Raw genomic sequence first — 55,633 nt, 5'->3', positions numbered from 1 at the left:
CGTCAGAATTCGGACTTTAAAGTACGTTTAGGACACCACATGTCAATAGAATGATCAACATACAAAGGCGACAGTGCCGCAAGCGGTTACAGTTGGTGCAACACAATAAGTGATGTGTTTTCAATACTTGCTGCGGCTTACCGGTGCTCTGTTGTCCGTATTCTGAGACTGCCCCAACAGGCCTTTGGTAAGCGGAGCTCGATTTTTGGAGATAGTTTCCCGTCTTTTGGATAGACACTGGAAGCTGTAGTCGCTGACGGGCTCGCTTCTCACAACAATTGAAGGGCCTAATTTTCCTGTACCAAGGTCAGAGTTAGTCTTCGACCTGTTTAGGTTCCAGCCAGATCGCGGCTAGCCGCGATCTGGCTGGCGAACTCGCTCGGCGTCCTGTCATCGAGAGATGCGTGAGGACGACTCTCATTATATTCCTGCCGCCATACTTCGATCAGGTGCCTTGCCTCCTTCAGATCGAGGAACCAGTGGGTATTCAGACATTCACTTCGCAGGGTTCCGTTGAAGCTTTCAACGAAGGCGTTGTCTGTTGGCTTGCCTGGTCTGGAGAAGTCGATCTTAGCGCCGTTGCGATAAGCCCATAGATCCATCGCCTGACTGGTGAACTCGCTGCCGTTGTCACAGAACAGCACCTGCGGCACGCCACGGTCTAGCTTCAACTGGTTCAGTGTCCGCACAACATCGTCTCCCTTCAAGCTCTGTCCTACTTCGATCGCTACAGCTTCTCTCGTATGCACATCCACGATCGTCAAGGCGCGGAACCGCGTTCCATCCTGCAGCTGATCCATCACGAAGTCCATACTCCAGGCTTCGTTCGGAGCCGTAGGCTTGATCCGATCCTCACGAGTTCGAGATGCCTTCCGCTTCCCGGCAGGCTTCATCCTCTTCAGCGTCAGTCCTTCTTCCTTGTACAGCCGGTACACCAGGTACTTGCCCACATCCCAGCCTTCGCGGTTCAACAGCACGCGGATCTTGCGGTATCCATAACGCACTCTTGCCTGAGCGATCTCGCGGATTCTCATCCGCAGCTCAGTCCGTGGATCGAGACAGCTTCGATAGCGGTAGGTCGCCCGCGGTACCCGTAGAACACGACAGGCGTGCCGTTCGCTTACCAGGTAGCTTCCAACCAACCGCTCCACCATCGGCCCACGCCGCGAAGGCTTCACCATTTTTTTGACAGCACATCCTGCAGCATCGTCTTGTCCAGCGTTAGCTCTGCAACAAGCTGCTTCAAACGCAGGTTCTCTTCTTGCAACTGAGCCATCTTACGAACTTCGTCCACCTCGAGGCCGGCGTACTTCGCCTTCCACCGGTAGAACGTCTGCTCGCTAATCCCCGCCTTGCGGATCACCTCCGCAACAGGAACGCCTACTTGCGCCTGCTTCAGCACACCAATCATCTGCTCTACCGTGAACCGTTTCTTCCTCATCCAAATCCTCCTCTTGATTAGGTCAGATTTGGTCGAAGACTAACACTCCAACTGGTTCAGAAATAACAAGGCCGATCACAATCAGGCCGAAGGCCTGAGAAAGCAGTAGACGGACCTAAGCGGTCCGTCTACCCATCCGGCGACGATCACTCGTCGCCGGCTCCGTCTGCTGGATCATCAGCGGCCTCGATCTTTGAGAGCCGCTTCATGCTGGTGGCGTGAACCTCGGCGATGCGGTGCTTGAACGTGGTGCCCGCGACGTCTTCCTCAACCTCGCGATACTTCAGAGTGCCCTCCAAAGTGATGAGCTGACCCTTCTGGAGGGTCTTGGCGAACTTCGAGAGATTCCTCCAGGCATAGACGCGGTGCCACTCGGTGCGGGTTTCGTATTCGCCCTTGTCGTTTTTCCAACTTTCTTGGGTTGCGATGTTGAGCACGACGTACTCTTTTTGTTCTGAGCGGTTTTGGCTTCTGCGTTCTGTCCGAGGCGGCCGATGAGAATGACTTTGTTGAACATGGTGTTTGGCTCCATTTCTTTTGGTTTGTCCGCTGTCTGCGGTACATGCTTGCCCAACGGGTGTGCCGACGCGACCCACTCCCTCGGCGACTGGATAGAATCTGCGGAAGGGGACCACAGCTTGCCTGGGGGCAGGAGTCCGCACCTCTTGAGAGGCGCGCAGCGGATTCTGGGAAGGAGAGCGTGCGTCCGAAGGGCGGGGGTGTCTTGAGCGCGGCACGCTGAACGCAGATAGAAAGGCAAACCGGAAGGGAGCCGCCCTGTTCAACGGCCATCCTCATGGTGCGAGTAGCAAAAGCCAGCTCAGAGTCCAAAGAGCCGTCACTGACGCGCAGAATGGAAGAACCATAAAGGAGAATCGCGACATCGATGCTCATCGCTCGGTCCATCTCCTCGCCTTCTCCATGGTTCTCCGGATGTAGGCAGCTCGCTTGGAAGGGCTGGGATCGCGGGGAGAGATAATCGTCTTCAAGGGCACATCCGATCCGGTCCTCGGTCATGCCATTGGCAAAAGCGGCGACACAGAAAGCGATGTCGGCGGCGGCAGGACGGTCCTGGTACTTGGTCGCTCAAGAGATAGGTTCGATAACCTCGGTCCCCTTCAGGGAGAAAGAGAACTTTGCAGACGCCGAGTCTCGAGTTCCTGCTCGCGGGCCTGCGGGGGCGCCCTGCCCCATCATTCATCTTTTGGCCGATGATGACGGTGCGCTCGCGATCTTGCGGGAAAAGAGGTCAAGGAGAAAAACCGAAGGGGTTTGTCCCCTTGCGCCCGCTTCAGGGTGAACCGCCGCAATGCGGCCCCTGAAGCGGGCGGCACCTGGTTATGCGTCCAGCATGAGGAGGACGGTGCGAACGCCTGTACCTGCGCCGATGAACGTATCTGAAGGCAACTCTTCCCAGATACCGCCGCGCGCTTCAACGAGGGGCCTTAGCTTGTCGTTCTGCCTCGGGCCGTTGGCACAGATGGCGACGAGTCGGCCTCCGGGCTTCAACATCTTCAAGGCGTGCATAATGTGCTTGATATCGTCCGCGTTCGCAAACGGAGGATTCATAACAATGCGGTCGAATGTTCCTAGATCGCCGTTGCACTCCAAGAAATCGGCCTGCTGTGTGTCATCGACGCCGTCAACGGTGCGAAGCCGGTGAGCCATATTGCAATTCAGCTCAACCGCTGTGATCGCGTAGCCGTGAGCATTGCGGCGAATCGCATCAATGATTCGGCCTGTTCCTGCGGAGGGTTCTAAAACCCGTTGTCCTGGGCGAATGTCCGCAAGCGCGACCATACGGTCTGCCAACTCGGGCGGAGTGGGGAAGAGTTGCGGAACGGCTACGATCACGACACCTTGAGCGGCGGTCTTCTTCATTTCGTGCAGTTCATCGCGCGAGGGGATGCGCTCGTCATGCTGGCGCGGTGTCTGCGGCGTCGGGACTGGGTTTTGTGCCTTCAGGTCTTGCGCCATCGTTGCAAGCGTCTCGGCGGCGGTGGGCTCCGCTGGGGTCAACGGAGCTTGTTTCGTGGGTGGGTCGATGCGCTTGGCGTCGGTGAGATAGACAGAAACGGTCTTCCAGTTTCCGCCCCATGTCGAGCGGGTGCGGTGCGCTCCGTGGGTATCGGTCGCGGCGTGAGTCGTAGACTGTGGAACGTCGGACATCTTCTTTCGCTTCCATTCGTCCGTCGTCATGTGTTTAAAGCCGTCGCCGGGATAGTTACACATCGGGGGAGCTTGCTTGCTGCCTTGACTGCTGCGGTCTCCTCGGGCTTCGGTGCCTGATAATCCTTGACGCGCTCGATATCGGCTATGTATTTGCTCCTGTAGAAGTAACGGCGCGGTGTAGTGGTTAGGCTGCTGATGGCGTCGCCGGTCTTGTTGATCTTCAGAATTACAAGCCACTCATCGCCAATAAAAACCTTGCCCCCAACTTCAAAATTGAAGCGGTCGGCGGCGAGGCCTCCAGTCTCCCCAAGCATTGCCTTCTCGGAAGCGATACGGTTCGTATAGTGGTCGATCCAGCGGCCATAAGTGGGAATGACACGAGGGTAAGTTTCGAGAGCAACCGCTAGAACCTCGTCCAAGGTGCGGGGTGCGTAGAGTGTCGGGAAACTGCCCTGTAGCGCGTCGTATGCGCTCGGGGTGTGCTGGAAGTCTTCGCGGTCGCCTTCCTTGCGTGGCATGTGTAGATGGCACATCCCAGCGATGCGAAGAGCAACCTTAGCCTGGAGTTCCTTGTCTTGTTCATTGGCGCATTCAGTCCAGAGTTTTAGCCACATCTCGGCCTCTTGTTTGTTGCGCTCCTGCTTGCGCTTGTCCGCTTCCAATCCCTTGATGCGGCGATGGCGGACGCCGGGAAGCGCCTTATACTTCGCGTGGTGGAGTGCTCCTGCTGCACGTTGTTCCCAGTAACGGGCGGTCTGCCACATCTGGACCGTCTTCCTCATGCCGTTCTCGATGCGCTCGGCGTCCTTCCGGGCGTGGCGTTCGCTGTGGTGGCCGACGAGAATAGGCTGACCAAACGGGATATTGTCGGCGATGCGGTGGACGGCATCATGTGCGAGCTGCGCGTCTTCGATACGGCTCTCTTTGTAGTCGCTGAAACGGTCGGCGCGTTCCTCGGCGCGGTCTACCAGGCTCCTGTCTTCGTCTTCGATCTCCCCGGCCAGCTCAATAAGCAAATCCTCGCGGCTGGGTGTCCACATTGGCGCGACGAATAGGTCTTGCTTCGGTGCCCAAATGAAACCAGCTGTTTTCACGCGAGCATACGTCTCGCTGTCGAGGCGGGTTGTGGAGTAGAGGCGGAGTTTGTTGTCTTCGGGGAATAGGTAGCGGTGTAGCTCATCGGGTTTTCTCTCCTTCGGGTGGTATGGTGCGTTGGTAGGGTCGTTGCTAGATGGTGCCTGCAGCTCGCATGAAGGAGGGGCAACCGTGGGGGCATGTGCCGTCTGGTTCTACCTCGCAATGCTCCGTACAAAGCGCAAGTGCGTTCGCGTCGCCAAACATCACCTCTTCGGCCATAGCCTCAAAGGTGCGTCCTTCTTGTTTCAGCATTTCGGTCAAGCTGATGCGATAGGGATTTGCTGTTGTGCTGCTCATGGGGTAGTTCCTCCGTTTTTGAATGGCCGTGCTGTGTTTGCTAACAAACACGCCTTGGCCCTGGCCCACGCCAGCGGAGGCGGCAAGTGCAAGAGGAGGGTTCCCTACCCTCGGAATGGAGTGGAGAGGGCGGAGCGAAGCGGAGGTCTGCACAAGCGAAGCGCGGAAGATTAGGGTGCCTCTTGCGCGCGCCAGAGGCGGAGCCTCTGAGCGTACTTAGCACTTGCGTTACAAAACAGACCAAGCACATGCGTTACAGGGAGGTGGAACCCCGATGGTTCCTAGGCTTGGTCGGCCGCACGATGATGCGGTATGCCCTGGAAAGAGAGTCGTATCGTGGATCAACGCCTGCAGTTCCTGTCGAGTTACCAACAGAAGGAGATGTCTCTATCGGATCTTTGCCGTGAGTTTGGGGTGTCACGGCCAACGGGCTATCGTTGGATCAACCGCTACAAGGAAGTTGGTCCGGAGGGGCTTCTGGACCGGAGTTGTAAGCCACACGGGTGCTCTCACGCAACTTCAGAGGCCACCGAGAACGCGATCCTAGCGCTTCGGAGCAAGCACCCGAGTTGGGGAGCACGGAAGCTAAAGGCACGCTTGGAGAAGGTTCAACCTCGTGTGAACTGGCCGGCAGCAAGCACCTTCGGCAACATCCTGCACAGAGCCGGCCTAACTAATCCCAAGCAGAAGAAGCGCAGGACGACTCCTTGCTCGGAGCCGTTCTCTGAGGTCACCGCACCAAATCAGCTTTGGTGAATGGATTTCAAGGGCTACTTCAGCACAGGTGATGGCACCAGGTGTGATCCTTTTACCATCACCGACGCACACAGCCGTTACCTCATCCGATGCCAGACAGTATCACGCATGGACCTGAGCCAGGTCGTTGCTGTCTGCGAAGCAGCAATGCGCGAGTACGGCATGCCGGCTCGGATCCGCACGGACAACGGGGCTCCGTTTGCTGGGACCGGCTTGCTCGGCCTGTCCAAGCTTTCTCTTAGCTGGACGAAGATGGGTATCGTGCATGAACGCATTCAGCCAGGCAGACCGCAGCAGAACGGCCGACACGAACGGATGCACCGGACCCTAAAGGAAGACACGACGAAACCGCCAGCGCTCACGCTCAGGCTACAACAGAAGAAGTTCGATCGCTTCCGGCAGATCTTCAACCATGAGCGACCGCATGAGGGACTGAACAACGAGACGCCCGCAAGCCTGTACCAGCGCAGCTCAATCATGTTTCCAAGAGTACTCACGCCGTTCACTTACCCAAGAGGCTTTCAGACCAGAAGGGTCAACACTAGTGGCGATATCAGCTGGCACAAAGACCGTGTGTTCATCAGCCAGGTCTTCTCCTTCGAAGATCTCGGCTTCGAGGAGATGGATGAGGAGATTTTCAGGGTTTACTTTCGAGAGATCGAACTCGGCGAGTTGGACGTGACGGAGTTGAGATTCAGACCCGTGAGAGCGCTGCCTTAGCCTTAGTCTGAGATCGGAAACGACGGGTGGGAGAGTAACTTCCGGCTTGGCGACAATCGAGGAGTTCAGCCTGAGGCTCATGGCGTGTCCGAGCAGGCCATCCAGGAAGCAGTGGCAGAGATGAGGGCGGGGAGTAGTTGAACGGTCAACGTTTCATGGGTGAGTGGGTGAAAGGCTTGGTACTGGATTCGGAAGCTGAATACCGGTGCACTCAGTTTTAGAGTCTCGCCTTGGTACGAGATCCACCACAAGCGACGGTCCAACCGACTCGCGGAAAGGTGTTCCACACCCGGCAAAGCCACGGCCAAATCCGTACAAACCAACTTGCCAGCGAGAGGCAGGATTATCGATGCAGCCATCTAAGCTTGGTTCTGGTCCAACGACCCACATGGAAGCTTCTGACGCGTCAGCCACCCTCGCGATTATCTGTTCAAGCGTGGCTTGTGCAAGCTGAATGGGTGGAATATCTAGATCCATTGGAGGTCCAGCCCAACCATAGCCTTGAGGATTACATCCAGTGGCGCGACGAATGGAATACGCCAGGAGAGGATGTAGGGACGAAACAGAATGGCCTGTAAACGTGAAGGCTCCTAATGGGAGATTGAGTATGCGATTTGGTGGGCCTGGTGTCGAGAGAATGAGCAGGGCTCCCTCATCGCGAATCTTGTATGAGTCGAGTCCACGAAGTATTCCGCGAATCACTATGGCCACCGTGGTGTGGTCAACTGTCATTGCCACTGGAGCTTGCAGAAAAGCCAGGCTTCCTGCTTCTACGAGCAACGTGGTGTTCGTTATCGCTCCAAGCTTAGCAAGAGCTGCGAGTCTGGATGCACCTTCCACCTGAAAATGATCTACAAGACGTTCACTCGGTTTGACCTGCTGACACCAGGCACCCGAATTCATAAGAACGATTGCAAGCCATACAAGACTTTTCATGTGTACTTAGACACCAACAAACTCATCTTTGCTATTGTCAGTCCTGTTCCTGGTCGCTGCCGGGTTCTATATCATGCCCAAGCTGATCTATCACCTATGGCGACGTACCCTGCAGTCCGTAAGGATATTCCTTCGAAGATCCCGAAGAACGATTTTCGGCAACTTCGTGACGAACTTGCCGAAATTGTGGGTGGTCTCAACCGGTCGATGCAACACCATCTGATATTGAATTCATTTTCTAAAGGTGGTGTTTATGGCACAAGGAAAACGGAACAGGCTTTCAGCGGAGCAGAGGACGGAGATGTGGCGTCGTTGGAAAGCAGGAGAGTCGTTACATGAGATTGGCCGGGCCTTTGGCAAGGACCATTGGTCCATTCAGTTCTTGTTATCGAAGCGCGGGGGATAGCACCTCCGGTTCGTCGGCGCTCGCTGCGAACGCTCACGCTGGACGAGCGGGAAGACATCTCACGTGGAATTGCATCCGGTTCGTCGATTCGTGAGATCGCTAAAGGGTTACAGCGGCCTGTGTCGACAGTAAGCCGGGAGGTGGCGCGTCATGGCGGCCGGCCACTCTATCGAGCCAGTGAAGCCGATCATCAGGCCTGGGAGTCAGCTCTGCGACCCAAGGTGTATCTTCTTGCGAACCATGAGACATTGCGGACGATCGTGGCCAGTAAACTGATCCTGGACTGGTCGCCGGAACAGATTTCGAAATGGCTGAAAGTCCACTATTCCAACAACGAGAGCATGCGCGTGTCCCACGAAACCATCTACCGCAGCTTATTCATCCAGGCCCGCGGAGTGCTGAAAAAGAGCTAGTTCAACATCTGCGGTGCAAGAGGTCGATACGTCGCTCACGGCACTCGCGGGCTGCGGGACAGTCTCGAGGTCAGATCGTCGATGCCATCTCTATTAGGGAAAGACCTGCCGAGGTTGAAGACCGCGCTATTCCCGGTCATTGGGAGGGCGATCTGCTCGCAGGCAGCAAAAACAGTCATATCGCAACCCTGGTGGAACGACATTCGTGTTTCACCATGCTGGTCAAAGTGCCCAGCAAAGATACAACGACGGTCGTCGCCGCGCTGAGCAAGCATGTGCGTAAACTCCCCGCGACCGTGCGGCGCTCGTTGACGTGGGATCGGGGGCACGAGATGGCCAAACACAAAAGCTTCACGGTGGACACCAATGTCAAAGTCTACTTCTGCGATCCGCAGAGTCCCTGGCAACGCGGCACCAATGAAAATACCAACGGCCTATTAAGACAGTACTTCCCTAAGAAGACCGACTTGTCCGTCTACTCTCAAGCCGATCTTAACAAGGTCGCTCTGCGCCTGAATCAACGCCCGCGAAAGACCTTGGGCTTTGAAACGCCGGCCAGTAAACTGCAAGCCAGTGTTGCATCGACCAGTTGAGCCCGCCTGACTTTCAGGGAGGTAGACTGGCAGCGCACATGGAAGGGTGAATTCAGGACGCCAATGACGAAGCTGACGTTCGACGAACGAAGCTGCTCACCCAAACGGCAATTCCAAGAGACGCAGCCAGAGTTGGCTGCCATAGGGCGGTCGTCAAGAGCTCGATTGACGGAGGGCGTTAATCATGATCGTCCGATGCGTTTCCAGCTTTTTTATGACGGAGCACTCTACGTGGGTGGCCGAATGGGCATGGGGATTGCTATTGATCGTGCTGACTGTCCTCATCCACACGTCGGGCCTATGGATGGTAAGGCAGACGGCGCTTCGGGCTCTCAGCCATCCCGTTCTTCGCCGCCACCACAGGATCATGATGCTCACGATCACCTCTGGCATGACCTTGTCGGCGGCGGCCCTGCACGGAATGGAGGCCGCTCTCTGGGCGCTTGTGTATCGATTTCTCAAAGCCTTGCCGGATTATCAGGTAGCAATGCTTTACTCGCTGAACGCGATTACAAGCTATGGCCACGCGAACCTGCAGCTGGAAGACCGCTGGCACCTCATGGGCGCAATGGAGGCGCTGAACGGGTGGCTCTTATTCGGGCTGAGCGCCGCCTTCCTGTTCGCCATGATGCATAGGCTTTGGTCATTAGATAGCGAGTGAGAACACACATCTGGCGATATGGCTGAACCACGTCCAGTAGGTGGCGTGTGATGGGTGTGTAACCGGGGACCTCGGCCGCGAACTTGCCGATAATGCGACTTTTCAGGCCCTTCGAAGAATTATGTTCCCCGGGCGTTCAAACTGTGAGTTTATATCTTGGCAGGGTAAGTTGACCAATATACGGCGAACTGGTGGATTGGAGTTCGATGAGGGATAAAAACTTGAAACCCAAATGGCCGATCATTGTGCGAGTCATCGCCGAATTTCTGGGGTGGCTGGCCGTCTCGATCTTCATGGTGTGGGCGTTCGCGGCGCTATGCTTCGACGTTCGACACGTTTGGTTGCGGATTCCCGCCGCTGTGCTCTTCACTGTGGCTGTGTTGGGGGCTCTGTTTGGCGTGAGGGGAGTCTGGCTGCGTATGGCTGCCTGCGTAGCCTGTTGCGTGGTGGTGCTGGTGTGGTGGTTGTCCCTGAAACCAACCAACGACCCTCCGTGGGAAGCGGATCTTTCGCGAAATGCGTGGGCGGAGATTCATGGCGACCAGATGACGGTGCATAACGTCCGCGACTGCAAGTACCGCACGGACAAGGACTACTCGGACTGCTGGAGCGACCGCGCCTACGACCTATCGCAACTCCGCGGTGTTGACTTCTTCCTGGATAACTGGGGGATCAAGTTTGCCAGCCACCCGATGATCAGCTTTGATTTCGGAGACCAGCACCTTGCGTTCTCGATTGAGGCGCGCTACCGACCGGGCCAGTCCTACTCGCTGTTTCGCGGATTCTACCGGCAGTTTGGGCTGATCGTTGTCGCGGCGGATGAGGGCGACGTGATTCGGCTGCGCACGAACTACCGCAAGGATCCGGAAGAAGATGTGTATCTCTACCGCGTCCAGGTGACGTCGGCGGTCGCTCGCGCGATGTTAATGGTTTACGTCAATTACATGAACAATCTGAAGGACAACCCGGAGTGGTACAACGAACTGACCCGGAACTGCACATCGACGGTCGACAAGCAGCTTGCCGATGTGACCGGGAATCCGCAGGGCGGCAGCATTCAACTGATCCTGAATGGCTCGATGGATCAGCTGATGTACAACCGCGGGCGGCTGGTGACCGGCGGACTTACCTTTCCGCAGTTGAAGGAGCAAGCACACATTAACTCCGCGGCACACGTGGCGGGCGACTCTCCGGATTTCTCCAAGCTGATTCGAGTAGGGCGCGTCGGATACTAAAAGCGAATATTTGAACAAGAGCTGAAGCAGCTAAAAGAGCAGGCACCAGCCAAGAAGTAAGCTCGCCAATCAAACTCATCAAAAACGTTAGTGTTCTATCGTGACTGCCGTGGGACGGGAGTGGGAGGGGCGCGGCTCTGTGTGGCAGTTACGATAGAACCGTTTGAAGTGAGCCGCTGGGGTGGTGGATGCGGTGGGTTGCTATGGGATTTCAATCAGGCGGGATCGGTTGTGGCGTCGAGGTGTGGACGTTTTGGGGCAGGCGCCGTGGCGTTTCGATGGGCCTGAGGCTGGGAGCGCAGAGCTGGGCGTGAGGGGTGCGGGCATGGCTGCGGGTCGAAGCTGGTGAAGAAGGCGCAGCAGAGTGTTGCGTGCGGGACCACGCATGCGCGGAAGGGTTCGGAATGGAGTTGCAGCAGGTCATGGGGCAGCAGTTCTCAGTGCAGGTTCAGGAGCTGTCGAGCGCATACGCCGGTTGCCTGATGGGTATCAGCGCGTAGCGCAGTTGTTGAGCCGTGATGCGTTCCACCACCATCATGGGACCGGAGCAGAGGGGACATGGCGGCTGGCTGGCAGCAGTGGCGGCCCGACCGACGCATGGTTGCATGCCGAGCAGCGAGCGGCAGCGTTGGAGCGAAGCAGCGCGGCGGCGGTTGGCGAAGAGGCCGAAGTGGCGGATGCGGACCAGGCCTTTGGGCAGAACATGGATGAGAAAGCGGCGCAGAAACTCCTCGGCGGGAACGGTCATGACCTTGTTCTTGCCGCCGTGAGCATAGTCTCGCCAGCGGAAGGAGACGCGATGGTTCTCGCAAGCCACGAGGCGATGGTTGGAGATGGCGACGCGATGGGTATAACGGGCCAGATAGTTGAGAACATTTTCAGCACCGCCGAAGGGCGGCTTGGCGTAGACGACCCAGTCCTTTCGGCCGAGTTGCCAGAGTAAGTGGCTGAAGCTGCCAGGGGAGGCAAGCTGCTCGAGTGAGTTGTGGAACTGAAGTCTGTCCTGTTGGAACAACTCACGGAGTTGGTCGCAGAACTTGTCGCGGAAGATTTTGCTGAGTGCCTTGACGGGCAGGAAGAAACGCCGCGAGGAATCTATCCATCTGGAACCATCGGGGGCAAGGCCTCCAGCGGGAACGATGTAGTGGACATGGGGATGATGCTGGAGGTTCTGCCCCCAGGTATGGAGCACGCCGAGGAACCCTATGTCCGCGCCGAGGTGTTGGGGGTCGCGGGCAAGTTCGAGCAGCGAAGCGGCGCTGGCGCGGAAGAGCAGGTCATAGAGCAGACGCTTGTTCTGCAGGATGAGAGCGGAGAACTCGTGGGGCAGGGTGAAGACGATGTGGAAGTAAGGCACAGGCAACAGCTCCGAGGAACGCGCGGCCAGCCACCTGGCCCGCGCGTTGCCCTGGCACCTGGGGCAGTGCCGGTTGCGGCATGAGTTATATGAGATGGCCTGATGGCCACAGCGGACGCACTGATCGAGATGCCCTCCCAGTGCCGTCGTGCGGCAACGGACGATGGCATCGAGCACCTTGCGATGCGGCCATGCAAGGCGCGATCCGTACTTCTCCCAAAAGCTGTTGCCCACTGTGCGGACGATGTCGGCCACCTCGAGGGTGGGCCGATTCATCTCTTGCTGAGCCTCCCGTCTCTGCGGCTCTCAGCAGAGGCTGTGATCGTGAAGGGTATCGAGCGGGTTCGGGACTGCGTCCATATGCCGCCGGGAGAGGTGGAGATAGACGGTGGTGTGATCGAGCGAAGCATGGCCGAGCAGCACCTGGATCGTGCGCAGGTCCATCCCTGCTTCAAGCAAGTGAGTCGCGTAGCTGTGGCGCAGGCAATGGGGGAGATGTGCTTTTCGATCCCGGCAGCCCGCGCGACACTCTGGCAGGCGAACCAGACCGTCTTGTCACTGATGGGCACATCGGCTCGCCAACCATCGACCACACCCGGAAACAGGTAGGTCTTCGGCTTCATCCATCGCCAGTAGCCGCGCAGTTCTTCCAGCAGCGCCGGGCTGAGCGGGACATCGCGGTCGCGCCTGCCCTTGCCCTGACGCACATGAACCACCATGCGCTTGCTGTCGATGTCCGAGGTCTTCAACTGGCATAGCTCGGTCCGGCGAACTCCGGTCGAGAACAACGTCATCAGCATGGTGCGGTGCAGCCGGTTGGCGGAGGCGGCCAGCAACCCGCCGACCCTCCTCCCGGCTGAGCACGGTCGGGAGCCTCTCCGGCAAGCGGGGAAACGGCAGGTGCTCCAGCATGTGATGTCGCTTGAGCGTCTTGACGTAGAAGAACCGCAGCGCGGCCACTCGCTGCGCCACCGTCTTCGCAGCCAGCTTCCGCTCACGAAACAGGTAGAGCTGGTACTCCCGGATATGCTCTGCACCAAGCTGATCGGGAGCACGATCAAAGTGTTCGGCAAACTGCTTGACCGCAAACAAGTAGGCTTTTGCGGTTCCAGGGGAATAGTTGCGACGTTCGAGTTCTTCGAGCATCCGGTCTCTGAGCTGAGTCATAAGAAGTACCTCCTATGACTCAGATCATGCCGCGAAAGCTAATCTCTGCCCGCCACAAATGCAGCGTCCACCACGCCAGCGGTTTAGTTCAAACGGGGTTAGCGGAAACTACGATTTTGAACTTGCCGCAAACCAGACTTTGCGGGAACGCCATCCTTCAATTACCGTCGAAACATGAAAAAGCAATTTTTTTTGAGTTTGAAGATGGCTCGGCGAAGTCTACCGGACAACGCTGGGACGGCATGACAAGCGACTTTTACACGGGGGATGAAGTCCTTCAGGTTGTGGAGGGTGGGGATTCGCCATTCATCTCGGGCAACAGCGCCGGTTTGGTTGCTCTGGGAAAGCTCCTGATCCAGATCGGCATGAGCGATTACAGGGACGGCTACCATGTCCACATCTACGAAGACTTCGATGCGGACAAGCCTGAGATTATCGCCATCGGTGTGAGCAATTCGAAACCAGAGCCTCTTCGCTAGAAAAGTCGAACTCGTCTTTTGCTGCGGGCTTGCTCTTCTGCTGCGGTCAACCCGAATGGCCCCTGAGGATCGACGCACTGACATAGCCGCAGATAGACAATCATGAACATTACGCATTCAAGGATGGCACAGAGCATCAAGATCAGCGACGAGTCGAACGGAAACGCAGCCCTATAGCGGTACATCGCCAAGCAATGAAGACAAAACATTGCGAGAGCAATACAAGCGGCTCTGGTTCTTCTCAGGGTTGGCCTCAGTTCTATGAGAAATTCGCCCACCACAACCAGATTCCAGAGGATCTGCTGGCAGAGGCTTCTGGAGGTTCCGAGTGATGCCTTATCGCAGTAAAGCGCGAAGGCTGCGACGAGCAATCCGAATACCCAACGCTGAAGGTGTGTCCCGCTGTTCACGCCTGTTCCCTCTATGGTGTCGTCAGTGTAACCAACCGAAGCTCCAGCAAAACGGGGTTACAGGCAACTACGATCTTGAACTTGCCGCAAACGTGACTTCCCGGGAATTTCAGATCCACAGCGTACAAGCTGGTCGGGGGCATAATGTCGAGATGAACTCACAGTATCGTTTGATCGCGGCGACAACCTTCGTCCTTATGCTGTTCTCTGGGATAATCACCGCAAAGATTGCCAATTGGAAGGTTTTCTCGAATCGCGCCGGATGGCGGATTGACTACCCTGCTGAGTGGGATACAGGGAGTTGTAGAGGCTGTCCCGACCCAAGGGCTCCAGGGGTGTTTGTAGACTTCATGCCACATGAAGGCGCGGACCTCAATGGGTCCGTGATGGTATCTCCTCTCAGAGACAAGCCAGGTAATGTGGGCCTCGATGCTTGGTTCTCGGAAGTGGAGAGGACGGCTAATCTCAATCCACGAAGCAGCCAACACAGATTCGAGCTGAACGGAAAGGCCGCTCTCAGAGTGCGCTATCTAAACAGCGCAGCGGGCGGGACCGAGATGGAAGCGGTCTACGTGGTAGCTGGCTCTCGGACCTTTTCGATTGAGTTCAGCGGCAACAACCGGGGGACTCCACTTGAGACGCTTAGCAATTACCCCGTATTCATGAGGATGGTCCAAAGCTTTGAGGTTCAAATTCGATGACCATTGAGTAATCAAGTTCCAGCAGACAGGGTTTGTGGCAAGTTCACCCGGCCCCCGAGACGCGCCAACGCGAAGTTGCTCAAAACCCGACTTTTCGGGAGACCCGGCCACCAATTACGCTTAATGCAAATGCACTTTCTCTTTTCACCGCGGAACAGACTGATTGTCTCCTTGATTTTTGGTTGGGCGTGTCTGCATGTGATTCTGCTCAAGTTGTGGCCAGACTTCGCGAGCGGGCCACCTGGGAGCCCATATTCATTCGTGGCATTTGCGTTTTGCCTCGAGGCGCTCTGTCATTTGGTTGTTCTAGGAATAGCCCTAAAGGCAATAAGCAATCGCATCTCATGGTGGAATAAGCCGACATATGGCGATGACGGTCTACTGTCGATCCAAAACGAGGCCAACCGTTTTAGGGCTACCTATGAGGTCACGTCTAGCCGTTGGAGAGAAGTGTTTTGGATACTTGGGGAGTTGTCGTTCTATGGGCTTCTGTGGCTCATGCTCCTCTTGCACACTTGGATTCGCTAGAAATGACAAGTCCTTGAAACGGAGATTTGACCAAGTTCAACCCGTCGAACCCGCTGGCCCGGCGAACTTGGTCAAAACCGGACTTCGCAGGAATCAACTTTGAATCCATATACTCATCGGCAACAGGTGATTTCATGAGCCGCGCCGTCCAAGCAATAATTCTGTTCCTTAGTCTTGCTGCATTCGCCACACCCGTGATCCTTATCTGGGGCTGGATTAGATGGGCTAAGCGCAAGGAAAATGGAATGACCTCTTCGAGACTCTCGCTTACAGGTTTAGTTCTATCAACGATTTCTGCTCTCCTTGCTCTTGCTACTTGGGCGTTTGCGCGTTTTCATCCGTTCGGGTTCTACGATCCAACCTTGATGAGAATCATGCGCTGGGGCTTCATTTTGTCTCTTGCTGGCTGTCTCTTCGCACTCGGGGGAATCTGGCGGAAAAACTCGCTCCAATGGCACGCTCCGCTCTGCGGGTTGGGAACGCTGGCTATCTGGATCATTGCAGTGGAAGGCGAATAAACATCAGTCGTTCAATAGGCATTCCTCCAAAACGTTAGTGTTCTATCGTGACCGCCCTGTGGGGGAGTGGCATGGGCGTGGCTCTGTGGGGCGGTTACGATAGAACCGTTTGAAGTGAGCCTCTGGCGTGGTGGATGCGGTGGGTTGCTATGGGATTTTAATCACGCGGGATCGCTGGTGCAGTCGAGGCGTGGGCGTCTGAGGGCGGGTGCCGCCACACTTCGATGCGGCTGGGACTGTGAGCGCAGTGTTCGGTGTGGCGCGTAGGGCGGTGGCGGGGGGCGAAGCTGGTAAAGAAGACGTGCTGAGGCGTGGCGTGCGGGAACACGGATGAGCGGGACGATCGGGCTGGAGTTCGAGCGGGTCATGGAGCAGTCAGTTGTCGGTGCAGGTTCAGGAGCTGTCGAGCGCACGCGGCGGTTGCCGGATGGGGATCAGAGCGTAGCGCAGATCCTGAGGCGTGATGCGTTGAACCATCATCATGGGCCCGGAGCAGACGGGGCATGGTGGCTGGCTGGCAGCAGTCACGGACTGATCGAGGCGTGGTTCTGAACCGAGTAGCGAGCGGCAGCGTTGGAGCGAAGCAGCACGGCAGCGGTTGGCGAACAGGCCGAAGTGGCGGATGCGGACCAGGCCTTTAGGTAGAACGTGAAGCAGATATCGGCGCAGGAACTCATCGGCGGGAACGGTCATGATTTTGTTCTTGCTGCCGTGGGCATAGTCCTTCCAACGGAAGGAGACGCGCTGGTTTTCGAAAGCCACCAGGCGATGGTTGGAGATGGCGACGCGATGGGTGTAGCGGGCCAGGTAGTTGAGAACATGGTCGGCACCGCCGAAGGGCGGCTTGGCATAGACGACCCAGTCCTTGTGGCCGAGTTCCCAGAGAAAGTGGCTGAAGGCCTCAGGCAAGGCGAGTTGCTGAAGCGATCCATGAAACTGCAGCCTGTCGTGTTGGAACAGCTCACGGAGTTGGTCACAGAACTTCTCGCGGAAGATCTTGCTGAGTGCCTTGACGGGCAGAAAGAATCGGTGCGACGAATCGATCCATCTGGAACCGTCGAGGCTCAAACCACCAGCGGGAACGATGTAATGGATGTGGGCATGATGCTGGAGGTTCTGTCCCCAGGTATGGAGCACGCCGAGGAACCCTATCTCCGCGCCGAAGTACTCGGGATCACGAGCAACTTCAAGCAACGTCGCGGCACTGGTGCGGAACAGCAGGTCATAGAGCAGCCGCTTGTTCTGGAGGATGAGCGCGGAGAACTCGTGGGGCAGGGTGAAGACGATATGGAAGTAAGGCACGGGCAACAGCTCCGAGGAACGCGCGGCCAGCCACCTGGCACGCGCGTTGCCCTGGCACCTGGGGCAGTGCCGGTTGCGGCATGAGTTATATGAGATGGCCTGATGGCCACAGCGGACGCACTGATCGAGATGCCCTCCCAGTGCCGTCGTGCGGCAACGGACGATGGCATCGAGCACCTTGCGATGCGGCCATGCAAGGCGCGATCCGTACTTCTCCCAAAAGCTGTTGCCCACTGTGCGGACGATGTCGGCCACCTCGAGGGTGGGCCGATTCATCTCTTGCTGAGCCTCCCGTCTCTGCGGCTCTCAGCAGAGGCTGTGATCGTGAAGGGTATCGAGCGGGTTCGGGACTGCGTCCATATGCCGCCGGGAGAGGTGGAGATAGACGGTGGTGTGATCGAGCGAAGCATGGCCGAGCAGCACCTGGATCGTGCGCAGGTCCATCCCTGCTTCAAGCAAGTGAGTCGCGTAGCTGTGGCGCAGGCAATGGGGGAGATGTGCTTTTCGATCCCGGCAGCCCGCGCGACACTCTGGCAGCGAACCAGACCGTCTTGTCACTGATGGGCACATCGGCTCGCCAACCATCGACCACACCCGGAAACAGGTAGGTCTTCGGCTTCATCCATCGCCAGTAGCCGCGCAGTTCTTCCAGTAGCGCCGGACTAAGCGGTACATCCCGGTCGCGCCTGCCCTTGCCCTGATGCACATGAACCACCATGCGCTGACTGCCGATGTCTGAGGTCTTCAGTCGACATAACTCGGCCCGGCGAACACCCGTCGAGTACATCGTCATCAGCATGGTACGGTGCAGCCGGTTGGCGGAAGCGGCCAGCAACCGGCCGACCTCGTCCCGGCTAAGCACCGTCGGGAGCTTCTCCGGCAACCGGGGGAACGGCAGGTGCTCCAGCATGTGATGACGCTTGAGCGTCTTGACGAAGAAGAACCGCAGTGCGGCCACTCGTTGCGACACCGTCTTCGCAGCCAGCTTGCGCTCGCGAAACAGGTAGAGCTGGTACTCGCGGATATGCTCCGCGCCAAGCTGATCGGGAGCACGACGAAAGTGTTCAGCAAACTGCTTGACCGCGAACAAATAGGCTCTCGCGGTACCTGGGGCATAGTTGCGACGCTCGAGTTCTTCGAGCATCCGGTCTCTGAGCTGAGTCATGAGAAGTAACCTCCTATGACTCAGATCATGCTGCGAAAGCTAATCTCCCCCGCCACAAATGCAGCATCCGCCACGCCGGAGGCTTAGTTCAAACGGGGTTATGGGAAACTTCGATGAAGTTGCCGATAATCCGACTTTACGAGAACTACGGAATAACTTCCGGTTTGCCGGTAAACCGCCCCGAACAAGCCGTTCGAATGGGACGCTCCGGTTCTGGCTCAGATAAAAGGCCGCAACCGACCACGCCTATGCAGAACAAGAGCTCGGGCGTTCTCTAGCTACCTACATTCCGCGCGATTATCTTGCGAGGCGATGATCTGCCACGTACCCCCGCGCTTCAGCCACGTGTCGGTCCAAACCTGGCAAACCTTTGCGTTCGGCTCGGACTTGTCTTTGCCGACATAATGTTCGCTGCCGTAGACAACGGAAATACTGTCTCCGAAGAAACGCACTTTAGCCTCATCAAGTTCGCAATCATGGGCGATGTGTGCGCCTTTCTCGTCCTTTAGTTCATCAGCCTTCGTGAAGCGCGCACCCTTCGTTGACGTGCCTTGGAAGTCGTCGGCAAGCAGACCGGCGACGACACCGTTATCGACACATACACCCTCAGCCCACTTGCGTTCCATCTCGATGATGTATTTCGCAGTCTTATCATCCGCAGAAGCCCAGTGACTCTGCTGTGTGTACGCCGGAACCAGCAACAACGTTGTCGTGATTACCACCGAGAAGATTCGTAAGCGCATTTCTCGCATTGCGGAATCCTACACTACGCTCCGATGGTGGCGCAGTAGAACAGCGCATCCGGCTGGTTTGGGCCGTATGGTCGGCAAACCGGAGAGCGCCGGGCTAAACCGGCATGTTGTAGGGGATGAAAGAGCCCTACGGGAAAGGAAGTAGCGAATCCATCCTGGCCTCGAGTCTTGCAGGCGACATCGCGAGGTGTCGGCTGAAGCGTAGACAGGGGTATTGGTGGGCCGGGCAATTGAGCTTCGAAAAGCCGATGGTACAGGGCGCCGACTCCGTTCCGAGTGGAGGAAGGCAACACGACGACCACGTTATTCGCGAGTGGTTGTTCGGTCCTGCGTAGTCTAAGAACCCGCGCACGCTAAGAAACAACATGCACGAGAACCGGGAGATCTCCAGCGTGCCTTGGTCTGACGATCAAGGCCGGTCCGCGAAGGCCATGAACCGAACGGCGGGCACGCACGCGCTGGAGAAGTCGGACTGTGCCGTAGTACCTGTGAAGCAGCCGAACAAAGGAGGGCAACCTTCGGCGGAGGCCGTGGAGGGAAGGGCACAGACGGAGGAGAACATCGTCAAGTCGCGCATGCACCCGACACAGAGCGGGAAGCGCATGTCCCAGGGACTGGACGGTGTGCGAAAAGCAGCAAGGGAAAGGAAGCAGGAACGGTTCACCGCCTTGCTCCACCATCTGAGCATCGAACTGCTCCGCGAGAGCTTCTACGCGCTTCAGCGTAAAGCTTCGCCCGGAGTAGACGGCGTAACGTGGCAGGAGTATGAAACCGGGCTGGAAGGTCGGCTCATCGATCTGCACAGCCGGGTGCACCGCGGAGCGTACCGGGCAAAACCCTCAAGGCGAGTCTTTATACCGAAGGCTGACGGACGGCAGCGTCCGTTGGGCATCGCAGCGTTGGAGGACAAGATCGTCCAGCAGGCTGTGGTGACGATCCTCAACCAGATCTATGAGGTCGACTTCAAGGGCTTTTCTTATGGGTTCCGTCCCGGTCGCAGCCCTCATCAGGCGCTTGACGCGCTGACTGTGGGCATTCAACGGAAGCGGGTGAACTGGGTGCTCGATGCGGACATCCGTGGCTTCTTCGACAACATGAGCCACGAATCGACGATGAAGTTCATCGAGCATCGGGTGGCCGATCAGAGGATACTTCGCCTGATCCAGAAATGGTTGAAGGCGGGAGTATCGGAAGACGGCCAGTGGTCGGAGACGAAGTTGGGTACGCCGCAAGGAGCAGTAGCGTCACCGCTGCTCGCCAACGTGTACCTGCATTATGTCTTCGATCTATGGGCTGATGTCTGGCGCAAGAAAGTGGCAACGGGCGACATAATCGTCGTCCGCTATGCTGACGATCTTGTGGTGGGCTTTCAGCACCGAACGGATGCCGAGCGTTTCCTGAAAGAGTTCCGGGAACGGCTGGCAAAGTTCGGCTTGGAATTACATCCGGACAAGACACGGCTGATCGAGTTCGGGCGGTTCGCCGCTCGCAACCGGAAACAGCGCGGAGAGGGAAAACCAGAGACCTTCACGTTCCTGGGTTTTACTCACTTCTGTGGGCAGCGCATCCGTGATGGAGCGTTCATCGTCTGGCGGATCACGGCGAAGAAGCGGATGGTAGCGAAGCTGAAAGCCATCAAGGCTGAGCTTCAACGCCGGAAGCATGATCGTACGACCACAGTCGGTGCATGGCTTCGGACTGTTGTGCTGGGCTATTACCAATACCACGCTGTGCCTGGCAACACGACTCAACTGCGCATCTTTCAACGACGTGTTAACTGGTTGTGGCGGAGTGTTCTCATCCGGCGCAGTCAGCGAGCACAAGTGCGGTGGGAGCGACTAACCCCACTGTTGAACCGATGGGTTCCACAACCTCGCGTCCTGCATCCCTATCCCGACGCACGCTTCTACGCCACTCATCCTTCGTAAGAGCCGTATGCGTAGACGCGCTCGTACGCATCTGTGCGGGGGCGATCAGCGATGGTCGTCCCTACCGCGACAGTAATCATTCTCCTCTTGTGGTCCACGTAAAACGGGGTTCTAGGAAAGTTCGCAGTAGCTAAACTACACTTTCCGGCCGCAGTGTTTTTGGAAAAGCTCTTGCGCCCTCTGGGCTCCTGACTCCGTCATTCTCACGGACTTTGCTGCGTTCTGAGGATCGGAAATGTACCCTCTCTTGTAAAGGCGATCCATGGCGTTCCAGTCATGTCCTTTCCAGGCTCGTATACCCGTACCTTCCTTGAAAGTTGTCAGGTGTAGGAGCGCGAGAACCATTTCGTCAACCTTGTCTTCGTCATATTCCATACAGACCTCGCTTTGATTGCAGTATCGCGATCTCAGCCTTATGCCAGTCGAACAAACTTCGGCCCAAGTCACCATGAGGACTACCGAAGGTGTCAGTCGCAGATGGGGGATGACGAACGTTCCGAAAACCTGACTTTTCGGGAGTGTCACTGGAGACGAAGCCGACAATGCCATAAAGTGTAAGGATGTTTGGTGTCGAGCCTCATGAGCAATGGACAGAAGAAGAGCGAGCGGACTTTGAAGAGCATGCTGCTGCGCGCCTGAAAGCCTGCAAGTCTTCTGCCGTGAAGGTAGGAACAGCCCTTCTGATAAACATTGCGCTAATAGTTCCATTCAGTGCTGGACGTCGGCTTCATAGTCGTTGGCAACAAACGCGATTTCTCGTCTTTACCGCTGAACTGCTCTTTCTCTGGTTTGTGATCAAGGTCGGCTACGTTTGGAGCTCGTGGCAGAGTTCTCGCGAAGTGAGGCGCGACTACGAAGGATCCGGCTTAGTCGAATGGCAAGCCGACTACATACGCGCTCACAAGCACTGCATAGAGAACCGTGTTGAGGTGGAAGCGAGCGTTCTTTGCGGTTGCTTCTACTGTCTATCGATCTACCCACCCTCAGAGATAGTGGACTGGATCGACGATCGAGAAGCTTTAACGGCGGACTGCCCTCGCTGCGGAATCGACGCGGTGATTGGCTCCGCATCCGGCTTCCCAATCACTCCCGAGTTCCTGACCCTCATGAACAAACATTGGTTCGAGGGATACCGCCCTTCGTGATGGATCCGTAGCCGACTTCATAGACTGCGAACACTAGTTCGTTCTTGAGAAACGGGATTATGGCAAACGTCAACGACGTTGCCGAAAACCCGACTTCGCAGGCAGTTCAAATGGTAATGCGTAATCCTAAGGCAGTATGCCCGATGACTTATTGATCCGGCTCTTGGGAAATCCACAATTGAAGCACTCCGAGCCCCTACCAAAACTTTGTGAGCACTGCGGGCACCGGAAGCCCAGAAGACGCGCGTTCAAAACCAGACCGTAGACTGCGACGCACATGGCCCAGGACAGAGTGGCGGTGATGAGGACTACTGAGTTCTCGAATGACTTTTTGCCCAAGACGAGTCCAAGGATAAAGGGTCCCATGGCGACCAAATACCAATACCTGCCAAAGGACTTCTTTCTCTCGACCAGAACCCGATCTTCGTCGTAGTCTTCCAAACACTCTATTGGCTTGTAGGAACCGGGTTGTTGAGTCCACTGAGGCGGGGGTGGAGACACAAAATGGCGTCTTTGAACTTCCGCCTCTAGCGCCTCTGCCGCCTCAGGTACGAGGTCCCGTTTGTCGGCGACGACTTGCCCGAGTTCATTGTCGGTCAATTGCTCATAGCGCCGTTGGAAGCTGTCACCGCTCATCTCTGATCCGATCTAAGTAGGTCTGCTTCGTAGCTCTTTGCCTTGGTGAAGATTGTAACCGGCCACGAATTGCTGCCTTCGTTCCCGCAACACGGGGTCTGCGGCAATCATCCCCACTCATGGTACTGGACCATCTTCATACCGATGCTCCTTCGAGAAGCCCCACAAAGAACAAAACCAGCAAGGCCGCCACAAGTGGCACGACTACCCATCTGGAAGCGCCCCGTATTCCGGCGATGACCGTGGCTACCAAACCAACGGGGGCCAAGAGAAAAGCAGCCCCAGGTCCAACGACTCCGGATCCTTCCAAGGAGGAAGGCCGGGTGAAGGTTTCACTGTGTAGTAGAGGAAGATGTATGCACCGTAAGCGGTGATTAGCCAAGCAACGCTTACCGCCCACAATGGAAGTGGCCTGAGTCTACCCCTTCTATAGCTCGTTACTGTTCTCGCAAGGGCAAAGGTCGCGAGGAGGAAAGGTCCGCAGGTAAGTAGAAGCGGCACGGCAAGCAGTCGCATTTGGGCTCAACCTCTGTGCAATGTCGGAAGGCCAAGTCAGACTACCAGCCTTAACGGATCGAGTACGTCTGGCTGATTTGTCAGGCATCTCTCCGTTCGCGAAAAACGGAGATTTGACCAAGTTCAACCCGTCGAACCCGCTGGCCCGGCGAACTTGGTCAAAACCGGACTTCGCAGGAATCAACTTTGAATCCATATACTCATCGGCAACAGGTGATTTCATGAGCCGCGCCGTCCAAGCAATAATTCTGCTCCTTAGTCTTGCTGCATTCGCCACACCCGTGATCCTTATCTGGGGCTGGATTAGATGGGCTAAGCGCAAGGAAAATGGAATGACCTCTTCGAGACTCTCGCTTACAGGTTAGTTCTATCAACGATTTCTGCTCTCCTTGCTCTTGCTACTTGGGCGTTTGCGCGTTTTCATCCGTTCGGGTTCTACGATCCAACCTTGATGAGAATCATGCGCTGGGGCTTCATTTTGTCTCTTGCTGGCTGTCTCTTCGCACTCGGGGGAATCTGGCGGAAAAACTCGCTCCAATGGCACGCTCCGCTCTGCGGGTTGGGAACGCTGGCTATCTGGATCATTGCAGTGGAAGGCGAATAAACATCAGTCGTTCAATAGGCATTCCTCCAAAACGGGGTTATGAGAAACTTCGACCTTGAACTTGCCGCAAAGACGACGTTGCGGGCACTACGGGATTACTTCCAGGATTACCCTACCTCATCAAACGCTTTTGAAATCATGATGAAACAGGTCAGTCTCCGTTAGTGACCGAACCTTCGTGAGCGCCACGTGAAGCCCAAGTTCTATATGTTGGCGAGAGGTTCAGCCTGCCTCTGCTTCCATTGATCGGGGAGCCAAGCGTGTAGTTGGCGGATGGTGGCGGAGGGCAGGTTGACGAGCAGTTGTGTGAGATAGAGCTGCGGATCGATATCGTGTCTGCGGCAGGTGCTGGTCAGGCTGGCGAGGATGGCTGCCGTTCTTCCACCGCGCGGATTGCCCACAAAGAGCGAGTTCTTTTCGGTTCAAAACGATGCGTTTCATCTCCCGTTCGCTGACGTTGTTATCGATTGGAACTGCGCCATCGGAACAGAAGACATTCAGTTCATTCCACTGACCCAGAGCATAGTTGATCGCCTCAGCCATGGGATGCTTGGGAAGTAACTGTTCTTTCCAGATAAGCAGCCGTTCGCGCAACGCTGCCAGTAGCGGTGCCGATTGCTGTTGGCGCATCTGAAAACGTTGTTCCGCGGTCGCATCCTTGGCCTGCCGCTCGATAGCATAGAGATCGCGCACGCGTTCGACGGCCTCGCGCGCGATCTCCGGCGCTGCCTTCTCCGCATCGATGATTTTTCTTTTCATATGCGCCCAGCATCCGGCGCGCGTAATCTGATTTCCGGCGACCACGCCGTTATAGCCGCCATAGGCATCGGCCAGGAGCACCTGGTTGTAGTCCTTCAGAAAACGCTTCGGTCCATCGCGGCCACGGTCCAGGGTGAAGTTGAAGACATTGTACGGATGTGTCTGGTCGCCAACGTACACCCACATGCGCGCATTGGCTGTTTTGCCTTTGCTCTGCATGGGCAGGATGGTGTCATCGGTGGCCACCACGTGCGAGGCGCGCACACGCTCGGCCATAAGTTCATACAGCGGCTCGACCAGATCCGCCACGTCGCCGCACCATACTGATTGCGTGGCCCGCGAAATCTCGAAGCCCTGCCTCTGGAAGATATCCTCCAGACGATACAACGGAAGATAGTCAGAGTATTTGCTGGTGACGATATAAGCCAGCAAGCCCGGACCTGCCAGCCCCTTATCGATCGCCGTCTCCGGTTTCTTCGTTGTTTGGATACTCGGGTTCTCCCCGTTGTTCTCGCAGTGCATGCAGGCGTACTTCTTGCGCACATGATGGATGCGCTCGAAGTGGCCGGGAAGATACTCCACCTGCCAACTTTCCTCGGCGCCGATCTCTCTGCGCTCCAGGCCACAGCAGGAACAGGCGCGTTCCGATTCGCTCAACTCGTAAATCTGCGTACTGACGGGAAGGTTCTCGAAGTTAGCCAGATTGCGCCGGCCCTTGCGCCGCTGCACACGGCGCCGTTCTTCTTCCGGCTCCGCATGCGGCGGAACATCGTCCGGGTGAATCGGCTTGCGGTCCAGATCTTCGGCGAAGCGCAGCAGTAACTGCGCCAGATCGCCCGAGGTGCGCAGACGATCCGCGCGCGGCCCGTAATACCACTTCTTATATCGCTCCAACTCCAGCTTTACGCGAACCAGCTCAACCTGTAACTGCTCTTTCTGCCTGATCTGCTCATCGGCGCGACGTTGCTGTTCGCCGTGCTCCAACAGAAGTTGCTGTACAAGCGCTCGCAGCGATGCGCTGTCCTCCGGAAGCTCGAACGAGTTAGAGCCGATCTCTGCCACCTCGTAAGTAGACGTGAGAGAAAAGGGATAAGTCACCTCAGGCTATGGCGGTTTCGCGGTCCTTCGATCGATTCTTCGGTGGTCGCTCATAACGCGGCACACGCTTCAACTTCGCCATGTCGATACCATCCAGCAGCATCGCCAACTCGCTCGCTCGCAGCTCAACCGAGCCCGCACCAGGCGCAACGCGCGGAAGCTTGAACACGCCCGCTTCCAGGCGTTTGTACCACAGCACGTAGCCATCGCGGTCCCATGTCAGGATCTTCAAGCGGTTGCCGCCACGCGATCGGAAGATGAAAAGATGGCCGCTCAGCGGATCTTCGCCGATCACCGCCTGCACGCGCTGCGCCAGACGATCGAAGCCACACCGCATGTCGGTCGCTTCCGAAGCCAGCCAGATCCGCGGCCCCGGCGCACCGTCGAACGACTGGAGACTCGGCAGGCCGATCACGACTCCTTCTCCAGAACAGACAACAACCGACGCAGGTGACACGCATCAAACCCAGGCTCAACGATCAGGCTCCAGCCACGGCGATGCCGTAGCTCGATCCCCACCACCGGCACAGATGCCGCCGCTGGCGGCACAGGTGCTGCTGGATCTGACACCTCGACAGCAACAAAGGATGTTGCTTCGGTCTGACGCAAGCGTTTCTTCCACTCGTAGAGCTGCCAGTCCCGCAACCCCCGTTCACCACAGAACGCTGCTACACTCTTGCCGCTGCTTGCTTGCTCAGATACAAGACCTCGCCACCGAGCCAGATCTTCTTCCTTGTGCTGTCCCATACCGTAAGAATCATGCGGCAAACCGCCATCCACAAGATGTGGTTCGCGTAGCGCTCACGAACCTTCTACGCTCTTCTTACTTCGAATTGGTTTGCGCGACGCAGCTTGTTCGTTCGGAATGCTTCGCCGTTGGACTTGCTCCGCGAAGCCTTGTGCCTGGAGGAACTCCGCCTCTGTATCAACTTCAAGTACAAAGAAACAACCTCTCAAATCAAATTCGTCAATTATTATCTCTTTTGCGTCCACTGAGGTGATTAGTCCGAGTTCCGTGAGTTCCGATACACACAGTGACTTGCTCTCGTAAACGCCCAACCAAATTCGCCGAGGTGGACCCGGAGCAACTACTCGCACTTTGTAAGTCTTGTAGTCCCTCGAGATCATAAGCCGCGCATACATTGCGAGATTATAGCCAACCAATTCTTAGACTCCCTGCCGATCTCGGGACTACGCCACAGCGCTGACGAACTTCAAGGCGTTGGCAAAGCCAAAATTACCCAGACGTGCAGGTGCTGCTGGCTCGCATGTATCGTAACGGCGAGGGAACTCCAGTCGATCATGACGAGGCTGCGAAATAGCAGCGAATGCCGTCTTGGTACCATCCTGGGCGCGACTTAAATTCTTGATTCGTTCTCTCTAGTTCCAACTGCCTAACAAGCCATGATGGAAGGTCTTGAAGACGAACCATAACCCAACGAAGCCCTCTTCCTTGAAAAAGCCGACCACGGTTGCCGGTCCGGTATTATCGGGAAACGCCGTTGTTCTCAGCTTCGTTCAGGTTCAGCCGAAATCCAGAAGGTTTGTAGTCTGGTGCGATGTACTGTTTGGGGATCGCAATCGAGTTTCCATCTCGAAGCGCCGAGAAGTGCGGAGAGCAAATCTCCACGCCTGCCTCATTGAACTTGGCCTGGATGTTCTGATGCAGATCGGAATATATATTCAGAACCTCGCGAGGAGTATTCGTATAGGCATTTAACTCGTAGGTCACATAGAAGTCATCGAGCGATCTCTGCAGTACGAATGGTGCAGGCTGACGCAACACATGCTCTGTAGCTGATGCCGCGCTGATCAGGAGCTGATGAACCGTTCTCCAAGGGGCCTCGAAGCTGATCGAGACGGACGTATAGAAGATAACCCCCGACTTATTGGCTTCGGTGCTGTAATTCTTCACGGCATCACTCATCACTGTGGAGTTGGGAATCGTGATAACTTCCGCTTTCGGCGTGAGAATTCGGGTTACCAGCAGAGTCCTTTCGACGACCTCTCCCATGTTGTCGCCGATTTGAACCCAATCACCTGCTAGAAATGACCGCATGTAGGTCAGGATTACCCCAGCAATCGCATTGGCTACAGCCGAAGAAGAGCCCAGCGACAGCAGCACGCCCAGGAAGATGGAGATCCCCCGAAATGCGGGACTTTTGGCCCCCGGCAGATAAGGAAAGGCCACGATGAGTGCGAGAACGAGGACCAAAGCCCGTATCAATTTATCTGTTGGCTCGGCCCAATCGGGATAGAAGCCAGAGATTTTCAGGTCGCCCTTACTAATGTGGCTAAAAATCTGCCGTATCAATCGAATAAGGTAACTCGTGACCAACACGATCACGGCGATGATCGCCAGATTCGGCAGACAGTCCAATCCCGACTTTGCCAGTGACTCCAATTGGGAAAATACCCACCTGGTCGCCGTGAGAGATATTTCGTGGGTGGAGGAGTAGAAGCCCAGGGTCACAGTCAAATAAACTTGCAACAAGCCAAGGATCAGCACCCATCGCAGGAAGGTTCCTACGGCAAGTATCGCAGGCCCCAGGTAGGCGACAGAAAGATGCCACGTTGATTTCTTTTCAAGGTTCGCACTTATATTGATCTGTCTGTCGATTCGGCTCCGGAACAATAGTCTCAAGCGCCGGACAAGCCAGAGCGCAACCACAAGAAGAAGCGTCACCAGACTGGTCTTGAGGATTCCCCGCAGTATCATCCTCCAGCTGTGGTTATACCGATACTCTTCGACTGCCTGACGGATGTTCTGTGCGTGCTCTAGAGCTAGTTGCTGCCGCGTCTTGCCAGCTGCTCTGGCGTCTCCATCGGTGATGGCCATAATCACGGTGTTGCCGGCGAAAATCTCGGTCCAGGCGTCCCGCGGTTGAAGACGTATGGAATCTGACGGGATACTGCTGTCCCGGGCAAATGCGGTGATGCGCCTTTCAATTCCCTGTGCGCGAGCCTCGGGGTCAACGTGGCAACCGGTTCATATACCTTCAGAATCGGATTGCCGTCTATCACGACTTCGCCAGACGGGATAGCTTCTTCGTCGGGAACAGCCTGGCTGCCGGCCGACTGATTGTTTACCGGCTGGGCAGTTGATTGCTGTTGGGCTGATACAGGTAGAGCGCAGTTGGCCTGCAACAGGCAGAGCACGGAGAAAAGGCAAACGCGGATCGTATTTTTCATCACGCCACTCTACAGGGCAACGCACAAGGCGTACAAGGCTCCCACCCTGTCGGCATTCGAATTTACTCAATAGCTTTACCGCCTTCGTCGAGTTCGAAACCAGTCTGTCAGAAATACATTTCCACGATCTTCATGAGTGGATACCGTGGAACCGCTATGCCGCGGTACCGGGCATCGGTATTACCTTCGCCCCTCCCTCGATCGAATCCAGATAGTGCCCCCAATACTGCGGATTCTTCGAAATCAATAGGCAAATCGCGTATTGCTCCGCGAATAACTAATGCCCCACAAAATGTAGGCCTCACCAAGGGGCTGGACGCGAGACATCACAAACTACGGGGCTTCGCAGGAGGTCGCAGCAATTTCGATTGCGTTAGGTCCTTGACATCCAAATTCCCGCTCTTGTCCTTATCCAGTCTGTCAAACTCCGCTTCCATGAACCGCATCCACTGTTGGTTAGAGATTTTGCCGTTCTTGTCGGTATCCATAAGGAGCAGCAACTGCATCACCTCGGGCTCTCCGAGAGCCAGCTTATCCTGCGGCTTCGGAACTGCTGCTTTTTGTGCGACCAAAGGTCCTAGCATGGCAAAAGTAGCGACCACCACTGCGAGGACCACGATGACCAATACGACGTTCGTCGATTTTGACATGATTGACTCCAATCTCCGGGTGCCGTCCAGTTTCGGCCCACGCAGCGCGAGTCACAGGTTTTGTCCGCTCCAACACTTCTGCTCCCGCGTCGGAACAATCGTAACGCGGGCGTCTTGTCACTTTGTAGTGCACGTGAAACGGAGTTACTGAGATGGTCCGCCGCTTGAACTTCACCGTAGGGTGGAAGATCTTGTAGGCAGGTTCAAGGAGGATCATCGATATGCAGATTCGTTCGGTAGGGATTGACCTTGGCAAGACGACCTTTCACCTGGTGGCGCTCGGCGATAACGGCAAGGTGCTGCTGAAGAAGAAGTTCACCCAGAAGCAGCTGATCACGTTCACGGCGAACCTGCAGAGCTCGCTGATCGGCTTGGAGGCATGTGCCGGAGCGCACTTTCTTGGTCGTGCTCTGCGTGAACAGGGCCATGACGTGAAGCTCATTCCGGCTCAGTTCGTGAGGCCATTTGTGAAGTCCAACAAGAACGACTTCCTGGATGCAGAAGCTATCGCGGAGGCTGTCGATCGACAGAACATGCGTTTCGTGCCGATCAAGACAGATGACCAGCTCGATCTGCAGGCGCTGCATCGTGTGCGCGACCGCTTGATCACACGACGAACGTCCGTGATCAACCAGTTGCGTGCCTTCCTGCTGGAGCGCGGCCTAGTGTTCGCGAAGAGCCCGGCCAAGCTGCGCGAGCGTATGCCTGAGATCCTTGAGAACGCCGAAGAAGATCTCACTCCGCGGATGCGTAACCTGCTCGCTCTGCTTTGGAACGAGTGGAAGGATCTTGAGCAGCAGGTGGTCGATCTGAACCATGAAGTGGAGCTGATCGCTTCCAGTGATGCGGCATGCCTACGGCTCAGGCAGATCCCAGGCATCGGCCCTTTGGTCGCAACAGCGATCGTGGCTTCGATCGGCAACGGCGCTGCGTTCCACAAGGGGCGAGAGTTCGCCGCCTGGATGGGACTGGTGCCGAAGCAGTACTCAACTGGCGGCAAAGCAAAGCTCTACGGCATCAGTAAGCGAGGCAATCGCTACTTACGCAAGATCCTCATCCATGGAGCACGCGCCGTGGTCTTACGCTGCAAGCGAGAGCGGATTCCCATGGGAGCGTGGATGACGGCTCTTGAAACGAGAGCCCCACGCAACGTGCTCATCGTCGCGGCAGCCAACAAGCTCGCGCGGATCGCATGGGCGGTGCTATCGAGTGGCCAGGACTATCGGGCAGTTCAAGAGCCAGCTGCTGCGTAGGCAAGAGTAACCATCAAGATCAAGTTCTCCCACCGAGGTCTGCACCGGACAAGTAAGGATGAAAGAACAGTCAAAACGGCGCACCTGAAGCCTGTTTGCTCAAATGGCCCTTACACGGCCGAGGGGTTTCGAAGGACAGGTACGCGGCGTATCTCATCATGGCCAGGAGACACCTCTCCACACAACAGGTCGGATACATTGACGCAGACTTTCTTCATCCACCAACTTTTCCCTTGCAGTCAGACGGCGGACCATACATTTGGGAAACTACAATGACCGGTATCGGTGGCGGCCGTGGCGTATCCGTTGCGGACGGCGGCTGCCATGAAATGAATCCAGGGTGCTCCTGAAAAGCCCCCGTTGCCAACCTCGAGAAACCTGTGGTTCCAGTTGGAGGTGGGCATCCAGACCTCGAACCCAATGACGGAGTCGGGGACGGACGAGATGGTTCCGGTGACGCGGCAGAAGGGCGGAAGCTCCTTGAGCGGAGGGCCGGGGTTTGGTTGTCGAGAGAAGAGGATCGCCCTGCTCGACGCGCGCGAGGGTGATGGTTGTGTTGGGGAGCTTGAGAGTGCTTAGGCTCTCGCATGTGGCTGCGAAGATTTGAGGAGCGGCGAGAAGAAAAATGGAGAGAGCAGTGTAGCGAGCAGCTCGCACACTTACAGCGAGTGACGTCGGCATGGAGTTCACCAATGCGGAGGATTCTAGCACCGGGAAGTATGTCGATGCGGAGCGGTAATCGAAAGAGGCTGCCGGAGTGGCAGCCTCTTGTATTTATGGACGTGCGCGAATCGTTACTTGTAGCTCTTGGCGGCGGCGAAGCGCTTGTTGACAGAACTCGGAGCAACGATCTGACAGGCGAGTTCGCTGAGTGCTATGCCTTGTGGCTGCTGAAAAAGTCGGTGCCGCTTTCGGGCGTTGCGGCTTGAAGCCGGGCATGCACTAGCCGAGCGCTTAAAGCGATTAGATGATCGCGAATCTTCCGAGGCTCCGGGCGAATCACGGTAGGACTCTATCGGAACCACTCCAGCTGCACATGATCCATCGCGAGACGGCCTCTTCGGAAGCGGTTCGGATAGAGCCGTAAGGAGGAAGCCGATGGTGGGGTCGGGGCAGGATGTTTGGGGCTATGGGTTTTCCATCGCGCTGATTATTGGAGTGGCTGATGAGAAGCGATGCAGATAGCGAACCGGCGGATTGGAGAGTGCGCATGCGATAGGCATGCAGGCGACAGAGTATGGTTGGTCGCCCTGGCAAGATGGCCTTGTTCCGAGGCGTGGAACACACGTCCAGGGAGCATCGCCAGAGGCAAGTGCAAGGGTCCGGTTAAACATGAGGTCAGGACGTGTCATAGGCACCTACAGGTCGAGTTTCGGCGAAGAAGATCTGAGCGGCAGTAAGTCGCTCGATGAGATACATGGGGCCTTGGCAGCGAGGGCACGGCCATGTGGCTGGCTGCGTGGAGGAGGGTGCATCTGTTGCCGACGGTGGCTGGCGGAGCAGGCAGCGGCAGCGCGGAAGCAGACTTCCACGGGAGCGGTTGGCCAGCCAGCCGAAGTAGCGGATGCGAGGGAAGCCTCTGGGCAGCACATGCTGTAGGAAACGGCGCAGGAACTCCTGCGCCGAGAGCGTCATGGTGCGATGCTTACTGCCATGCGCGTAGTCCTTCCAGCGGAAGGTGATCGCGGCATCTGAGACCGAAAGCAGACGGTGGGTTGGCAGTCCATTCCAAGTGATCGAGGCGGCTTGCTGCACCCCAGCAGCCAGCGAGCCATCGTTGCACGAAGAGTTGACGACGCTTCTCTCGCAATATGACGTGAACGCCGCAGCGGCCAGCGTCAAGGTTTACGCCGTAAAGCCAGTCAAGACTGCTCATACGGCTTGCTGTGACCCGACCTGCTGCGCTCCAACGGCGGCACAGTGACCATCGCCCTTCAAACCGACGCCGGATTGCAGGCTCAGCTGGAACTGGCCCGGCAGGTTCAGCTGCGCTTACTTCCGGACCGGCGCTGCTGCTTTAGCGACTGGGAGGTAGCGTTTTCCTACGAATCCGCTGGATTTGTAAGCGGCGACTATGTCGATTTGATTCCAGCGGGGTCTGATGCCTTCTATTTTGCTCTCGGCGATGTGTCGGGCAAAGGAGTGGCAGCGTCGATGCTGATGTCTCATTTGCATGCCACGCTGCGGACATTGCTGCCTTCAAACAAGACGATTGATGAAGTAGTGACCACCGCGAGTAGCACCTTTTGTCAAAGCGCACTTCCTGCTCAATTTGCGACATTAGTGCTGGGCAAAGCAGATCGCAGCGGGAATGTGGAGTTGGTCAACGCAGGTCACAATCCAGTCCTACTTGTCGAAGGCGCTGAAGTTGAGGTCATTGCGGCTGCGAGCCTTCCTCTCGGAATGTTTTGCTCGACCGATTTTACGAGCGTCAGGCGAAGTGTTAGCCCAGAGAGCACGCTGTTCCTGTATTCGGACGGGATTACAGAATCGACCGATGAAGCCGGAAACGAGTTTGACCTGAACCGTCTCGCCGAAACGCTCCTTCAATCTAGAAACCGGCTCCCATCTGAGCTGGTGGAAACAATCCAAGGCACCATCATTGGCTTTACCAATGGTGCGCAACCAAGCGATGACCGCACAATGCTTGCGCTTCGCTGGTCACCGAAAGGAATTTGAACGATGCCACATTACAACGTCTTGTTCCTCTGCACAGGAAATTCCGCACGTTCCATCATGGCCGAGGCAATCATGAACCGGAAAGGGCTGCCGACCTCCATGCTGGGAGAGCAGCAAACCGCCTGATTTTCAACCTTGGCGTATGCGTTTAGGTCCGCCCCGCTATCCACGATCTCGACGTGCTGAAATCCTGCTGCGAGCAACCCTGCGCGGTAGTCGTCTATGAGGATGGCTCCTGCGATGCAGCCGACATACGCCGCCATGCTTTGAGCAACGTCTTCCGGCAACTCGTGCTTCAGTGCAATATCACTGAGGGCGACTCGGCCACCTGGCTTCAAGACGCGCGCGATCTCGCGGAAGACTGCAGGCTTGTCCGGCGCCAGATTCACCACGCAGTTCGAAATGACGCAATCAACTGATGCATCCGGAAGCGGAATCTGGTCGATGGTGGACTGGTAGAACTCCACATTGGTGTAGCCGCCCTGCTGCGCGTTCTCACGCGAGCGCTCGATCATTGCGGTGGTCATATCGATGCCGATCGCGCGGCCCTCTGGCCCAACCATTTTCGACGCTAGAAAAACGTCAAGACCGCCGCCTGAGCCAAGATCGACCACAACTTCTCCGGCTCTCAGGTGGGCTGTAGCTGTGGGATTGCCGCATGAGAGACCCATATTGGCCCCTGCCGGAATTGAAGTGAGCTCTTCTGCGCTGTAGCCAAAGGCTTCCGCAACCGCCTTCACACCCGCGTTATCGTTCGATAATGTGCTCTCCGCGACCGCGCCGTACTTCGACTTCACCGAATCCAATAGCTGCTCTGACATATATCCTCCAAACATTCGCTTAGGCGACTATATGTCTTGCTTTCGCATACGTCAAGGCGTATACATAAATATATGGCAGCGAAGCAGACCTTTAACGTGGAACGGTTCTTTCAGGCTCTTGGGGACAACACTCGGCTCCGGATACTGAATCTCATTGGCGACCAGGAGATTTGTGTTTGCTATTTTGTTGAGATCCTGGGCGGCCCTCAACCGAAGATCTCGCGTCACCTGGCTTACCTCCGCAGCGCCGGTATCGTCGCGGTGCGTCGGGAAGGGAAGTGGATGCATTATCGGATCGTCATGCCTCCGCATACCGGAGCGGCACAAATCCTGCGGCAGACGCTCGGCTGGTTGAAAGAAGAGAAGGCAATGCAGGCAGACAGGGCGCGGCTCACGAAAGCCTGCTGCTCTCCGGCGAAGTACGCCTTGCTCGAAGGCGCTCCGTTACCCACAACGATCCAAGAAGCATCCTGCGAGGCGTGCTAATGTCCACCGCCCCGATTACTCAGGGCCACGTCTGTGCCCCTGCCGCTCGGAAGAAGCTCTCGTTTCTCGACCGATTTCTGACGCTCTGGATCTTTCTGGCTATGGCGATAGGCGTTGCCATCGGCCACTTCATTCCATCGTCTGCAGGCTTCGTCAACCACTTTCAGACTGGGACAACAAACATCCCTATCGCCATCGGCCTCATCATCATGATGTTTCCGCCTCTGGCGAAGGTGCGATACGAAAAGCTGGGAGAAGTATTCCGCAACAAACGCGTTCTCGGGCTGTCGCTCGTGCAGAATTGGCTTATTGGTCCGATGTTGATGTTCCTCCTGGCCATAGTTTTCCTCAGCGGCGAGCCCGCCTATATGCGTGGGCTGATCCTGATCGGCATAGCCCGCTGCATCGCAATGGTGCTGGTCTGGAATGAACTCGCGGAAGGCGACACGGATTACGTTGCTGGGCTCGTTGCCATCAACAGCGTCTTTCAGGTGCTCTTCTACAGCCTCTATGCCTGGGTCTTCCTGACGGTCCTGCCGAAATGGTTCGGGCTTGAGGGAAGCATCGTTCCCATCGGGATCGGCCAGATTGCGAAGAGTGTGGGACTTTATCTGGGGGTGCCGTTTGTCGCTGGCTTCATCACTCGTTACGTTCTAATCCGCGCGAACGGCGAGGAGTGGTATCGGACTCGCTTCATTCCTCGCATCAGCCCTCTGACCCTCGTCGCACTGCTGTTCACGATTCTCGTCATGTTTTCCCTCAAGGGCGATTTAATCGTGCGACTCCCGCTGGATGTGGTTAAGATAGCGATCCCGCTCGTGATTTACTTCCTCATCATGTTCCTGGTCAGCTTTTGGATGGGCAAGAAGCTGGGCGCGGACTACGCGCAATCGGCAACGCTATCCTTCACAGCTGCGGGCAACAATTTCGAGCTGGCGATAGCGGTAGCAGTGGCCGTCTTCGGATTGAAATCTGGCGAGGCCTTCGTCGGCGTTGTCGGGCCGCTGATCGAAGTTCCGGCACTCATTGGGCTCGTCAATGTGGCGTTCTGGATGAGGCGGCGGTATTTCAGCTCAGAGATGAAGGAGTTCCAAGTCCATCCGGTCGAGGACGCGCCGTAGCAACATGCTGCGGCGGGTACGCTCTCATATAATCGGTGGATACAGCATCGTTAGCGGGAATCGGGAAGTTCAGTTCGGTACATTCTTCTGTGGCTCATACAGTCCAAACTCATTCCAGCAGTGTGAACATAGCCTGCTCCCCGCCTACGAACGCGGCACGCCAAGTAGCGTGGCTGCAGGTCGTCACGCTGGCATGGATGTTGATCGAGTGCGGGGTGTCTGTCTATGGAGCCATCTCATCACATAGCCCCGCGCTGCTGGCATTCGGCGCCGATAGCTTAGTAGAATTGCTGTCTGCAACCGTGGTTCTGCTAGCGATTGTTCCGTCGTTTCCGCTCGCAAGAGACCGTGCCGCACGGCTGACTGGAATCCTGCTTTTTGTCCTTGCAGGAGTAGTGGCGCTGGTGACGTTTCTTGCTTTCGTGTCTGGCGTCACTGCAGAGACAAGCTGTAGTGGCATAGTCATCACACTTGCCGCCCTTGTCGTAATGCCCGTTCTGGCCTGGGCAAAGCGTAAAACTGCACGGCTTACAAACAACCGAGCCTTGGCTGCTGACGCGGTGCAGTCAGCGACCTGTGCCTACCTGGCCGCTGTGACTTTGGCGGGACTAGCCATCAATGCCATTTGGCACATCCACTGGGTGGATTCAGCCGCGGCGCTCCTTGCGTTGCCCATCCTGGTCATCGAGGGACGGCGCGCTTTACGCGGTGAGAGCTGTGGTTGCTGCTGAAATCCGCGATAGTAGTACCGACTCTAAGATTTTGCAGCCGGTATCGAGTCCACCGTGATGTCGTTCCATCGGCCTTTCCTTTGATCTATCAGGCAGCAGTGTAGGATTGCTGGTGGGTTCTAAAGGATGTTTACGGCCCGCGCCGCCAGCAAAGCTACAGTCGCAAACGAGATGAGCGCCTGAACCATCATCAGAATCTTGGCCCAGGACGACAGAACGGGAGAGTCCGTGGGCGAGAATGCAGTGCTGGTGTTGAAAGCAAGAAACAGATAATCCACGAAACCCGGACTCCAGCATTGCTCACCCATGTCACGTTTGGCCTGCCGGTTAAGCGTCATCTGCGGAAACAGAAAGGCTCCGTCCGCGTGGCCGCGCAACTCACGGGCGCGGGGGCCGCCTGCATCGAGCCGCCAGTACCATGATGCGAAGACGAGGATGTTCGTGATCCACAAGGCAGATGCGGAGCGCAACAGGTCCTGTGGCGATTCTTTATGTAATGGTAGCGCCGCCAAGAGCAGGCCAAGTGACCAAATCATGTCGATGGTCACGATTGATGTTAATACGTACCCCAGAATCTTATTGAGATTATCCAATCCGCGTCGCCGTGCCCACACCGTGGGAATCATCAGCACTCCGACAAGGGTGATGAGGAGCCAGTCAGGGCCTACCGACAGAGATTCCGGAAGAGCCAGGCGCAATCCGCCCACGGCCAGGAGAGCGAGCATTGCGGGCCAGCGTGGCTCTAAACGATTGGGGGCATTCATGAGTGTTTCCATCATGCAATGCCGGCTGTTTGGACGCAATGAATTAGCGGATACCGAGAGCAATCAAAACTCTCTTCATGACCTATCAAAAATCGACTGTACATAAGCTGCGAGATGATTCGCCGCGGCAACGGATTCCGCGACCTCGCGTCAAAGCAGGCCGTCGAACACGCCATCATGGCTGGACGTGGCAATGTCGATCTCCTGCTGACGCCGGAACAGTATGCACGGCTGGCGAGGTAGAGATGGTCGATTCTGCGATCAATTGGCTGTTTGTCGATCTCAACTCCTATTTCGCCTCGATCGAACAGGAACTTTGCCCCGATCTGCGCGGCCAGCCCATCGCCATCGTGCCCATTCGTGTTGAAGCCCAGACGGGCTGCTGTATAGCTGTCAGCTACCAGGCCAAGGCTTATGGCGTCAAAACCGGCTCGGCTTGTGATTCGTTTGGCATGGCAGCACTTTGAGGAGAGGCTGTCGGTTAAGGCCGGGAGCCCTTGAATGAGGATCTCCACGATCCGCCGCGCCTTGACGGGCCAGTCATCGGCGCTGCCCGCGCTGGAGACCCCATAGATAGAATTTGTGATGGACAATGAACCTTCAAAGACCCAAATCCGCGAGGGCCATCTTAGCCGCGTGAAATCCACACATCCCATGAACTCCGCCTCCCGGGGGAGTAGATGCTCCGCATAAGTAGAGACCGGAACGCGAAGTGCGATACAGCGAAGGTGTGGGACGAAAGAGTAGTTGGCGGACGTTCATCGCTCCGCCCAAAATGTCGCCCCCTACCAAGTTCGGATTCCAACTTTCCAAAGCCTTAGGTGAAGAAACGGAGCGAGACAAAATGCAGTCGCGGAACCCGGGAGCGTAGCGGACGATCTGACGCTCGATAGATTCTACATAATCTTCGGTGCTGCCATTAGGAACATGGCAGTAGGCCCACGCGGTATGTTGGCCGGCTGGAGCCCGGCTGGAATCGAAAAGTGAAGGCTGGCCGAGAAGAACGAATGGTTTGTTAGTGGAAAGGGTTCTCTCAGCATGGGCAATCTCTTCGAGAGAGCCTCCGATGTGAACAGTAGCGGCACGCTGGCATTCGCGGGCAGTCCAAGGAATTGGTGCACTCAATGCATAGTCGATCTTGAAAGCACCAGCCCCATAACGAAATCTCTTTAATTGATTTCGATAATCACCGGACAGGTGGGAACCAGCAATGCGAAGGAGCTGACGAGGAGTGATGTCTGCGAGCACGAGGTCAGACAAAGGCAGGTCGGTTACGTCATGACCGTTTTCAACTCGACCACCGAGATTTTCAAAATGCCGGACAAGGGCATCTGTAAGAGTCTGTGCACCACCATGCACGATGGGCCAACCTTTCGTATGCCCTGCAGCTATCATCGTCAAGCCAACAGCAGCTGACGCGGTGGTTTCAAGCGGGAGGATGGAGTGGGTTGAAACACCGGCAAAAAGCGCTTGGGCTCGCTTTCCGGCAAAGTGAGACCGGGCCAAAGACAGCGCCGGCAATAGAGCAGACAAGCCGAACCGCGCAAGCTGGATCGGACCTCGGTCCGCTTCATTCCATGAGTGGTGTGCTGGTTTTCCACCACATACTCTGGGTCGATGGGTTTGGTGAAGCTGGGCCATCCAGAATGACTCTCGAACTTATCCGTGGAGGCAAATAAAGGTTCTCCTGACACAACGTCGACGTAAATACCAGGTTCCTTATTGTCCCAATACTCATTCTCGAATGGCCGTTCAGTGCCATCACGCTGCGTCACCCGGTATTGTTCTGGGGACAACATAGATATGGCGTCTGGATTTTTGCGGTACTCTGGCATATCTCATCTCCTGACTTTCCAATTGTGACGTTCTCACCCTTCGTTGACGGCTCTGAAGATCGATCGTCGCATCAAGCAAACTGATTTACTAAACAGATGTAACCCGTCTCCGGAGCCTGAAAAAGGAATGGCGGCAATCGAGATGATTGTCCCATCCCTCCTTAGCTGCTAATTGCGGCCTGCCATTACGCCGCCATCCACCGGCAAGATGGTACCAGTAATCCACGCACTCTCATCGGACGCTAGGAAGAGGATTGCGCCGGCGACATCCCCAGGTTGCCCGATACGCCCCAATGGGTGGAAGGCATTGAAAGTAGGAAGAACTTTCGGCACCTCGTCCTTCGAGAGAAACGTAGAGTAGATTGGGGTCTCAACCACCGCCGGAGCAACCGCGTTGACCCTGATCTTGTCAGCTGCCAATTCGAGGGCCAGATTGTGCACGAGGGCATGAACGCCTGCATTAGCTACTGAATAGGCAGAGGACGGGGTTGCACCGATGGCCTGAAGAGCCCATAGAGAACCGGTCTGAACGATCGCACCGCCACCGCGCTTCTTCATCGCCTTCGCGGCTGCCTGTGCCATGAAGAATTTGCCCTTCAGAATCGTGTTGAGGAAGCCATCATACTGCTCTTCGGTAACCTCGGAGAACGGTATCGGCTTGAAGATCCCAGCATTGTTTATGAGAACATCCAAGCCCCCAAACTCTCTCTCGGCGAGATCTACGAGAGCAACTCCGGTTGCAGGCTTGCCGATATCTCCAGCGAGGACGCGGACCGCGCCGGGATCTTCCGAGACCTCTTTGGCGGCGGCATGAAGTTTTGCCTCATCTCGTCCGCCGAGAACGACCGATGCGCCGTGGGCGACAAGGCGCTTAGCCGCCTCTTTCCCGATACCAGAACTGCCGCCAGTAACGATTGCTACTTTTCCCTTGAAATGCATGGAATCCTTCCTGTTGTTGTAATGCGTTAGCGGAGTGAAGACTGCTTGCCAGACTCAGGTCTTGCAAGCCAGCCGACAATGTGTTCTACACGCGATCGCGCAGAAATGTGGGCAGTGATGTAGCGGCGCTCAGAGAATCAGCCAGCGTCCATATCGAAGCGCCGAGCAATGTGAAATCTTTGATCAGGAACTCGCCTACATCGCCCGACAGGGCAGGAAAGCCGCCTAGACTCGGTTCCCAACCTGGAGTCGTAATGATGAAAGACAGTGTGGTGAGAAACATACAGATTGCTCCTACGCTCCCGACCGCAGATGCTTTAGGAAACCAGCGGCGAAGAGCGATGAGGATCGCAATTGTCATCTCCACTGCGCCGATGATTTCCGTGAAATGGTGAACTGTCCAGATGCTGTATCCCCAACTCAGCAATGGACTGTGTGCAATCAGTGGTTCGATACCTTTTGCTTCGTATTCTGTGACTTTCATGGCCGCAATCCAGCCAATCGCAATCACCAAGCCGAAGCGAAGAAAAAAGAACCCAAGGCGTTCAATTTGTGCCACTCTTCGAGTCTTGGTGCTGTGAAACATCGTTGATGAGTCGTTCATCGTAATTCCTCTTCTCTCTTTTCTTGGCGCCCACAGGAGCGAGGCCAAGCGAAATTGTTATTAGCATTCAATGCCGGCCTGGCAAAGATTCCGCCAAGACGCTGCGGGCGTACTCAGTCGGACCGATCAGTTCCTCAGAAACTCTGAGTCAATCTCAACCTCTGAGACATGGTCGAAGTAATTGCTGATCGTCTTGAGCCCGACGCCCACGAGAACTTCAAGTAGCTGGTCTTTGGAGTATCCTGCCGCGATGAATGCGTCAATCGTCGTCCTCGGAGCATATCCACGCTGCGAGACCAACTGTCTTGTGAGGTCGACCAAAGCATTTAGTTTGGGATCGGACAGTGGTCTGTCATTCTCGATCGCAACGATCGCATCGCCTGGTACGTTAGTAAAGAACCTTGCGAGCGCGCTGTGCGATGTTGTGCAGTACTTGCAAGCATTTTCCTTGCTAGCGGCCAAGAGAACAATTTGCTGTTCTCCGGGAGTTAGGGTGCCGTGCTGGAAACCGAGATCAGCATTGAGGTATACCCTTAGTGCTGAAGGCGAGTGAGCCATGGTTGCGATTAGGTTGGGCACGAATCCGAAGTATCGATGAGCCTGTTCTAGCAAAGTCCTCGATGCCAGAGGAGCGTCATGCATAAAAAGCGGAGGGAAAAGCGGGGCTTCTGTTGTGTTCATACGAGTGGTTCCTTCAAATCTTTCTATAGTGGGTGCGAATCCATTGGTTGCTGTCTTGCTCTGTTATGATTCGTCCGCTCACGTCTCATTGCGAGCCCGGCTCCGGTGAATCCATAAGGGAATAAACAATCACTCAGAGGTCGATAGCTACACTCCGGCCATGGTCTGACCGCCGCTCAATGATTCGTTGTTCGCGATCAAGGCTTGAGCAGCAACGCGTAACGCGTTCCTTCAGCTCGGGATGACGCGCTAGATGTTCCTTCGCAAACGGGCACACGATGCGGAGACGAGACGAATCACGGGAGGCCAATTGAACAGCCTCTTCTACGAGCTTTCCTCCAATGCCCATGTGTTGCAGCGATGGTGGGACCTCGGTGTGCCAGATCGTCATCTGGTTTTTGTCGTCGATGGAGTAGCTTAGAAAGGCGACGGAGTCTCCCACGCGTTCTTCGAGACGGTGTATTCTCACCTTATTCCGAGTCCTGGTTTTGATTAAGGCTTCCACTTCGTCGATCGTCATCACATAGTCCTCTTTTCTTCGAACGTAGGTGCTTCTCTCGCGAGAAGCATCCTGGGAATGGGTCGAAGAGTCTGTTTTCTGCCCTCATAGGTTCGTTCCTCGCTCCTGTGCTCGGTGTTGCTGCGACAGGATGCCGCCGAAACACTCCAATCGCTAACGCAAAAGGTCGAGAGCGCGGAATACTTGTAGGCTAATCATCAAATCGGCCAAATTGGCTGACCTTCAGAACAGCCGGAGGCCTGACTTTTTCTATAGGAGCGCTGTTCCGCTATCTATTCGAGTTCCAAGAAGCCACGTCGAAAGCCGATGGTCACGGCGTGGGTCCGGTCATTTGCCTGGAGCTTTTCGACGATGTTCCTGATGTGGAAATTGACCGTCGTTTCGGAAATTCCTAAGCGTGGGCCGATCTGTTTGTTCCGATAGCCATCTCGGATCAGCCTCAGGACTGAGATCTCCCGTGGAGAAAGATCTTCCTGTCCTAGATGTTCTGCGATCGTGCGCGCTACCTCGGAAGGGATGTGTCTACGGCCTTCAGAGACCCAACGGATCACGCGCAGTGGTCCTCACACATGCGCAGATAACTGCTCGGGCTGCAAGGGAACCAAAGCTCCTGATTGAGAAGCTTTCGGTGGAAGTTGACACGTTGGGGCGCTCGGTCGAGCGGGCGCCGCCTGGCGATTCCGGCAGACGGCTCCCGATTTGATCACGGGCTCGTGAAAATACCACTCCTACGACGAGCTGTTAAGCCAATTTAAAATCATCGAGAACAGATGGATAGCTGAACGTGACTAGGACGGAGCATCCTGTCTTCGTCGTATGGGGACCGTGAATGGTATTTGGCTTGATATTGAATTCCGTGCCCTTCGGATGCGAGATGCCTTCGTTTATGAAGTCACCGTCAAGGACGTACGACGTTTCGGTTGTTCGCTCGTGAAGGTGCCTTGAATTTCGCTCCCTGGCTCCATTCTCAGTAGGGCCACTGCTGGACCCAAGGACTGTTCACTATTTAAGACTTTGAGGGTAACATTCCCTTTGGTGTTTGGAAATGGTGCCGGTATAGCCTCGATCTTCGAGGCTTCGATAGTTTGTGTAAAACTCATAACATTCTCCATTCTTTTTGTCTCTCGTACTCCATTGCTAACGCAAAAGGTCGAGAGCGCGGAATACTTGTAGGTTAATCATCAAATCGGACAAATTGGCTGACCTTCAGAACAGCCGGAGGCCTGAATTTTTCTATAGGGGCGTTGTTCTGTTGTCTATTCGAGTTCCAAGAGGCCACGTCGAAATCCGATGGTCACGGCGTGGGTCCGGTCATTTGCCTGGAGCTTTTCGACGATGTTCCTGATATGGAAATTGACCGTCGTTTCGCAAATTCCTAAGTGTGGGCCGATCTGTTTGTTCCGATAGCCATCTCGGATCAGCCTCAGGACTGAGATCTCCCGTGGAGAAAGCTCCTCCTGTCCTAGATGTTCTGCGATTGTGCTCGCTATCTCGGAAGGGATGTGTCTACGGCCCTCAGAGACCCAACGGATCACGCGCAGCATCTCTGCTTTTGGGGTGTTCTTCAAAACATAGGCTGCAGCGCCCGCATTGAGTGCACGGCGTACGTCCATATCTTTTTTGGAAGTGGTCAGCATCATCACGATCGCTCGAGGGCTTTCCTTCCGGATCGCAATAAGCGCATCCGTACCACTCGCGCCCGGAAGTCTCTGATCCATAATCGTCACGTCTGGGCGGATGCGACGAAACTGAGAAAGAGCCTCCACCGCGCTCTCCGCCTGACCGACAAGGAACAAATCAGGCTGAGATTGGATGACCATACTCAACCCTTCGCGAAAAATCGGGTTGTTATCGACCAACAATATCCTTACGAGTTTTGGTGGCGGCATATCGCACCTCCTATCAAACAAGCTGTATTTCTCTCAATCGAACGACGGTAAACGACTCTACCGCACACTAAAAACGGCTCTCCTGGAGATCGCGCTCTCGCTCCTCTAATTCGCTGTTTCTATTACGCTGAGCGTTCTCGCTATCGAAGTTAGTGTTATTTGTGATCGGATCTCAGTTTTGCGATCGGTTCAGGAGCTTGTCCAACGTGAATCTGTCAGGCTCACAGAACGCCAGTAAGAATGCTGCAGCGGCCGCCGAGAAGACCGAATAGTCGAAGGGCGTCTTGACGCCAAGACCTGTGGCCATGCCCATAGCAAATGACAAAAGGAGAAGACCGGAGAGGACGGAGGCTATTCGTATTTTGAACCCTGCTATGAGCAATATCCCAAAGAGTGTCTCCGCGATGGTAGCCGCCCATGCAAACAACACCGTCAATGAACCGTGGGAGAGAGACGTCACCGCGCCCGTGTACTCCACGAAATGAGCGAAATTTCCCCAGGATACGTTCTTTGCTCCATATGGCCCCCATAAACCAAAACGATCCGCCACGGCTGATAGAAAGGAAGCTCCAAGCGCAAACCGTGCGAATAGACGGACCATCTCTGTCCCATTCTCGGTGAGTTGTGCGGTTGTTGAATTCATACGTGCCTCCACGTAAGGAATATGGCTTTAGGCAAAATGGTTTCATCGGGGAACATTGCTCGCGTCCGAAGCTAGTGAACGGGAGTGAGAATCGGTGCTCCTTCATTTTTGATAAAAAATACGACGAACTTCGCCGGTTTCGTCTTACTTGTGTTACGGCTTACCGTATGAACGTCTTCAGGTGATTCGTAAAATACCTGTCCGGGACCAAGCCGCTGAAGCATGCCTCCACGAACCTGCATCTCAACCTCCCCTTCAAGAACATAGACAACCGCATGCGCATCATGCCGATGGGCCACGCCGACGGCTCCTGGGGCGTAATCGACAGTAATGACTTCAATCTCTTTACCCGGCGCTTCCGGAAGCCGTTTCGTAAAGAGCGTATTCACCTGCTGGGCATGCGTTGCCGTGGCAAATCCGAAGGTAAAGATAAATACAGAGAGGATGAGCTTCTTCATGTTATGCATCGCTTCTGTCCTTTCGGTGATGTGCTGCGATAACCGGCTTAACCGATCTTGTGTGGCTGATACTCACCTGGGATCTTGCGGAAACCTATCGCAAGTCGATTCCAACCGTTGATCGTGATGATCGCCAATGAGAGGTTGACCAGTTCTTTTTCGCCAAACTCCTTCCGAACTTCGTCATAGACTTCATCCGATGCGTGGCCTTCCGTGATAAGGGTTAGCGCTTCGGCCGATGCGAGAGCCGCGCGTTCGCGGTTGGTAAAGAAGGTCGTTTCTCGCCATGCAGACAACGCGTAGAGACGTTGCTCCGTCTCACCATTCACACGCGCGTCCTTGGAATGCATATCAATGGAGAAGGCACACCCATTGATCTGGGAGGCTCTTATCTTGACCAGTTCTAAGAGAGATACCTCAAGCTTCGATGACTTTGTTACGAAGCCCTCTAATCCGAGCATCGCATGGTAAGCAGCGGGTGAAACCTTCGCCAGTTCCAATCTCATCTTCACGACGTATTCTCCTTCCACAGCTAGGCTATATTGAAATGGAGCAGCCGGAAGGTCCATAATCGTCGGGATGACTAGTCCATGACGGGTGCCTAAACAAGTGCCGAAGATAGAGACATTTCAAGACCTGGTCTTAGAACCAAGGAAGGATGGCCAGGAGATGTGGCGCTGGCTCTATACTGAGCTGCGCTCCGCAATTATTGATGGCAGATTGAAATCTGGAGCACGATTGCCGTCCACGAGAAACCTGGCAGCACAATACAGCCTTGCCCGGGGCACAGTCGTGGCAGCATTCCAGCAGCTTCAGGCTGAGGGATTCGTTTCGTCCGAAGTGAGTGCTGGAACATTTGTCGTACCGGCGTCAGGGTGGGAGATGACCTCTCCGACTAAACAAGGATCTTCTCGGCAGGTACTCTCCAGAGCGACTATAGCAAAGCGCACGCAGAGTTTTCTCAAGACCACATTTTTACAGCCGCCTTCGCATTCCATCGGTAAGGCGTTTCGGGGCTACGAGCCTGCTATTGACCTGTTTCCAGTCGAACTGTGGGCGCGGATTGCGTCGCGGGTTTATCGCAAAGCTCCGCGTTCTTTGTATGGGCAAGGTGATAGAGGTGGTTACCCACCGCTGCGAAGAGCGATCGCGGAATATGTGGGCCAGTCCCGCGGAGTACGTTGTTCTGCTGAACAGATCATCGTTACATCGGGCGCGCAGCAGGCGTTGGACCTCTTGGCGCGAGTGCTTCTCGATCCCGGCGACGAGGTGTGGATGGAAGATCCCGGGTACCCTGGAGCTTCTCAAGCCTTTCAGAACAATGGCGCGAGTGTGATTCCAATTCCAGTTGATGGGAACGGTATAGATGTTGCAAGAGGGATAAGGTCATCTCCCGCCGCCCGTGCGGTGTATGTAACACCTGCCAATCAGTTTCCCCTTGGAACTGTCATGTCAGCAGAGAGACGAGTCGAACTTCTCTCCTGGGCCGCGCGAGCGGGGCATGGATTATCGAAGATGAATACGACGCGGAATACCGCTATTCCGGGAAGCCGCTTGCGTCACTGCACAGCCTCGATAGATCTGGATCGGTCATTTATGTTGGAACATTTACGAAGATGCTCTTCAACGCTCTTCGCATTGGGTTCATCGTTGTTCCGGATCGGATCGGCGAAGCGTTTAGAATCGCACGAAGCTTCATCGATCGCCATGCTCCGACGTTAGATCAGGCTGTGCTGACGGAATTCATCAACGAAGGTCACTTCGGCCGCCACGTTAGAAAGATGAGACATATCTACTCAGACCGTTCGAAACTGCTTACGGAAGAAGCGAATAGGCGTCTTTCCGGTTTGCTCGATGTGGAGAACGCGCAATCTGGGATGTGCACCGTGGCCTGGATCAGGACAAATGTCACAGAAATGGCGGTAACACGACGGGCGGAACAGCTGGGATTGGAAGTAGTTCCAATCTCCTCATTTGTCAACAAGTACGAGCAGAAACCCGCGTTGTTTCTGGGCTTCGCAGGGTGTAATGAAAGTGAGATAAAGAGGGGCGTGTCGGTTTTGGAAGCTGTACTCTCTCGATGAGTCCATACCAACGTACGCTCCAAATGTATTGCACTTTCATTTCCTCCAAGGAATGTGCAAAGAGCTGTTTCAGTAAGACTCTGCATGCGCCGGCAAAGACAATCCTGAGAAAACAATTCGTTTCATTTGATGGCGGGACAACAAATCTGCCGCCGCACGCATCCCACGGATCGGTCGTTGGCTCCTCGCCAGTATTAGAGCCAGCCGCGTCCTTCGAACGATTTTCCTGAGTGACTAATGTCCCTAGAAGTGGCATTACACAATCGCAGGAAGACTGGAGATGGATACGGTCAAATCTGATTGATGCCATGAGCAGCACCGTGTTGCTGCATGCAACCAAACTACAGAAATAGCAGCCGAGGAGTTGAAATGAGTAGTTCTAACGATACGATCAACACCGTAGTGGTCTATCACTCTGGCTATGGTCACACAAAGCGCATGGCAGAGGCCGTTGCAGACGGTGCAGGAGCGGTGCTCTTCGCGATAGACGCCGACGGTGTTCTGCCCGAAGCCGGGTGGAGCGCTCTCGACGCCGCAGACGCGATCATTTTCGGGGCACCCACATATATATGGGCGGACCAAGCTGGCAATTCAAGAAGTTCGCCGATGAAACTTTGAGGGCCTGGTTCGAACTCCGTTGGAAGGACAAGGTATTTGGCGGCTTCACAAACAGCGCAAGCATCAATGGCGACAAGCTCAACACCATTCAATACTTCTTGCTCCTTGCAGGTCAACACGGAGGATTGTGGGTTTCACTTGCAATCAAGCCGGCTAACTTCAAAGCCTCAAAGCGCGACGATCTCAACAGGATGGGATCCTATATTGCGCCGATGGCGCAATCGGATGCCGATGCCAGTCCCGAAGAAATGTCATCCGGCGATCTCGAAACCGGCAGGGCTTACGGTGCGCGGGTTGCGGGGATTGCCCGGCGCCTGGCAGAACCAGCAAGGGCCTAAGAAGCACCTTGCGGTACGAAAGGACAAGCAAGTCTTCTATCGAGCAACAGCTCTATATCAGTGGCCAATGGGTTTCTGCCGTTCAATTGCTGCCTTCAAGGCAAAACACTCGTTGAGTATGGATCAGCTCCGGTGCGGGTGTGGTCCAACGTCTGTGGAGCGACGTCTTTCGGACTCAAAGTACCCCCAGCGCGAGGCAACGCAACATGGCCGCTTTTCCAGGCGGACAGGGCCATTCGATTTCCAATCCACAATTCGATTCCACAATTTAGGCGGCCTTCAACGACTTTGGCGGTTTTAGGTGTTCCCCACGGTTTGTAGTTCGTTGAAAAACCTGAAACGGGAAGACTGCCACGGCAACCCCATCTTGACGCAGGAGCTTTACCTGAGTCAAGTATGTTATTACCACCGAAATGGTGGTGACACGACGGGCAGAACAGCTGGGATTGGAAGTAGTTCCAATCTCCTCATTTGTCGCAGGGTGTAATGCAAGTGAGATAAAGAGGAGCGACTTGAAGTCGAGCATCAAGTGGTTGCATGGTTTCGCACGTAGTCCAACGTTGTTTTCAGTACGTCGTGCTTGTTTCCAATTCATCGAAATTGAGGTGTCTTGCATTGGCGTCCAACCGCTTCCTCAGAGCGTCGCCCTCAATCGTGCTTTGGCATGTCAACTCGCGAGCGAGAGATTCGATGAGCGGTTGATCCGTCCGCAGAAGCCGTGAAGCCAACTTGTACCCGGTATGCGCAAAGGGATTGCTGTCTGTCACTGCTTTGGCGACACCCCAATCGACCGCAGTTTGCCGCGCGTCAAGGGCACTCGACATATCGGATATGAGCTCTTTGTGCAACTCATCCGAAATTGGATCACTGATTGCCTGATCCACGATCGATCCGACGTAGACGAAGGCGAAGGCTCTGCCTAGCAGCTTCGCGTCATCCCGAAACGAGTCACGCTGGCTCTTCCAGTCGCATACGATACCGCTAGGGCACTCGCTGCTACGAGTAACCGAAAGTAGCGCGACTGGAAATCCTGCACGATATGCCATTACGGCTCGCGCGGCGAGATGTTTTGCACTTTGTTGTTGTGACGCTGTGTTTTCTGGCACTGAATCAACTCCTAACATTTCTCTTCGACGATCACTTTTGTTTCAAGACCAATGCGATTTGACTCTCAACTCTATGAGCGAAAGCTGTGATCTAGGGCAGTGTTGAGCTAGGGAATCTCTGCGCAAGTTCTCCGTTTGCGGCCTGATTGATTAATACTGTTGCCAGGGGTGAAGGACGGTGAAGCAGCAGAGTTTGGCGTCGCAGGCTGTGTTTGAGAGGTACGGGCGGAAGAGTCGGCGGGAGTTGTTTCTGGACGAGATGGAGCAGGTAGTTCCGTGGTCAGGCCTGTAATCGCTAGTCGATCCTCACTACGCGAAGGCGGGGAACGGGCGCCGTCCGGTGGGGCTGGGGATCATGCTGCGGACGTACTTTGTTCAGCAATGGTTCAACCTGTCGGATCCCGGGGTGGAAGAGGCGTTGTACGAATCTGCCGCGCTGCGCCGGTTCGTGGGCGTGGATCTCGGCGTTGCTCCGCCGCCAGACGAGACGACCATCTGCCGCTTCCGCCATCTGCTGGAGAAGCACGATCTGGGTGGTCTGATGCTGGAGGCTGTGAACGTGCATCTGGAGGCCAGGGGCATCCGCATTGCGACGGGCACGATCGTGGATGCGACCATCATCCACGCGCCTTGCTCCACCAAGAACAAGTCCGGCGAGCGTGACCCGGAGATGCATCAGACCAGGAAGGGGAACCAGTGGTACTTCGGTCTGAAGGCGCATATCGGGGTGGACAGCAAAGAGGGCGTGGTGCATTCGGTCTGCACGTCCGCGGCCTCGGTGGCCGACAAGCACATGCTGCCCGACCTGCTACACGGCGAAGAGCGCAAGGTGTGGGGTGACGGTGGCTATCAGGGCCAGACAGAGGCGATCCAGGAGGCCGCGCCACACGCGCAGGACATGACCTGCCGCAGGACGAAGTTCAAAAACTATGTGGACGAAGAAGCGAAACGAAAGAACACCACGAAGTCGAAAGTAAGAGCGAAAGTAGAACATGTGTTCCGCATCCTGAAACGCGTCTTCGGCTTCGACAGGGTACGCTATCGTGGCATCGCGAAGAACCATCACCGGCTCTGCGCGAACTTCGCCCTGATCAATCTCTACCTGCATCGCAAACGCCTGGCCCCGCTCGGGGCGTAGTGCGTCTGGAGGCCAGAAAACGGCCGCTCCAACACTTCAAATCAAATCGAGAACCAACCACTTCCGACATCACCAATCGAAAACCCCGCAACATCAAGCTCCGTTCGCCGCCGCCGTCCAATCAAACACCTGCGCAGGGGCTCCCTAGATTGACCGCAAGCTTGTTTTCTTTTCGGACATCGAGTTCACTTCATGTTGCCAAATAGCTTTTGGAGCTCGCCATGCGCCATGGAGTCTTTCGCAAAGAGCTCTGAATCTCCCGCAGCGAGAAATCCTTCCATAAGTTTTGCGATCCGATGCCAAACGATCTGCGATATGCCTGAGCCGACACTGAGACGTCGGACTCCAAGCTTGGCGAGATCAGCCGCCTTGGGAAGACTAGGCCACGCGAGAAGGTTTAGAGGAAGCTTTGTTCCGAAGGTGATCCGGGCGATCTGCGTCAATTCGGTCAACGCCGGGACAAAGAGACCATCGGCTCCCGCATTACTGTAGAGAATCGCTCGCGTCAGAGTCTCGTCGGCCTTGTTCTCGTCCAAGACCAAGTTTCGGAGATACACATCGGTTCGCACGTTAACGAAGACGTCTACTTTCATCACTGATGCGGCTCGCTTGATCGCTTCGATTTTTTTGCCAACAGGCTTGGCTCGCCTGTGCCGTCCTCGATGTTGATGCCTGCGATGCCAACATCCAGGAAACGTTTTAGATTTTCGCCAACTAGCACAGGATCGTCTGAGTAGCCCGACTCCATATCGATGGAAACCGGCACCTTTACAGCCTTGACCAAATCGCTCGCCAGTTGGGCTTGTCGCTCGACTGGTAACTTGTTGCCATCGGGATAGCCCAAGGACCAAGCAACACCAGCACTTGTCGTTGCGACTGCTTTCGCTCCGAGCAACTCCGCAAGCCTGGCTCCTCCAACATCCCAGACATTCGGAAGGAGCAAAGGTTGATCTGCTTTTGAATGAAGCGCCCTAAATGTTCGAGTCTTAGGCATGGGTATTTACGCCTTTCAGGTTATCGGGAAGAGCCCTTCGACCGCTGATCATGGTGCCCGCTAGTGTGGCCTTCGGAATCTCAAACGCGGCGTTCTTGAAATCCTCGGTTGGGAGCGTTCGTCTCGGGATTGCCGACGACGGATTGAGGGCTCGGGACAGTGATGCGTTGGCTAATGTCATGATCACTCACGGTACTTCCAAGTTACCGAAGGAAGTACATCCGGAAGTCCGGTTTGTGCGTCACGGAGTCCGCCGCATTGTCCTATTTATGCGAAGACGATGAACCGTTAACGTTGTCAGCCTAATACCTGATTTTTCTTTAGGTCGTATCTTCGCCAGCTGATGTGTTCTATAAAGAGCGAGGGTCGCCAGGACCTGGAGGGTGTCGTGCTATCCAGAAATCATCCGTGTCGACTACAACGAGGCCGTCTAAGCAAATTACAGCGGGCAAGTGCATCCGCAATTGAGAGGAGCAGATTAATGTTTTCGGTCCTATTCGAAGTTCACCCGAAATCAGATCAGTGGGATGCGTATCTTGAGTACGCAAAAATGCTCAGACCGGAGCTTGAGCAGGTTGAGGGATTCGTTGACAACATCCGTTACCGCAGCCTGAATCGTGAAGGTTGGATACTCTCGTTCTCAAACTGGCGAGACGAAAAGGCTGTCGTTCGCTGGCGGACGAACATGAAGCACCATGAGGTGCAGGAGTTAGGACGCGGCGAAGTGCTTCTCGACTACCATCTCCGCGTTGGTCAGGTCACACATGACACCGGCTTACCTGAAGGGATCGAACCCCGAGAGCATCGATTCGATGAGACCGAGGTTGGCGTCGGGACTGCCGCGGTTCTCATTGACGCCAGACGACCTTCAGACTGGAAGGAAACGACGAATCCTGCCGATTGCGCTGAATGGCTAGGTCTTCGGCCGCTTCATGGATTCCTCGATTGGGATCTGTTCGACGCGATCTTGACGCCTGGGAGCATCATCCTGATGGTGCTATTCAAGGATGGTCCCACAGCCACTGCTTTCATCGATTCGGTATCCATTACAGACGATGCGCGGCTGCGTTCTGTGCGAATCATCCGCGACTACAGCATGTTTGACCGGCGAGAAGCACCGCAGTACTTCCCAGAAGCTGCGCGATCGTCGGTTCGAAGCTAATCGATTCTGAGGCAGATCAGTGAGCAACGAAAAAGACTTTAGGACGCAACACACGGACTCGAAGTCCCCCTGGTTTGAGAATCGGATGATTCCAGCTTTCTGCCATCCATAGACCAACGCCCGACCGCCCTTGTAGTTGAGACCCTCTCAGGAACTCCCTATGATTTGAGTCTGGAGAAGCCCGCTCGCTTCTCCCTCGTCTGCTTTTATCGTGGCCTGCATTGTCCTGTCTGTTCGAATTACCTTAGGGAGCTCGATCGACTGACACCGGCTCTTGGAAAGCGAGGCGTAACCACCGTCGCGATTAGCTCGGATACAGAGGAGCGTGCGCGACAGATGTCTCAAAAGATCGGTGCCGTAAACCTGAGGATTGGATACGGTCTTGAGTTGCCCGAAGCTCGTAAGTGGGGTCTCTATATCTCAGCATCGCGGGGAGAGAGCTCCATCGGGATCGTCGAACCACCACTGTTTTCAGAACCTGGCGTATTTCTTTTGAGGCCGGATCAGTCGATCTACTACATCTCAGTCCAGTCCATGCCTTTCGTTCGGCCCAACTTCCAGGAGATGGTGCAGGCGCTCGACTTCATCATCAACACTGATTACCCGGCAAGAGGCGAGTATATAGGAGTCGTTTAAACGCAGGAAATGGCTTCGAAGAATTAGCTAGTGGCTGTTGATTCGATTACGTTGTCCGAATCTGCAAACGGTAGCTTATGCATCGCCCATTCCGGCATTGGTGGGTGGACCGTCCAATATATTGCACTGCGGACCATACATGAGACCGACGTGTTTCAGTCTTCTGATTTTGGGTTACTTCGCGGGATAGCCCGCGATAGCGACATTCTAGGAATCTCGGTATTACAGGTAGCTTCAGTTCCCGCGACGCCTATACGAGTGGATACGGTTTATCCGTCAGTGCCTAGAAATCCTGTCGATCGGTGAGTGGACATATTGTCTTTTCCAGCTGTTTCCTGCTCTTTGCACGATCGACAATGAGTTGAAATAGCCAAATGCTGAAGCGCGAATCTCCATGAAAGTTCTCAAGATCACGATAGGCGCTGATAAATGCTTCCTGGACGACCTCCTCCGCTCTGGCTTGATGGAGGAGCATGCTGAACGCGATCAGATAAGCATCCCGTTCGTAGGGTCGTACTAGTTGGTGGAAGAGGTCGGAATCACCGGCGATGATACGTGCAACTAAAACCATCTCATCTGGTGGAGAGCAGCGATCTGCCTCGGTATTTGAATCCATCGCATCTTCTCTATATCAACTGTGCGGCAAGAGGATTCTCCCCAGATCTTTCGAGTCAGGAAGAATGGCTTCAGCTTTGATCTTAGAGAGACAGCATGGAATCCGAACTGATGAAAAGTGTAGGTGAGCAATTGAGAAGATAGCTTACATTTCCAGTGAGAGAGACAAATTATCGAGGAGATAATTCCTATGAAACTGGCATGGCACAACAACAATGGAGCTGACCGATGAAGGCGATAGTGGTGACGGATCAGGCCGCGGGAACGGCCGGAATGATGGGAATACTTTGTGGTGGAGGAAAACGGCATGGAACAGTCCCTCAGATCGGCGACAGGATTACTGACAAATCAGCACCGCCCGATGAGGGCGGTGTCCGTGACTGGATCGGGCCGCAGGCCTTTGTGCATTGGGTCAAACTGCGGAGCTGGATCGATGCATCCTACCCCGGAGTTTTCGCGCCGGAATGGCTCTATGGTGGCAAAAACCGCGGTTGGTCCCTGCGCTACAAGAAGACCAAAGCGTTCTGCACAATCCTCCCAGAATACAGGCGGCTTTCGATCGTCGTAGTCGTGGGGGAGCGGAACGCGAGAAATTTGAGGAGCGACGCTATGTCTGGCGCTCACAGTTAGTCAAACTCTACGATGAAGCCAAAATATATCCCGACGGGAGATTTCTTACAGTTGCGATCTCCTCCGCGGAGGATCGTCGCGAAGTGATGGAGCTCTTGATTATGAAGCGCCCTCCACCGTCACGCGGCGCTGGAAAGAGCCATTTCGGAGCAATAAGTAAAATACCCAACTGCAAGAGGCCGATCTGAGCGGCGACCGCCAGAATTAGAGGATAAAGCGCCTCTTGTTACGTCAACCTGCCCGTTCACCCAAAGGAACCACTATGACCAATTGCGTCATCGACTGCATCCTGAGCCGAAGCTCCACGAAGTATTACGACCCTGCCACCACCTTGAGCGACGACCAAATCCGTGAGCTGGTGCGGATCGGCACCAGCGCGCCGACATCCTTCCACTTGCAGAACTGGCGCTTCATTGCCGTGCGCTCGCCGGAAGCCAAGGCTCGTCTGCGTCCGATCGCTTGGAATCAGCCCGCGACCACCGAAGCAGCCGTTACCTTCATCGTCTGCGGCCAGTTGGTCGAGACCAGCGTAATTCCGGCGCGCCTGGCGCCGTTGGTGGAAGCGGGCATCATGACGCCGGAAATGGTGCCGGAATGGGAAATCCCCGCACGCGATCTGTATATGGCCTACCCGCAGCGCCGGCGCGACGAGGCTATTCGCACCGCGACCTTCGGCGCGGCGGCAATCATCTATGCGGCCCGATCGATGGGCATGGGTTCGACGCCGATGATCGGCTTCGATTTTGACGCGGTGCATCGCGAGTTTGGACTCGCTGAGGACGAAGTACCGGTCATGCTGCTGTCCATAGGACCGGAGCGGCCGGGCAACTGGGCGCAGAAACCGCGCCTGCCGGTGTCCGATGTACTGGAGCTCGTTTAGTTATTAGTAAAACCAGTAATTTGAGGAGAATACGATGCCAAGAAGTGCAGCTCTAACGCCGGAACAGGTGCCGGTCGATTCGAAACCGACCCTCGATGCGTTCACCAAGAATATCGGGTTCACCCCAAATATGATGGCGACTTTCGCCGCGAGCCCTATCGCGTTCAACGCCTGGGCCACCTTTTTCGGCTCCTTGAGCAAGGTGCTCGACGTGAAGACCCGCGACAGCATCGGCCTCGCCGTCTCCGAAGTGAACGGCTGCAACTACTGCCTGACAGTTCACAGCTTTACGGCTGAGCATATGGCGAAGCTGCCGACCGATGAAATCATTCTT

The 55,633-nt window shown here is 55.6% G+C and carries 61 protein-coding genes and 7 pseudogenes (1 of these 68 only partly in view); 31 read left to right on the top strand and 37 right to left on the bottom strand.

Annotated features, from left to right (window positions below; genetic code table 11):
• Positions 1–329: 329 nt before the first annotated feature.
• The 5 genes from RBB80_RS21260 to RBB80_RS21240 form a co-directional block, all read right to left on the bottom strand.
• A protein-coding gene (locus RBB80_RS21260; RefSeq protein WP_433964377.1) for an IS3 family transposase occupies positions 330–1,441 on the bottom strand; the annotation gives its coding sequence in 2 pieces (ribosomal slippage) (positions 330–1,189 and positions 1,189–1,441; 1,113 coding nt in all).
• A gap of 146 nt (positions 1,442–1,587) precedes the next feature.
• Positions 1,588–1,878: a single-stranded DNA-binding protein gene (locus RBB80_RS21255; protein ID WP_433964376.1), complete on the bottom strand. Its 291-nt coding sequence runs from the start codon at positions 1,876–1,878 to the stop codon at positions 1,588–1,590.
• Between the two features lie 901 nt (positions 1,879–2,779).
• Positions 2,780–3,673: a methyltransferase domain-containing protein gene (locus RBB80_RS21250; RefSeq protein WP_433964375.1), complete on the bottom strand. Its 894-nt coding sequence runs from the start codon at positions 3,671–3,673 to the stop codon at positions 2,780–2,782.
• Positions 3,637–4,629 (bottom strand): DUF3560 domain-containing protein, encoded by a 993-nt coding sequence (locus tag RBB80_RS21245; protein WP_433964374.1) that lies wholly within the window; start codon positions 4,627–4,629, stop codon positions 3,637–3,639. The genes RBB80_RS21250 and RBB80_RS21245 overlap by 37 nt, the downstream gene beginning before the upstream one ends.
• A gap of 211 nt (positions 4,630–4,840) precedes the next feature.
• The gene (locus tag RBB80_RS21240; protein ID WP_433964373.1) at positions 4,841–5,047 is read right to left on the bottom strand and encodes a hypothetical protein; all 207 of its coding nucleotides are present in this window, start codon (positions 5,045–5,047) and stop codon (positions 4,841–4,843) included.
• A gap of 312 nt (positions 5,048–5,359) precedes the next feature.
• Between RBB80_RS21240 and RBB80_RS21235 the strand changes: the two genes are divergently transcribed.
• The 7 genes from RBB80_RS21235 (at position 5,360) to RBB80_RS21205 (ending at position 10,767) form a co-directional block, all read left to right on the top strand.
• Positions 5,360–5,803, top strand: coding sequence for a helix-turn-helix domain-containing protein (locus RBB80_RS21235; protein ID WP_433964372.1), 444 nt, complete (start codon positions 5,360–5,362; stop codon positions 5,801–5,803).
• Positions 5,804–6,523, top strand: coding sequence for an integrase core domain-containing protein (locus tag RBB80_RS21230; RefSeq protein ID WP_433964371.1), 720 nt, complete (start codon positions 5,804–5,806; stop codon positions 6,521–6,523).
• A 744-nt stretch (positions 6,524–7,267) separates the two neighbouring features.
• A complete protein-coding gene (locus tag RBB80_RS21225) occupies positions 7,268–7,798 on the top strand; it encodes a hypothetical protein (protein ID WP_433964370.1) in 531 nt (176 codons plus the stop codon).
• 27 nt (positions 7,799–7,825) lie between these two features.
• The gene (locus RBB80_RS21220; protein WP_433964369.1) at positions 7,826–8,278 is read left to right on the top strand and encodes a transposase; all 453 of its coding nucleotides are present in this window, start codon (positions 7,826–7,828) and stop codon (positions 8,276–8,278) included.
• Positions 8,173–8,871, top strand: coding sequence for an IS30 family transposase (locus tag RBB80_RS21215; protein ID WP_433964368.1), 699 nt, complete (start codon positions 8,173–8,175; stop codon positions 8,869–8,871). Before RBB80_RS21220 ends, RBB80_RS21215 begins: the two co-directional genes overlap by 106 nt.
• A 184-nt stretch (positions 8,872–9,055) precedes the next feature.
• The gene (locus RBB80_RS21210; protein ID WP_433964367.1) at positions 9,056–9,532 is read left to right on the top strand and encodes a hypothetical protein; all 477 of its coding nucleotides are present in this window, start codon (positions 9,056–9,058) and stop codon (positions 9,530–9,532) included.
• A gap of 221 nt (positions 9,533–9,753) precedes the next feature.
• Complete coding sequence (locus RBB80_RS21205; protein ID WP_433964366.1) at positions 9,754–10,767, top strand: Lnb N-terminal periplasmic domain-containing protein; 1,014 nt, start codon at positions 9,754–9,756, stop codon at positions 10,765–10,767.
• Between the two features lie 448 nt (positions 10,768–11,215).
• On the opposite strand, the gene RBB80_RS21200 is transcribed toward RBB80_RS21205, so the two are convergent.
• The 3 genes and pseudogenes from RBB80_RS21200 to RBB80_RS21190 form a co-directional block, all read right to left on the bottom strand.
• A complete protein-coding gene (locus tag RBB80_RS21200) occupies positions 11,216–12,400 on the bottom strand; it encodes an IS91 family transposase (protein ID WP_433964365.1) in 1,185 nt (394 codons plus the stop codon).
• Positions 12,397–12,960: a tyrosine-type recombinase/integrase gene (locus tag RBB80_RS21195; protein ID WP_433964364.1), complete on the bottom strand. Its 564-nt coding sequence runs from the start codon at positions 12,958–12,960 to the stop codon at positions 12,397–12,399. Before RBB80_RS21195 ends, RBB80_RS21200 begins: the two co-directional genes overlap by 4 nt.
• 142 nt (positions 12,961–13,102) lie before the next feature.
• Positions 13,103–13,270: pseudogene (locus tag RBB80_RS21190) on the bottom strand (phage integrase N-terminal SAM-like domain-containing protein); the annotation flags it as partial.
• 35 nt (positions 13,271–13,305) lie between these two features.
• Here RBB80_RS21190 and RBB80_RS21185 point away from each other — a divergent pair.
• From RBB80_RS21185 to RBB80_RS21175, 3 genes are all read left to right on the top strand, one after another.
• The gene (locus RBB80_RS21185) at positions 13,306–13,770 is read left to right on the top strand and encodes an Imm32 family immunity protein (RefSeq protein ID WP_433964363.1); all 465 of its coding nucleotides are present in this window, start codon (positions 13,306–13,308) and stop codon (positions 13,768–13,770) included.
• Positions 13,771–14,332: 562 nt separating this feature from the next.
• Positions 14,333–14,881: a hypothetical protein gene (locus RBB80_RS21180; protein WP_433964362.1), complete on the top strand. Its 549-nt coding sequence runs from the start codon at positions 14,333–14,335 to the stop codon at positions 14,879–14,881.
• Positions 14,882–15,435: 554 nt separating this feature from the next.
• A complete protein-coding gene (locus RBB80_RS21175) occupies positions 15,436–15,927 on the top strand; it encodes a hypothetical protein (protein WP_433964361.1) in 492 nt (163 codons plus the stop codon).
• A gap of 393 nt (positions 15,928–16,320) precedes the next feature.
• Here the strand turns inward: RBB80_RS21175 and RBB80_RS21170 are convergent, their stop codons facing one another.
• From RBB80_RS21170 to RBB80_RS21155, 4 genes are all read right to left on the bottom strand, one after another.
• A complete protein-coding gene (locus tag RBB80_RS21170; protein ID WP_433964360.1) occupies positions 16,321–17,505 on the bottom strand; it encodes an IS91 family transposase in 1,185 nt (394 codons plus the stop codon).
• A 30-nt stretch (positions 17,506–17,535) separates the two neighbouring features.
• Complete coding sequence (locus tag RBB80_RS21165; RefSeq protein ID WP_433964359.1) at positions 17,536–17,688, bottom strand: tyrosine-type recombinase/integrase; 153 nt, start codon at positions 17,686–17,688, stop codon at positions 17,536–17,538.
• Positions 17,681–18,394: a tyrosine-type recombinase/integrase gene (locus tag RBB80_RS21160; RefSeq protein WP_433964358.1), complete on the bottom strand. Its 714-nt coding sequence runs from the start codon at positions 18,392–18,394 to the stop codon at positions 17,681–17,683. Before RBB80_RS21160 ends, RBB80_RS21165 begins: the two co-directional genes overlap by 8 nt.
• Positions 18,395–18,672: 278 nt before the next feature.
• A complete protein-coding gene (locus RBB80_RS21155; protein WP_433964357.1) occupies positions 18,673–19,146 on the bottom strand; it encodes a nuclear transport factor 2 family protein in 474 nt (157 codons plus the stop codon).
• A gap of 365 nt (positions 19,147–19,511) precedes the next feature.
• On the opposite strand from RBB80_RS21155, the gene ltrA reads away from it, so the two are divergent.
• A complete protein-coding gene (gene ltrA / locus RBB80_RS21150; protein ID WP_433964356.1) occupies positions 19,512–21,074 on the top strand; it encodes a group II intron reverse transcriptase/maturase in 1,563 nt (520 codons plus the stop codon).
• 135 nt (positions 21,075–21,209) lie between these two features.
• On the opposite strand, the gene RBB80_RS21145 is transcribed toward ltrA, so the two are convergent.
• The 7 genes and pseudogenes from RBB80_RS21145 to RBB80_RS21115 form a co-directional block, all read right to left on the bottom strand.
• On the bottom strand, positions 21,210–21,419 hold the full coding sequence (locus RBB80_RS21145) for a DUF6429 family protein (RefSeq protein ID WP_433969802.1): 210 nt from the start codon (positions 21,417–21,419) through the stop codon (positions 21,210–21,212).
• 2,759 nt (positions 21,420–24,178) lie between these two features.
• Positions 24,179–24,376: a transposase domain-containing protein gene (locus RBB80_RS21140; protein ID WP_433964355.1), complete on the bottom strand. Its 198-nt coding sequence runs from the start codon at positions 24,374–24,376 to the stop codon at positions 24,179–24,181.
• A gap of 4 nt (positions 24,377–24,380) precedes the next feature.
• Positions 24,381–25,463 (bottom strand): annotated as a pseudogene (tnpC, locus tag RBB80_RS21135) (IS66 family transposase); the annotation flags it as partial.
• Between the two features lie 370 nt (positions 25,464–25,833).
• The gene (gene tnpB, locus RBB80_RS21130; protein ID WP_433964354.1) at positions 25,834–26,247 is read right to left on the bottom strand and encodes an IS66 family insertion sequence element accessory protein TnpB; all 414 of its coding nucleotides are present in this window, start codon (positions 26,245–26,247) and stop codon (positions 25,834–25,836) included.
• Positions 26,244–26,600 carry an IS66 family insertion sequence element accessory protein TnpA gene (gene tnpA / locus RBB80_RS21125; RefSeq protein WP_433964353.1) on the bottom strand — a complete coding sequence of 119 codons (357 nt, stop codon included), beginning with the start codon at positions 26,598–26,600 and terminating at the stop codon, positions 26,244–26,246. The genes tnpB and tnpA overlap by 4 nt, the downstream gene beginning before the upstream one ends.
• Before the next feature lie 718 nt (positions 26,601–27,318).
• Complete coding sequence (locus tag RBB80_RS21120; protein ID WP_433964352.1) at positions 27,319–28,671, bottom strand: mechanosensitive ion channel family protein; 1,353 nt, start codon at positions 28,669–28,671, stop codon at positions 27,319–27,321.
• Between the two features lie 679 nt (positions 28,672–29,350).
• Positions 29,351–29,674 carry a hypothetical protein gene (locus RBB80_RS21115; RefSeq protein ID WP_433964351.1) on the bottom strand — a complete coding sequence of 108 codons (324 nt, stop codon included), beginning with the start codon at positions 29,672–29,674 and terminating at the stop codon, positions 29,351–29,353.
• 221 nt (positions 29,675–29,895) lie between these two features.
• Between RBB80_RS21115 and RBB80_RS21110 the strand changes: the two genes are divergently transcribed.
• The gene (locus tag RBB80_RS21110) at positions 29,896–30,927 is read left to right on the top strand and encodes an IS110 family transposase (RefSeq protein ID WP_433964350.1); all 1,032 of its coding nucleotides are present in this window, start codon (positions 29,896–29,898) and stop codon (positions 30,925–30,927) included.
• Between the two features lie 239 nt (positions 30,928–31,166).
• Here RBB80_RS21110 and RBB80_RS21105 read toward each other — a convergent pair whose 3' ends face one another.
• Positions 31,167–31,331, bottom strand: coding sequence for a tannase/feruloyl esterase family alpha/beta hydrolase (locus RBB80_RS21105; RefSeq protein ID WP_433964349.1), 165 nt, complete (start codon positions 31,329–31,331; stop codon positions 31,167–31,169).
• On the opposite strand from RBB80_RS21105, the gene RBB80_RS21100 reads away from it, so the two are divergent.
• Positions 31,288–31,506, top strand: a complete 219-nt coding sequence (locus tag RBB80_RS21100; protein ID WP_433970082.1) for a hypothetical protein — start codon at positions 31,288–31,290, stop codon at positions 31,504–31,506. The two genes, RBB80_RS21105 and RBB80_RS21100, sit on opposite strands and share 44 nt — an antisense overlap.
• Before the next feature lie 759 nt (positions 31,507–32,265).
• On the opposite strand, the gene RBB80_RS21095 is transcribed toward RBB80_RS21100, so the two are convergent.
• A complete protein-coding gene (locus tag RBB80_RS21095; protein ID WP_433964348.1) occupies positions 32,266–32,769 on the bottom strand; it encodes a transposase in 504 nt (167 codons plus the stop codon).
• A 78-nt stretch (positions 32,770–32,847) separates the two neighbouring features.
• Here RBB80_RS21095 and RBB80_RS21090 point away from each other — a divergent pair, with 78 nt between their 5' ends.
• On the top strand, positions 32,848–33,606 hold the full coding sequence (locus RBB80_RS21090) for a PP2C family protein-serine/threonine phosphatase (protein ID WP_433964347.1): 759 nt from the start codon (positions 32,848–32,850) through the stop codon (positions 33,604–33,606).
• A 3-nt stretch (positions 33,607–33,609) separates the two neighbouring features.
• Complete coding sequence (locus tag RBB80_RS21085) at positions 33,610–33,732, top strand: hypothetical protein (protein ID WP_433964346.1); 123 nt, start codon at positions 33,610–33,612, stop codon at positions 33,730–33,732.
• A 47-nt stretch (positions 33,733–33,779) separates the two neighbouring features.
• On the opposite strand, the pseudogene arsM reads toward RBB80_RS21085, so the two are convergent.
• Positions 33,780–34,427 (bottom strand): annotated as a pseudogene (gene arsM / locus RBB80_RS21080) (arsenite methyltransferase); the annotation flags it as partial.
• A gap of 72 nt (positions 34,428–34,499) precedes the next feature.
• Between arsM and RBB80_RS21075 the strand changes: the two are divergent.
• The 3 genes from RBB80_RS21075 to RBB80_RS21065 all read left to right on the top strand — a co-directional run bounded on the left by RBB80_RS21075 (position 34,500) and on the right by RBB80_RS21065 (position 36,765).
• Positions 34,500–34,913 (top strand): ArsR/SmtB family transcription factor, encoded by a 414-nt coding sequence (locus RBB80_RS21075; RefSeq protein WP_433964345.1) that lies wholly within the window; start codon positions 34,500–34,502, stop codon positions 34,911–34,913.
• Positions 34,913–36,034: an ACR3 family arsenite efflux transporter gene (gene arsB / locus RBB80_RS21070; protein ID WP_433964344.1), complete on the top strand. Its 1,122-nt coding sequence runs from the start codon at positions 34,913–34,915 to the stop codon at positions 36,032–36,034. The genes RBB80_RS21075 and arsB overlap by 1 nt, the downstream gene beginning before the upstream one ends.
• 122 nt (positions 36,035–36,156) lie before the next feature.
• On the top strand, positions 36,157–36,765 hold the full coding sequence (locus RBB80_RS21065) for a cation transporter (protein WP_433964343.1): 609 nt from the start codon (positions 36,157–36,159) through the stop codon (positions 36,763–36,765).
• Between the two features lie 119 nt (positions 36,766–36,884).
• Here the strand turns inward: RBB80_RS21065 and RBB80_RS21060 are convergent, their stop codons facing one another.
• The gene (locus tag RBB80_RS21060) at positions 36,885–37,529 is read right to left on the bottom strand and encodes a hypothetical protein (protein WP_433964342.1); all 645 of its coding nucleotides are present in this window, start codon (positions 37,527–37,529) and stop codon (positions 36,885–36,887) included.
• A gap of 114 nt (positions 37,530–37,643) precedes the next feature.
• On the opposite strand from RBB80_RS21060, the gene RBB80_RS21055 reads away from it, so the two are divergent.
• Positions 37,644–37,772 carry a hypothetical protein gene (locus tag RBB80_RS21055; RefSeq protein ID WP_433964341.1) on the top strand — a complete coding sequence of 43 codons (129 nt, stop codon included), beginning with the start codon at positions 37,644–37,646 and terminating at the stop codon, positions 37,770–37,772.
• Positions 37,773–37,774: 2 nt separating this feature from the next.
• A complete protein-coding gene (locus tag RBB80_RS21050; RefSeq protein ID WP_433964340.1) occupies positions 37,775–37,996 on the top strand; it encodes a hypothetical protein in 222 nt (73 codons plus the stop codon).
• Positions 37,997–38,129: 133 nt separating this feature from the next.
• On the opposite strand, the gene RBB80_RS21045 is transcribed toward RBB80_RS21050, so the two are convergent.
• The 11 genes and pseudogenes from RBB80_RS21045 to RBB80_RS20995 all read right to left on the bottom strand — a co-directional run bounded on the left by RBB80_RS21045 (position 38,130) and on the right by RBB80_RS20995 (position 45,604).
• Entirely contained in the window at positions 38,130–39,062 is a 933-nt protein-coding gene (locus tag RBB80_RS21045) for a phytoene desaturase family protein (RefSeq protein WP_433970080.1), read from the bottom strand.
• 74 nt (positions 39,063–39,136) lie between these two features.
• Positions 39,137–39,328: pseudogene (locus tag RBB80_RS21040) on the bottom strand (peptide-methionine (R)-S-oxide reductase); the annotation flags it as partial.
• A gap of 204 nt (positions 39,329–39,532) precedes the next feature.
• Complete coding sequence (locus RBB80_RS21035) at positions 39,533–40,303, bottom strand: SDR family NAD(P)-dependent oxidoreductase (protein ID WP_433964339.1); 771 nt, start codon at positions 40,301–40,303, stop codon at positions 39,533–39,535.
• A gap of 85 nt (positions 40,304–40,388) precedes the next feature.
• Positions 40,389–40,862, bottom strand: a complete 474-nt coding sequence (locus RBB80_RS21030) for a YkgB family protein (protein ID WP_433964338.1) — start codon at positions 40,860–40,862, stop codon at positions 40,389–40,391.
• Positions 40,863–41,033: 171 nt separating this feature from the next.
• Entirely contained in the window at positions 41,034–41,588 is a 555-nt protein-coding gene (locus RBB80_RS21025; RefSeq protein WP_433964337.1) for a carboxymuconolactone decarboxylase family protein, read from the bottom strand.
• A 133-nt stretch (positions 41,589–41,721) separates the two neighbouring features.
• Positions 41,722–42,108: a GNAT family N-acetyltransferase gene (locus tag RBB80_RS21020; RefSeq protein WP_433964336.1), complete on the bottom strand. Its 387-nt coding sequence runs from the start codon at positions 42,106–42,108 to the stop codon at positions 41,722–41,724.
• A 272-nt stretch (positions 42,109–42,380) separates the two neighbouring features.
• The gene (locus tag RBB80_RS21015) at positions 42,381–42,659 is read right to left on the bottom strand and encodes a response regulator transcription factor (protein ID WP_433964335.1); all 279 of its coding nucleotides are present in this window, start codon (positions 42,657–42,659) and stop codon (positions 42,381–42,383) included.
• A gap of 705 nt (positions 42,660–43,364) precedes the next feature.
• Positions 43,365–43,997 (bottom strand): response regulator, encoded by a 633-nt coding sequence (locus RBB80_RS21010; RefSeq protein ID WP_433964334.1) that lies wholly within the window; start codon positions 43,995–43,997, stop codon positions 43,365–43,367.
• 172 nt (positions 43,998–44,169) lie between these two features.
• Positions 44,170–44,640: a DoxX protein gene (locus RBB80_RS21005; RefSeq protein ID WP_433964333.1), complete on the bottom strand. Its 471-nt coding sequence runs from the start codon at positions 44,638–44,640 to the stop codon at positions 44,170–44,172.
• A 71-nt stretch (positions 44,641–44,711) separates the two neighbouring features.
• Positions 44,712–45,098, bottom strand: a complete 387-nt coding sequence (locus tag RBB80_RS21000; RefSeq protein ID WP_433964332.1) for a cupin domain-containing protein — start codon at positions 45,096–45,098, stop codon at positions 44,712–44,714.
• A gap of 47 nt (positions 45,099–45,145) precedes the next feature.
• Positions 45,146–45,604, bottom strand: coding sequence for a carboxymuconolactone decarboxylase family protein (locus RBB80_RS20995; RefSeq protein WP_433969801.1), 459 nt, complete (start codon positions 45,602–45,604; stop codon positions 45,146–45,148).
• A 163-nt stretch (positions 45,605–45,767) separates the two neighbouring features.
• Between RBB80_RS20995 and RBB80_RS20990 the strand changes: the two are divergent.
• The 4 genes and pseudogenes from RBB80_RS20990 to RBB80_RS20975 form a co-directional block, all read left to right on the top strand.
• Positions 45,768–46,532 (top strand): annotated as a pseudogene (locus RBB80_RS20990) (PLP-dependent aminotransferase family protein); the annotation flags it as partial.
• Positions 46,487–47,182: a PLP-dependent aminotransferase family protein gene (locus tag RBB80_RS20985; protein ID WP_433969800.1), complete on the top strand. Its 696-nt coding sequence runs from the start codon at positions 46,487–46,489 to the stop codon at positions 47,180–47,182. The pseudogene RBB80_RS20990 and the gene RBB80_RS20985, both read left to right, overlap by 46 nt.
• A 369-nt stretch (positions 47,183–47,551) precedes the next feature.
• Positions 47,552–47,800 carry a flavodoxin domain-containing protein gene (locus tag RBB80_RS20980; RefSeq protein ID WP_433964331.1) on the top strand — a complete coding sequence of 83 codons (249 nt, stop codon included), beginning with the start codon at positions 47,552–47,554 and terminating at the stop codon, positions 47,798–47,800.
• Complete coding sequence (locus RBB80_RS20975) at positions 47,752–48,138, top strand: flavodoxin family protein (protein WP_433964330.1); 387 nt, start codon at positions 47,752–47,754, stop codon at positions 48,136–48,138. The genes RBB80_RS20980 and RBB80_RS20975 overlap by 49 nt, the downstream gene beginning before the upstream one ends.
• A gap of 566 nt (positions 48,139–48,704) precedes the next feature.
• On the opposite strand, the gene RBB80_RS20970 is transcribed toward RBB80_RS20975, so the two are convergent.
• A complete protein-coding gene (locus RBB80_RS20970; protein WP_433964329.1) occupies positions 48,705–49,184 on the bottom strand; it encodes a hypothetical protein in 480 nt (159 codons plus the stop codon).
• A gap of 238 nt (positions 49,185–49,422) precedes the next feature.
• On the opposite strand from RBB80_RS20970, the pseudogene RBB80_RS20965 reads away from it, so the two are divergent.
• Positions 49,423–50,382, top strand: a pseudogene (locus tag RBB80_RS20965) (IS5 family transposase).
• 185 nt (positions 50,383–50,567) lie between these two features.
• Here the strand turns inward: RBB80_RS20965 and RBB80_RS20960 are convergent.
• A pseudogene (locus tag RBB80_RS20960) lies at positions 50,568–51,376 on the bottom strand (isocitrate lyase/PEP mutase family protein).
• Positions 51,377–51,857: 481 nt separating this feature from the next.
• On the opposite strand from RBB80_RS20960, the gene RBB80_RS20955 reads away from it, so the two are divergent.
• Both RBB80_RS20955 and RBB80_RS20950 read left to right on the top strand, forming a co-directional pair.
• The gene (locus tag RBB80_RS20955) at positions 51,858–52,538 is read left to right on the top strand and encodes an antibiotic biosynthesis monooxygenase family protein (protein WP_433964328.1); all 681 of its coding nucleotides are present in this window, start codon (positions 51,858–51,860) and stop codon (positions 52,536–52,538) included.
• Between the two features lie 99 nt (positions 52,539–52,637).
• Positions 52,638–53,174, top strand: coding sequence for a peroxiredoxin-like family protein (locus RBB80_RS20950; RefSeq protein WP_433969798.1), 537 nt, complete (start codon positions 52,638–52,640; stop codon positions 53,172–53,174).
• 283 nt (positions 53,175–53,457) lie between these two features.
• Here RBB80_RS20950 and RBB80_RS20945 read toward each other — a convergent pair whose 3' ends face one another.
• On the bottom strand, positions 53,458–53,790 hold the full coding sequence (locus tag RBB80_RS20945) for a sigma factor (RefSeq protein WP_433964327.1): 333 nt from the start codon (positions 53,788–53,790) through the stop codon (positions 53,458–53,460).
• Between the two features lie 227 nt (positions 53,791–54,017).
• Here RBB80_RS20945 and RBB80_RS20940 point away from each other — a divergent pair, with 227 nt between their 5' ends.
• From RBB80_RS20940 to RBB80_RS20925, 4 genes are all read left to right on the top strand, one after another.
• A complete protein-coding gene (locus tag RBB80_RS20940) occupies positions 54,018–54,419 on the top strand; it encodes a DUF3788 family protein (RefSeq protein WP_433964326.1) in 402 nt (133 codons plus the stop codon).
• Positions 54,314–54,607 carry a DUF3788 family protein gene (locus RBB80_RS20935; RefSeq protein WP_433969796.1) on the top strand — a complete coding sequence of 98 codons (294 nt, stop codon included), beginning with the start codon at positions 54,314–54,316 and terminating at the stop codon, positions 54,605–54,607. Before RBB80_RS20940 ends, RBB80_RS20935 begins: the two co-directional genes overlap by 106 nt.
• 74 nt (positions 54,608–54,681) lie before the next feature.
• Positions 54,682–55,299, top strand: coding sequence for a nitroreductase family protein (locus RBB80_RS20930; protein ID WP_433964325.1), 618 nt, complete (start codon positions 54,682–54,684; stop codon positions 55,297–55,299).
• A 34-nt stretch (positions 55,300–55,333) separates the two neighbouring features.
• Positions 55,334–55,633, top strand: partial view of a carboxymuconolactone decarboxylase family protein gene (locus RBB80_RS20925; RefSeq protein ID WP_433964324.1) — the 5' portion only. Its footprint extends 246 nt past the window's final position; only the first 300 of its 546 coding nucleotides appear in the window; it begins with the start codon at positions 55,334–55,336; the stop codon falls past the right edge of the window.

Origin of the sequence: Tunturiibacter gelidiferens (assembly GCF_051013345.1) — a bacterium.
GTDB lineage: Bacteria > Acidobacteriota > Terriglobia > Terriglobales > Acidobacteriaceae > Edaphobacter > Edaphobacter gelidiferens_A.
This window is presented reverse-complemented; position numbering and strand designations above follow the sequence as displayed.

Excerpts from the sequence above, each read along its gene's own strand:
- ltrA (WP_433964356.1), top strand. The coding sequence starts at position 19,512 with ATGCACGAGAACCGGGAGATCTCCAGCGTGCCTTGGTCTGACGATCAA.
- RBB80_RS21160 (WP_433964358.1), bottom strand. The coding sequence starts at position 18,394 with ATGACTCAGCTCAGAGACCGGATGCTCGAAGAACTCGAGCGTCGCAAC.
- RBB80_RS21200 (WP_433964365.1), bottom strand. The coding sequence starts at position 12,400 with ATGAATCGGCCCACCCTCGAGGTGGCCGACATCGTCCGCACAGTGGGC.
- RBB80_RS20980 (WP_433964331.1), top strand. The coding sequence starts at position 47,552 with ATGAGTAGTTCTAACGATACGATCAACACCGTAGTGGTCTATCACTCT.
- RBB80_RS20995 (WP_433969801.1), bottom strand. The coding sequence starts at position 45,604 with ATGAGATTGGAACTGGCGAAGGTTTCACCCGCTGCTTACCATGCGATG.
- RBB80_RS20945 (WP_433964327.1), bottom strand. The coding sequence starts at position 53,790 with ATGGATTCAAATACCGAGGCAGATCGCTGCTCTCCACCAGATGAGATG.
- RBB80_RS21170 (WP_433964360.1), bottom strand. The coding sequence starts at position 17,505 with ATGAATCGGCCCACCCTCGAGGTGGCCGACATCGTCCGCACAGTGGGC.
- RBB80_RS21155 (WP_433964357.1), bottom strand. The coding sequence starts at position 19,146 with ATGCGAGAAATGCGCTTACGAATCTTCTCGGTGGTAATCACGACAACG.
- RBB80_RS21035 (WP_433964339.1), bottom strand. The coding sequence starts at position 40,303 with ATGCATTTCAAGGGAAAAGTAGCAATCGTTACTGGCGGCAGTTCTGGT.
- RBB80_RS21000 (WP_433964332.1), bottom strand. The coding sequence starts at position 45,098 with ATGAAGAAGCTCATCCTCTCTGTATTTATCTTTACCTTCGGATTTGCC.
- RBB80_RS21085 (WP_433964346.1), top strand. The coding sequence starts at position 33,610 with ATGCCACATTACAACGTCTTGTTCCTCTGCACAGGAAATTCCGCACGT.
- RBB80_RS21230 (WP_433964371.1), top strand. The coding sequence starts at position 5,804 with ATGGATTTCAAGGGCTACTTCAGCACAGGTGATGGCACCAGGTGTGAT.
- RBB80_RS21145 (WP_433969802.1), bottom strand. The coding sequence starts at position 21,419 with ATGGTTCTCGCGCTCCTACACCTGACAACTTTCAAGGAAGGTACGGGT.
- arsB (WP_433964344.1), top strand. The coding sequence starts at position 34,913 with ATGTCCACCGCCCCGATTACTCAGGGCCACGTCTGTGCCCCTGCCGCT.
- RBB80_RS21180 (WP_433964362.1), top strand. The coding sequence starts at position 14,333 with ATGAACTCACAGTATCGTTTGATCGCGGCGACAACCTTCGTCCTTATG.
- RBB80_RS21005 (WP_433964333.1), bottom strand. The coding sequence starts at position 44,640 with ATGAATTCAACAACCGCACAACTCACCGAGAATGGGACAGAGATGGTC.
- RBB80_RS20930 (WP_433964325.1), top strand. The coding sequence starts at position 54,682 with ATGACCAATTGCGTCATCGACTGCATCCTGAGCCGAAGCTCCACGAAG.
- RBB80_RS20940 (WP_433964326.1), top strand. The coding sequence starts at position 54,018 with ATGAAGGCGATAGTGGTGACGGATCAGGCCGCGGGAACGGCCGGAATG.
- RBB80_RS20955 (WP_433964328.1), top strand. The coding sequence starts at position 51,858 with ATGTTTTCGGTCCTATTCGAAGTTCACCCGAAATCAGATCAGTGGGAT.
- RBB80_RS21110 (WP_433964350.1), top strand. The coding sequence starts at position 29,896 with ATGCAGATTCGTTCGGTAGGGATTGACCTTGGCAAGACGACCTTTCAC.
- RBB80_RS21235 (WP_433964372.1), top strand. The coding sequence starts at position 5,360 with ATGCCCTGGAAAGAGAGTCGTATCGTGGATCAACGCCTGCAGTTCCTG.
- RBB80_RS21010 (WP_433964334.1), bottom strand. The coding sequence starts at position 43,997 with ATGCCGCCACCAAAACTCGTAAGGATATTGTTGGTCGATAACAACCCG.
- RBB80_RS20970 (WP_433964329.1), bottom strand. The coding sequence starts at position 49,184 with ATGGCATATCGTGCAGGATTTCCAGTCGCGCTACTTTCGGTTACTCGT.
- RBB80_RS21050 (WP_433964340.1), top strand. The coding sequence starts at position 37,775 with ATGGTCGATTCTGCGATCAATTGGCTGTTTGTCGATCTCAACTCCTAT.
- RBB80_RS21215 (WP_433964368.1), top strand. The coding sequence starts at position 8,173 with ATGGCTGAAAGTCCACTATTCCAACAACGAGAGCATGCGCGTGTCCCA.
- RBB80_RS21075 (WP_433964345.1), top strand. The coding sequence starts at position 34,500 with ATGGCAGCGAAGCAGACCTTTAACGTGGAACGGTTCTTTCAGGCTCTT.
- RBB80_RS21210 (WP_433964367.1), top strand. The coding sequence starts at position 9,056 with ATGATCGTCCGATGCGTTTCCAGCTTTTTTATGACGGAGCACTCTACG.
- RBB80_RS21060 (WP_433964342.1), bottom strand. The coding sequence starts at position 37,529 with ATGAATGCCCCCAATCGTTTAGAGCCACGCTGGCCCGCAATGCTCGCT.
- RBB80_RS21025 (WP_433964337.1), bottom strand. The coding sequence starts at position 41,588 with ATGAACACAACAGAAGCCCCGCTTTTCCCTCCGCTTTTTATGCATGAC.
- RBB80_RS21115 (WP_433964351.1), bottom strand. The coding sequence starts at position 29,674 with ATGTCAAAATCGACGAACGTCGTATTGGTCATCGTGGTCCTCGCAGTG.
- RBB80_RS21120 (WP_433964352.1), bottom strand. The coding sequence starts at position 28,671 with ATGGCCATCACCGATGGAGACGCCAGAGCAGCTGGCAAGACGCGGCAG.
- RBB80_RS21020 (WP_433964336.1), bottom strand. The coding sequence starts at position 42,108 with ATGACGATCGACGAAGTGGAAGCCTTAATCAAAACCAGGACTCGGAAT.
- RBB80_RS21250 (WP_433964375.1), bottom strand. The coding sequence starts at position 3,673 with ATGTGTAACTATCCCGGCGACGGCTTTAAACACATGACGACGGACGAA.
- RBB80_RS21240 (WP_433964373.1), bottom strand. The coding sequence starts at position 5,047 with ATGAGCAGCACAACAGCAAATCCCTATCGCATCAGCTTGACCGAAATG.
- RBB80_RS20975 (WP_433964330.1), top strand. The coding sequence starts at position 47,752 with ATGGGCGGACCAAGCTGGCAATTCAAGAAGTTCGCCGATGAAACTTTG.
- RBB80_RS21055 (WP_433964341.1), top strand. The coding sequence starts at position 37,644 with ATGATTCGCCGCGGCAACGGATTCCGCGACCTCGCGTCAAAGCAGGCC.
- RBB80_RS21185 (WP_433964363.1), top strand. The coding sequence starts at position 13,306 with ATGACTCAGATCATGCCGCGAAAGCTAATCTCTGCCCGCCACAAATGC.
- RBB80_RS21105 (WP_433964349.1), bottom strand. The coding sequence starts at position 31,331 with ATGCCCACCTCCAACTGGAACCACAGGTTTCTCGAGGTTGGCAACGGG.